The 56,617-nt window shown below is 63.0% G+C and carries 50 protein-coding genes and 1 pseudogene (2 of these 51 cut by a window edge); 23 read left to right on the top strand and 28 right to left on the bottom strand.

Annotation, left to right across the window (positions count from 1 at the left end):
* The 3 genes in view from ACSQ9I_RS40460 to ACSQ9I_RS40470 are tightly spaced (each overlapping or abutting the next) and all read left to right on the top strand, a layout consistent with a single transcriptional unit that may run on beyond the window.
* A protein-coding gene (locus ACSQ9I_RS40460; RefSeq protein ID WP_436317468.1) for an efflux RND transporter permease subunit crosses the window boundary here: on the top strand, nt 1-571 show its 3' end. The gene continues 2,549 nt to the left of window position 1, outside the view; only the last 571 of its 3,120 coding nucleotides appear in the window; the start codon falls outside the window, past its left edge; its stop codon occupies nt 569-571.
* The gene (locus ACSQ9I_RS40465; protein WP_436317469.1) at nt 568-2,025 is read left to right on the top strand and encodes an efflux transporter outer membrane subunit; all 1,458 of its coding nucleotides are present in this window, start codon (nt 568-570) and stop codon (nt 2,023-2,025) included. The genes ACSQ9I_RS40460 and ACSQ9I_RS40465 overlap by 4 nt, the downstream gene beginning before the upstream one ends.
* Nucleotides 2,022-2,384, top strand: coding sequence for a hypothetical protein (locus ACSQ9I_RS40470; RefSeq protein ID WP_436317470.1), 363 nt, complete (start codon nt 2,022-2,024; stop codon nt 2,382-2,384). The genes ACSQ9I_RS40465 and ACSQ9I_RS40470 overlap by 4 nt, the downstream gene beginning before the upstream one ends.
* Before the next feature lie 87 nt (nt 2,385-2,471).
* Here ACSQ9I_RS40470 and ACSQ9I_RS40475 read toward each other — a convergent pair whose 3' ends face one another.
* Both ACSQ9I_RS40475 and ACSQ9I_RS40480 read right to left on the bottom strand, forming a co-directional pair.
* Complete coding sequence (locus tag ACSQ9I_RS40475; protein ID WP_436317471.1) at nt 2,472-2,696, bottom strand: hypothetical protein; 225 nt, start codon at nt 2,694-2,696, stop codon at nt 2,472-2,474.
* A 21-nt stretch (nt 2,697-2,717) separates the two neighbouring features.
* Nucleotides 2,718-3,071 carry a hypothetical protein gene (locus tag ACSQ9I_RS40480; RefSeq protein ID WP_436317472.1) on the bottom strand — a complete coding sequence of 118 codons (354 nt, stop codon included), beginning with the start codon at nt 3,069-3,071 and terminating at the stop codon, nt 2,718-2,720.
* Nucleotides 3,072-3,410: 339 nt separating this feature from the next.
* Between ACSQ9I_RS40480 and ACSQ9I_RS40485 the strand changes: the two genes are divergently transcribed.
* The 7 genes from ACSQ9I_RS40485 (at nt 3,411) to ACSQ9I_RS40515 (ending at nt 9,305) form a co-directional block, all read left to right on the top strand.
* The gene (locus tag ACSQ9I_RS40485; RefSeq protein WP_436317473.1) at nt 3,411-3,797 is read left to right on the top strand and encodes a hypothetical protein; all 387 of its coding nucleotides are present in this window, start codon (nt 3,411-3,413) and stop codon (nt 3,795-3,797) included.
* Between the two features lie 79 nt (nt 3,798-3,876).
* Nucleotides 3,877-4,470 carry a phosphatase PAP2 family protein gene (locus tag ACSQ9I_RS40490; protein WP_436317474.1) on the top strand — a complete coding sequence of 198 codons (594 nt, stop codon included), beginning with the start codon at nt 3,877-3,879 and terminating at the stop codon, nt 4,468-4,470.
* A 13-nt stretch (nt 4,471-4,483) separates the two neighbouring features.
* On the top strand, nt 4,484-5,530 hold the full coding sequence (locus ACSQ9I_RS40495; RefSeq protein ID WP_436317475.1) for a glycosyltransferase family 2 protein: 1,047 nt from the start codon (nt 4,484-4,486) through the stop codon (nt 5,528-5,530).
* Nucleotides 5,527-7,086 carry a glycosyltransferase family 39 protein gene (locus ACSQ9I_RS40500; RefSeq protein ID WP_436317476.1) on the top strand — a complete coding sequence of 520 codons (1,560 nt, stop codon included), beginning with the start codon at nt 5,527-5,529 and terminating at the stop codon, nt 7,084-7,086. Before ACSQ9I_RS40495 ends, ACSQ9I_RS40500 begins: the two co-directional genes overlap by 4 nt.
* On the top strand, nt 7,083-7,928 hold the full coding sequence (locus ACSQ9I_RS40505; protein ID WP_436317477.1) for a ChbG/HpnK family deacetylase: 846 nt from the start codon (nt 7,083-7,085) through the stop codon (nt 7,926-7,928). Before ACSQ9I_RS40500 ends, ACSQ9I_RS40505 begins: the two co-directional genes overlap by 4 nt.
* Entirely contained in the window at nt 7,921-9,153 is a 1,233-nt protein-coding gene (locus ACSQ9I_RS40510) for an O-antigen ligase family protein (RefSeq protein WP_436317478.1), read from the top strand. Before ACSQ9I_RS40505 ends, ACSQ9I_RS40510 begins: the two co-directional genes overlap by 8 nt.
* A gap of 11 nt (nt 9,154-9,164) precedes the next feature.
* Complete coding sequence (locus tag ACSQ9I_RS40515) at nt 9,165-9,305, top strand: hypothetical protein (RefSeq protein WP_436317479.1); 141 nt, start codon at nt 9,165-9,167, stop codon at nt 9,303-9,305.
* A 12-nt stretch (nt 9,306-9,317) separates the two neighbouring features.
* On the opposite strand, the gene ACSQ9I_RS40520 is transcribed toward ACSQ9I_RS40515, so the two are convergent.
* The 5 genes from ACSQ9I_RS40520 to ACSQ9I_RS40540 form a co-directional block, all read right to left on the bottom strand.
* Entirely contained in the window at nt 9,318-10,022 is a 705-nt protein-coding gene (locus ACSQ9I_RS40520; protein WP_436317480.1) for an MlaA family lipoprotein, read from the bottom strand.
* A 206-nt stretch (nt 10,023-10,228) separates the two neighbouring features.
* Nucleotides 10,229-11,512 carry a beta-ketoacyl-[acyl-carrier-protein] synthase family protein gene (locus ACSQ9I_RS40525; protein WP_436317481.1) on the bottom strand — a complete coding sequence of 428 codons (1,284 nt, stop codon included), beginning with the start codon at nt 11,510-11,512 and terminating at the stop codon, nt 10,229-10,231.
* Nucleotides 11,509-11,784, bottom strand: coding sequence for an acyl carrier protein (locus ACSQ9I_RS40530; protein ID WP_436317482.1), 276 nt, complete (start codon nt 11,782-11,784; stop codon nt 11,509-11,511). Before ACSQ9I_RS40530 ends, ACSQ9I_RS40525 begins: the two co-directional genes overlap by 4 nt.
* 40 nt (nt 11,785-11,824) lie before the next feature.
* Entirely contained in the window at nt 11,825-12,763 is a 939-nt protein-coding gene (locus ACSQ9I_RS40535) for an alpha/beta hydrolase (RefSeq protein WP_436317483.1), read from the bottom strand.
* A gap of 1,096 nt (nt 12,764-13,859) precedes the next feature.
* Nucleotides 13,860-14,012 carry a hypothetical protein gene (locus tag ACSQ9I_RS40540; protein ID WP_436317484.1) on the bottom strand — a complete coding sequence of 51 codons (153 nt, stop codon included), beginning with the start codon at nt 14,010-14,012 and terminating at the stop codon, nt 13,860-13,862.
* Nucleotides 14,013-14,080: 68 nt separating this feature from the next.
* Here ACSQ9I_RS40540 and ACSQ9I_RS40545 point away from each other — a divergent pair, with 68 nt between their 5' ends.
* From ACSQ9I_RS40545 to ACSQ9I_RS40565, 5 genes and pseudogenes are all read left to right on the top strand, one after another.
* On the top strand, nt 14,081-14,959 hold the full coding sequence (locus ACSQ9I_RS40545; protein WP_436317485.1) for a phosphodiester glycosidase family protein: 879 nt from the start codon (nt 14,081-14,083) through the stop codon (nt 14,957-14,959).
* 688 nt (nt 14,960-15,647) lie between these two features.
* On the top strand, nt 15,648-16,070 hold the full coding sequence (locus ACSQ9I_RS40550) for a tripartite tricarboxylate transporter TctB family protein (RefSeq protein ID WP_436317486.1): 423 nt from the start codon (nt 15,648-15,650) through the stop codon (nt 16,068-16,070).
* Nucleotides 16,070-17,575 carry a tripartite tricarboxylate transporter permease gene (locus ACSQ9I_RS40555; protein WP_436317487.1) on the top strand — a complete coding sequence of 502 codons (1,506 nt, stop codon included), beginning with the start codon at nt 16,070-16,072 and terminating at the stop codon, nt 17,573-17,575. Before ACSQ9I_RS40550 ends, ACSQ9I_RS40555 begins: the two co-directional genes overlap by 1 nt.
* Before the next feature lie 110 nt (nt 17,576-17,685).
* A pseudogene (locus ACSQ9I_RS40560) lies at nt 17,686-18,210 on the top strand (efflux RND transporter permease subunit); the annotation flags it as partial.
* 718 nt (nt 18,211-18,928) lie between these two features.
* Nucleotides 18,929-19,279, top strand: a complete 351-nt coding sequence (locus ACSQ9I_RS40565; RefSeq protein ID WP_436317488.1) for a hypothetical protein — start codon at nt 18,929-18,931, stop codon at nt 19,277-19,279.
* Nucleotides 19,280-19,679: 400 nt separating this feature from the next.
* On the opposite strand, the gene ACSQ9I_RS40570 is transcribed toward ACSQ9I_RS40565, so the two are convergent.
* The 6 genes from ACSQ9I_RS40570 to ACSQ9I_RS40595 form a co-directional block, all read right to left on the bottom strand.
* Nucleotides 19,680-20,663 carry a DUF3644 domain-containing protein gene (locus ACSQ9I_RS40570; RefSeq protein ID WP_436317489.1) on the bottom strand — a complete coding sequence of 328 codons (984 nt, stop codon included), beginning with the start codon at nt 20,661-20,663 and terminating at the stop codon, nt 19,680-19,682.
* A 166-nt stretch (nt 20,664-20,829) separates the two neighbouring features.
* On the bottom strand, nt 20,830-22,221 hold the full coding sequence (locus ACSQ9I_RS40575; protein WP_436317490.1) for a hypothetical protein: 1,392 nt from the start codon (nt 22,219-22,221) through the stop codon (nt 20,830-20,832).
* 12 nt (nt 22,222-22,233) lie between these two features.
* On the bottom strand, nt 22,234-22,983 hold the full coding sequence (locus ACSQ9I_RS40580; protein WP_436317491.1) for an HNH endonuclease: 750 nt from the start codon (nt 22,981-22,983) through the stop codon (nt 22,234-22,236).
* 24 nt (nt 22,984-23,007) lie between these two features.
* Entirely contained in the window at nt 23,008-23,553 is a 546-nt protein-coding gene (locus ACSQ9I_RS40585; protein WP_436317492.1) for an ATP-binding protein, read from the bottom strand.
* Entirely contained in the window at nt 23,550-24,017 is a 468-nt protein-coding gene (locus ACSQ9I_RS40590) for a hypothetical protein (RefSeq protein WP_436317493.1), read from the bottom strand. The genes ACSQ9I_RS40585 and ACSQ9I_RS40590 overlap by 4 nt, the downstream gene beginning before the upstream one ends.
* Nucleotides 23,977-25,449 (bottom strand): GNAT family N-acetyltransferase, encoded by a 1,473-nt coding sequence (locus tag ACSQ9I_RS40595; RefSeq protein WP_436317494.1) that lies wholly within the window; start codon nt 25,447-25,449, stop codon nt 23,977-23,979. The genes ACSQ9I_RS40590 and ACSQ9I_RS40595 overlap by 41 nt, the downstream gene beginning before the upstream one ends.
* 566 nt (nt 25,450-26,015) lie before the next feature.
* On the opposite strand from ACSQ9I_RS40595, the gene ACSQ9I_RS40600 reads away from it, so the two are divergent.
* Complete coding sequence (locus ACSQ9I_RS40600; RefSeq protein WP_436317495.1) at nt 26,016-27,515, top strand: hypothetical protein; 1,500 nt, start codon at nt 26,016-26,018, stop codon at nt 27,513-27,515.
* Nucleotides 27,516-27,825: 310 nt separating this feature from the next.
* Here the strand turns inward: ACSQ9I_RS40600 and ACSQ9I_RS40605 are convergent, their stop codons facing one another.
* Together ACSQ9I_RS40605 and ACSQ9I_RS40610 are read right to left on the bottom strand one after the other, a co-directional pair.
* Nucleotides 27,826-28,890 carry an HNH endonuclease gene (locus ACSQ9I_RS40605; protein WP_436317496.1) on the bottom strand — a complete coding sequence of 355 codons (1,065 nt, stop codon included), beginning with the start codon at nt 28,888-28,890 and terminating at the stop codon, nt 27,826-27,828.
* Complete coding sequence (locus ACSQ9I_RS40610; protein WP_436317497.1) at nt 28,887-29,231, bottom strand: HIT family protein; 345 nt, start codon at nt 29,229-29,231, stop codon at nt 28,887-28,889. Before ACSQ9I_RS40610 ends, ACSQ9I_RS40605 begins: the two co-directional genes overlap by 4 nt.
* A gap of 60 nt (nt 29,232-29,291) precedes the next feature.
* Here ACSQ9I_RS40610 and ACSQ9I_RS40615 point away from each other — a divergent pair, with 60 nt between their 5' ends.
* Complete coding sequence (locus ACSQ9I_RS40615; RefSeq protein WP_436317498.1) at nt 29,292-30,527, top strand: IS4 family transposase; 1,236 nt, start codon at nt 29,292-29,294, stop codon at nt 30,525-30,527.
* A gap of 299 nt (nt 30,528-30,826) precedes the next feature.
* Here the strand turns inward: ACSQ9I_RS40615 and ACSQ9I_RS40620 are convergent, their stop codons facing one another.
* Nucleotides 30,827-31,969: a DUF3883 domain-containing protein gene (locus tag ACSQ9I_RS40620; protein WP_436317499.1), complete on the bottom strand. Its 1,143-nt coding sequence runs from the start codon at nt 31,967-31,969 to the stop codon at nt 30,827-30,829.
* Between the two features lie 376 nt (nt 31,970-32,345).
* On the opposite strand from ACSQ9I_RS40620, the gene ACSQ9I_RS40625 reads away from it, so the two are divergent.
* From ACSQ9I_RS40625 to ACSQ9I_RS40635, 3 genes are all read left to right on the top strand, one after another.
* Nucleotides 32,346-37,544, top strand: coding sequence for a RecQ family ATP-dependent DNA helicase (locus ACSQ9I_RS40625; RefSeq protein ID WP_436317500.1), 5,199 nt, complete (start codon nt 32,346-32,348; stop codon nt 37,542-37,544).
* Nucleotides 37,545-37,583: 39 nt separating this feature from the next.
* Nucleotides 37,584-38,771 carry a hypothetical protein gene (locus tag ACSQ9I_RS40630; RefSeq protein WP_436317501.1) on the top strand — a complete coding sequence of 396 codons (1,188 nt, stop codon included), beginning with the start codon at nt 37,584-37,586 and terminating at the stop codon, nt 38,769-38,771.
* Between the two features lie 99 nt (nt 38,772-38,870).
* A complete protein-coding gene (locus ACSQ9I_RS40635) occupies nt 38,871-40,019 on the top strand; it encodes a DUF3883 domain-containing protein (RefSeq protein ID WP_436317502.1) in 1,149 nt (382 codons plus the stop codon).
* An 843-nt stretch (nt 40,020-40,862) separates the two neighbouring features.
* Here ACSQ9I_RS40635 and ACSQ9I_RS40640 read toward each other — a convergent pair.
* The 4 genes from ACSQ9I_RS40640 to ACSQ9I_RS40655 form a co-directional block, all read right to left on the bottom strand.
* Nucleotides 40,863-41,318 carry a hypothetical protein gene (locus ACSQ9I_RS40640; RefSeq protein WP_436317503.1) on the bottom strand — a complete coding sequence of 152 codons (456 nt, stop codon included), beginning with the start codon at nt 41,316-41,318 and terminating at the stop codon, nt 40,863-40,865.
* 7 nt (nt 41,319-41,325) lie between these two features.
* Entirely contained in the window at nt 41,326-41,886 is a 561-nt protein-coding gene (locus ACSQ9I_RS40645; protein WP_436317504.1) for a hypothetical protein, read from the bottom strand.
* Nucleotides 41,883-42,719 (bottom strand): TIGR04255 family protein, encoded by an 837-nt coding sequence (locus ACSQ9I_RS40650; RefSeq protein WP_436317505.1) that lies wholly within the window; start codon nt 42,717-42,719, stop codon nt 41,883-41,885. Before ACSQ9I_RS40650 ends, ACSQ9I_RS40645 begins: the two co-directional genes overlap by 4 nt.
* Nucleotides 42,720-43,004: 285 nt before the next feature.
* Complete coding sequence (locus tag ACSQ9I_RS40655) at nt 43,005-44,060, bottom strand: DNA-binding protein (protein ID WP_436317506.1); 1,056 nt, start codon at nt 44,058-44,060, stop codon at nt 43,005-43,007.
* A gap of 123 nt (nt 44,061-44,183) precedes the next feature.
* On the opposite strand from ACSQ9I_RS40655, the gene ACSQ9I_RS40660 reads away from it, so the two are divergent.
* Both ACSQ9I_RS40660 and ACSQ9I_RS40665 read left to right on the top strand, forming a co-directional pair.
* Nucleotides 44,184-45,308 (top strand): site-specific integrase, encoded by a 1,125-nt coding sequence (locus tag ACSQ9I_RS40660; protein WP_436317507.1) that lies wholly within the window; start codon nt 44,184-44,186, stop codon nt 45,306-45,308.
* A 519-nt stretch (nt 45,309-45,827) separates the two neighbouring features.
* Nucleotides 45,828-46,271, top strand: coding sequence for a hypothetical protein (locus ACSQ9I_RS40665; protein ID WP_436317508.1), 444 nt, complete (start codon nt 45,828-45,830; stop codon nt 46,269-46,271).
* An 8-nt stretch (nt 46,272-46,279) separates the two neighbouring features.
* Here ACSQ9I_RS40665 and ACSQ9I_RS40670 read toward each other — a convergent pair whose 3' ends face one another.
* The 8 genes from ACSQ9I_RS40670 to ACSQ9I_RS40705 all read right to left on the bottom strand — a co-directional run bounded on the left by ACSQ9I_RS40670 (nt 46,280) and on the right by ACSQ9I_RS40705 (nt 56,306).
* On the bottom strand, nt 46,280-47,296 hold the full coding sequence (locus tag ACSQ9I_RS40670; RefSeq protein WP_436317509.1) for a carbon-nitrogen hydrolase family protein: 1,017 nt from the start codon (nt 47,294-47,296) through the stop codon (nt 46,280-46,282).
* Nucleotides 47,297-47,953: 657 nt separating this feature from the next.
* Nucleotides 47,954-48,523: a MarR family winged helix-turn-helix transcriptional regulator gene (locus ACSQ9I_RS40675; RefSeq protein WP_436317510.1), complete on the bottom strand. Its 570-nt coding sequence runs from the start codon at nt 48,521-48,523 to the stop codon at nt 47,954-47,956.
* A 69-nt stretch (nt 48,524-48,592) separates the two neighbouring features.
* Nucleotides 48,593-52,315 carry a molybdopterin cofactor-binding domain-containing protein gene (locus tag ACSQ9I_RS40680; protein WP_436317511.1) on the bottom strand — a complete coding sequence of 1,241 codons (3,723 nt, stop codon included), beginning with the start codon at nt 52,313-52,315 and terminating at the stop codon, nt 48,593-48,595.
* Nucleotides 52,312-52,788, bottom strand: coding sequence for a (2Fe-2S)-binding protein (locus ACSQ9I_RS40685; protein WP_436317512.1), 477 nt, complete (start codon nt 52,786-52,788; stop codon nt 52,312-52,314). The genes ACSQ9I_RS40680 and ACSQ9I_RS40685 overlap by 4 nt, the downstream gene beginning before the upstream one ends.
* Nucleotides 52,789-52,890: 102 nt before the next feature.
* Entirely contained in the window at nt 52,891-53,565 is a 675-nt protein-coding gene (locus ACSQ9I_RS40690; protein ID WP_436317513.1) for an isochorismatase family protein, read from the bottom strand.
* Complete coding sequence (locus ACSQ9I_RS40695; protein ID WP_436317514.1) at nt 53,562-54,635, bottom strand: 2,5-dihydroxypyridine 5,6-dioxygenase; 1,074 nt, start codon at nt 54,633-54,635, stop codon at nt 53,562-53,564. Before ACSQ9I_RS40695 ends, ACSQ9I_RS40690 begins: the two co-directional genes overlap by 4 nt.
* A gap of 58 nt (nt 54,636-54,693) precedes the next feature.
* Nucleotides 54,694-55,521 (bottom strand): alpha/beta fold hydrolase, encoded by an 828-nt coding sequence (locus ACSQ9I_RS40700; RefSeq protein WP_436317515.1) that lies wholly within the window; start codon nt 55,519-55,521, stop codon nt 54,694-54,696.
* On the bottom strand, nt 55,518-56,306 hold the full coding sequence (locus tag ACSQ9I_RS40705; protein WP_436317516.1) for a maleate cis-trans isomerase family protein: 789 nt from the start codon (nt 56,304-56,306) through the stop codon (nt 55,518-55,520). The genes ACSQ9I_RS40700 and ACSQ9I_RS40705 overlap by 4 nt, the downstream gene beginning before the upstream one ends.
* A gap of 201 nt (nt 56,307-56,507) precedes the next feature.
* Between ACSQ9I_RS40705 and ACSQ9I_RS40710 the strand changes: the two genes are divergently transcribed.
* Nucleotides 56,508-56,617, top strand: partial view of an FAD-dependent monooxygenase gene (locus tag ACSQ9I_RS40710; protein WP_436317517.1) — the start only. The gene runs 1,045 nt beyond the window's last position; only the first 110 of its 1,155 coding nucleotides appear in the window; it begins with the start codon at nt 56,508-56,510; the stop codon falls past the right edge of the window.

Consider the following 56,617-nt stretch of genomic DNA (forward strand, 5'->3'; position numbering starts at 1 on the left):
GAACCAGCAACGCGCCCAGGCGCGCCTGATGCTGATCATGCCGATGGTGCTGGCGTTGATGTTCGTGCTGCTGTTCGCACAGTTCAAGAACCTGTGGCAGCCGGCCATGATCCTGCTGGCGGTGCCGCTGGGCGCGCTGGGCGGCCTGATCGCGCTGCACCTGCGCGACATGACGCTCAACGTGTCGAGCGCGGTGGGCTTCATCGCGCTGTTCGGCGTGGCGGTGATGAACGCGATCATCATGGTCTCGAACCTCAACCGACTGCGCACGGAGGAAGGACTGCCGCTGAAGGAGGCGGTGATCCGCGGGGCGCGCGAGCGCTTCCGCCCGGTGCTGATGACCGCCACGGTGGCGGCGCTGGGCCTGCTGCCGGCCGCGCTGGCGCACGGGCTGGGCAGCGACGTGCAGCGACCTCTGGCGACGGTGGTGGTCGGCGGACTGGTGACGGCCACCGGGCTCACCCTGATCTGGTTGCCGGCGCTCTACTTTCTGGTGGAACGACGGCTCGAGGCCATGAACCGCCGCCAAGCCGAAGAGAATGCGGCGCTGGCCGAGGAGCAGACCCCATGAAGCACCTGCCACTGCTTTGTCTCGCGGCCTCCTGCGTTCTCGGCGGCTGCGCCGTGGGGCCCGATTTCCAGGCGCCCGCTGCGCCGACCACGGCACGCTATACCGCCGATCCGGTGCCGTCCTCTACCGCCGGTGCCGAACTGCCAGGCGCAGTGGCGCAACGCTTTGTCGAGGCGCGGGACATTCCGGGCGAATGGTGGGCGCTGTTCCGCTCCGACGCGCTCAACGCGCTGATCGGCGAAGCACTGGCAGCCAACCCGGATGTCAAGGCGGCCGAGGCGGCGCTGCGCGGGGCCGGGGAAAACGTGCTGGCGCAGCAAGGCGCGTTCTTCCCGAGCGTGGACGTGCAGCTCAATCCGACCCGGCAATCGGTGGCGCCCGTGCTCTCCAGCCCGCTCGCTTCGGGAAGCAACATCTACAGCCTGCACACCGCGCAGCTCAACATCAGCTATGCACCCGACGTGTTCGGTGGCAATCGGCGGCAGATCGAGTCGCTGCAGGCGCTGGCCGATGCGCAGCGCTTTCAACTGGAGGCAGCCCATCTGAGCTTGACCAGCAATGTGGCGGTGGCGGCCATTCAGCTGGCATCGCTGCGCGCACAGATCAGGACCACCCACGACCTGATCGCGCTGGCCACCCGGCAACTCCAGTTGTTCCGGCGCCAGCAGGCGCTGGGCCAGATCGGCGCGGCCGACGTCGCGGCGCAGGAAACCGCGATCGCCCAGGTCCAGGCGACACTGCCGCCGCTGGAGAAGCAACTCGCGCAGCAGCGCAACCAGCTGGCCGTTCTGGTGGGCCGCCTACCGAGCGAAGGCCCGGCCTTCGATGTCGAGCTCGACGCGCTTCGGCTGCCGGACGAACTGCCCCTGAGCCTGCCTTCCAGGCTGGTCGAGCAGCGCCCCGACATCAAGGCTGCCGAGGCGCAGTTGCATGCAGCCAGTGCGCAGATCGGCGTTGCGGTGGCCAACCGCCTGCCCAACCTCAGCCTGACGGCCGGCGCCGGCAGCACCGCCTTGCAGTTCTCGAAACTGTTCACGGCGGGCACGGGGTTCTGGAGCGTGGGGGCGAATGTGGTCCAACCGCTGTTCGACGGCGGCACTTTGCTTCACCGGCAGCGCGCGGCGCAGGCTGGCTACGACCAGGCGGCGGCGACCTACCGCAGCACCGTGCTGGGCGCGTTCCAGAACGTGGCCGACACCCTGGGCGCGATTCAGTCGGACGCCAGGGCGCTGGACGCGCTCGTCGTGGCGGAGCGCGCAGCCGAAAAAAGCTTGCAGATCGCCCGCAAGCAATGGGCGGCCGGCGCCACCAGTTCGCTGGCAGTGCTCAGTGCCGAACAGACCTACCGCCAGGCAGCGCTCGCGCGCGTCCAGGCCGAGGCCAACCGACTGACCGATACCGTCGCGCTGTTCCAGGCGCTGGGAGGTGGATGGTGGAACCGAAATCCGGCTTGATCAAGTCGGTGAGCGTGCTGCTCGCCCTCACCACCACAACCGCTTTCCTGAGCGCGTGCGCCGCGGTTCCCGACGAGTGGCGCCGCTACGGCGCAGGTTGGCGCACCGGCTATGTCATCGAGACGGCGCCGGCAGCGGCGATCACGGGGCAGGTCGACAGCGACTGCCGGCTGGACGCCCAGATCCACGCCGGGCCCGGCCAGCGCTTTGCGGTTGTTCTCTGGGCAACACACACGGGCCTGTTCAAGGAGCGGATTGCGCCCGTCGCTGCGGACTCGCCGGTGGCGAAGGACGACTGGGTACGGGTCAACATTGAACGCTGCGATACACCGGTGGTCCGCTCGCACCGCGATCCCTGAGCTTTGTGCGTTGAAAAGAATGGTTGCCAGCGCCACGGCATGCGAATGCCGAGTGTGTTGACGCAGGCACCTCCATGAGCATTGAACTCAAGTGAACCGGCGTTCTGAGCCGGTGCCACCCGAACTTGGAACAAGCGACCCTTTGAGGTTTGTTCCATGCAGGCACAGCGCCAGAGGCATGCAAAAATCCGCCTCGTCGAATGTGGGGCGTAGCCTGTCCAGCATCTCAGTCAATAGAGCAAGCGAATGGCCGCGTTCGACACCATCACTCACCAGCCCGGCCATGAGCATGGCCACGTCAGACTGCGCCATTTTCCAGCGCGTCGGCTTGCTTCAATCGTCTCTATCGTCCCAGCCTCGACGGGAATGGTGGCGATGGCGCCAACGCTCGCCGGGGCCGTAGTAGCCAACTGCTGGTGGGCCGTAGTACACCGGCGCCGGTCGGTAGACCGGTGGCGGCGGGCGGTAATAGGCCGGCGGGGCCGGCTCATAGTAGACCGGGGCAGGACGCGAATAGACGGGTGCGGGTTCATAGTAGACGGGACCGGGCTCGGCGACGCCCACAGCGATGCCAGGCGCGCTGATGCCGACCGACCAACTCGCACCTGCGCTGGCCGAGGCAGCACCGAAGAGTGCACCAACCGCGACCGTACCGGCGGCAACCCATTTGACAAGAACAAAGTTCATGAAAGTTCCAAAGGGAGGACGAATGCCGCCCATTCCTTGCAAGCAACGCGGGTGCTGCCGAGCCGGTGCACGTCCACTACGTGAAGGAGGTTGCTAAACGTCACGGCAGGTGCGACGCCGTTGTCGGCAGAAGGCGGGCTGCAAAAGTGTAGGGTGAGCTCGACCAAGGACCAATGCGCTCCAGGTGGAGCCTCCTGCGGTGCGCCGCCAGCGGGGAAATGGCAGGGCTGATTCCGGCGTTCAGCTTGCTTTAACAAATGCCCCCTAGAGTGGCGCCATGCCGATCACGCGCCTGCGCCACTTCATTGCAACACGCTGCGTGGATGGTGCTTCCTCGCTGTGCTACTCGCTGCGATCCAGCCCTTCATCGCCGTTCACTTTCGCCACGACGGGTGGGAGGACGAGCCCGGATTCCGCATCCGCAGCGCGAGCGCGTCGACGCAAGCCGAACCCGACACGCGCCCGAATCATCCGACCGACCGGGAAACCACGCTGTTCGTGTCCTCGGCGGCGACCATCGACCTGCCGGATGCGTTGCAGCACGGCATCAACAACCTGAGCGTGCGGCTGCTCTCGCTACTGCCCTTGATGGTGGCCACGGTCCCGGTCGTCAAACCGGTTCAGCGCCTCGTTCCCGAACCGGTGCCGAATGCCAGCGGCGCGCCGCCGCCCACCACGCTCTGGCTGAGAAGGCCGCCCGAGACCGCACCTCCCCTCGCGAGCTGAGAGGCGACGCCGCACGGCGTCGTGCGTTCGGCTGTGCGCCGCACAGCCGCTTCTTGTTTCGCCGATTGCGGGGGCTCGTATGAAGGCGCTGAATTTCGCTCTGTTTCAATGGATGGCCGCGGGCTACGGGCCCGGTTCGTGGCTTCTGCCCTTGGCGTCGGCCATCGCAGTCGGCGGGGCCTGGGCCGGCATGGCTCTCATGGCCTGGGCCGCCTGGCGTCGGCCCTCGGAACGCGGCTACGTGATGGCCGCACTGGCCTTCGCGGCGATCGCTGCGGTGCTCGCGCACGCCATCGCCGCGTCGCTAAATCTGCCGCGCCCCTTCATGCTGGGCTTGAGCCCCGCCTACATCGCACATGCCGCGCGCGGATCGCTGCCGAGTGCGCACGCCGCGGTGATGTTCACGGTCGCCCTGGTGTTTCTGCTGCGTCCCCGGCTTCGTGACCTGGGCATCGGCGTGGCGGCCGTGGCCGCGATCACCGGCTGGGCACGTGTCTACGTCGGGGTTCATTTCCCCGCCGACATCGTGGCCGGGCTCATGCTGGCCGTCGTGATGGCCGGCGTCTTCGTCGGGGTCCAGCGGCTCTGGCGGCTCCATGTCGCGCCGAGGATCGCGCGCGACGACCTGCACACGCGGGCGCCGGCCTCCGAGGCCGACCAGCCGCTCGCCTGAGAGGAGACGCGCCATGAACACTCCCTTGCAGACGACGGGGGACATTCTCGACATCGAGCGTCCCCAGCAAGACGAGATCACCGCGCGCGGCGAGCGCCGGGTGCGCGACCCGACGGGTCGCAGCATCTCCTGCGTGATCCCCTGTTTCAACGAGGCAGGCAATCTCAACGAACTGCTTGCGAGGCTCGAAGAGGCTTTGTGGGCCACGCATCTGGCCTGGGAAATCATCGTGGTCGACGATGGCAGCACCGACGGCACGGTCGCGGTGGCCGAGGGTTGGTGCCAGCTCCCGGGCTTCCGGTGCATAAGCCTGTCGCGCAACTTCGGCAAGGAAGCCGCGCTCACCGCCGGGCTGGAGGCGGCCTGCGGCGACGCCGTCGTCGTGCTCGACGGCGACTTGCAGCATTCGCCGTCGCTGATTGCAGACATGCTGGCCCGGTGGCAGGGCGGCGCCGACGTGGTCTACACGGTGCGGCAGGAGCGCAGCGACGAGCACAGGCTCAAGCGCTGGGGCGCAAGCCTGTTCTACAAGCTGGTGAATTCGTCCCATCGCTTCGAACTGCCCCGGGACGCCGGAGACTTCCGCCTGATGGACCGCAAGGTGGTGGACGCCTTGCTGAGCCTGCCGGAGCGCACCCGCTTCATGAAAGGTCTGTATGCCTGGGTCGGTTTCAATGCGGTCGCGTTGCCCTACACGCCCGGCCCGCGGGGGCAGGGAGAGAGCAGCTTCAACGCGATGCGCCTGTTCAATCTTGCCGTCGACGGGTTGACCTCGTTCACCACCTGGCCCCTGCGGGTGGTCAGCGTGGTCGGTCTCATGCTGGCCGTACCGGCTTTCGCCTACGGCATTTACCTGGTCGTCGAACACCTGCTGATAGGCAATGCCGTCTCGGGCTGGACGACGATCGTGGTGAGCCTGATGTTCTTCATCGGCATCCAGATGATCTCGACCGGCATCGTCGGCGAATACGTCGCGCGCATCTTCGAGGAAGTGAAGGGACGGCCGCTCTACGTGGTGAAGAAGGATCTGGGCCACGGCCTGGACGGGCAGCAGTCATGAGGCTGTCCCGTGACTCCAGGGCCATTCTGCACGCCGCTGCCGGCCTCGCGGCCTTCGTCCTGTGGTTGGCGGTCACGGCCGGGTTCCGGCCGTTGATGGCGCCCGACGAAGGGCGCTACGCAGGCGTGGCTTTCGAGATGCTGCGCAGCGGCGACTGGCTGGTGCCGCGGCTCGACGGCTTACCCTTCTTTCACAAGCCGCCGCTCTTCTACTGGATCGGCGCCGCGGCGATGGCGGTGCTGGGCCCCTCCGAATGGCCGGCACGGCTGCCTTCGATCCTCGGCGCGGCCGTCGCGGCGCTCGGCCTGCTGCTGTTCCTGCGCCGCTGGGCGGATGCGGCGAGCGCGAAGCTTTCCGTGCTGGTGCTGGTCACGATGCCCTTCTTCTATGTCGCAGCGCAGTTCGCCAACCTCGACATGCTGGTGGCGGGCTGCATCAGCGCCACTGTGCTGCTGGCGGCGCATGCGAGCCTGTCGAAGGCGCAGGGCGGGGCATGGCGCGCGGCGCTGGCCGGCGCCTTCTTCTTCGCGGCGCTCGGCGTGCTCGCGAAGGGCCTGATCGGCATGGTGCTGCCCGGCGCGGTCTTCCTTGCCTGGTGCGTGGCAACGCGCCGAACCCGGGCCCTGATGGCCTGGCCGCCCGGGTGGGCCTTGTTCCTGGCGATCGCCGGCCCCTGGTTCGTGGCGATGCAGATGCGCTATCCGGCCTTCTTCGACTACTTCGTGGTGACGCAGCATTTCAGGCGCTTCGCGGCCTCGGGCTTCAACAACGAGCACCCGTTCTGGTTCTACCTGCCGGTGATCGCGGGGCTGTCGCTGCCGTGGATCGGTTGGCTGGCGCTGGCGCGCCGCGGTGCGCGGGAGGGCAGGGCGCCGCTGTCCGACGTCGACTGGCTCATGCTGATCTGGGGCCTCTGCATCGTTCTCTTCTTTTCCATCCCGCGCTCCAAGCTGATCGGGTATGTGCTGCCCGCTTTGCCGCCGTTGGCGTACCTGATCGCGCGGGCCGTGCCGGCCGCGATGAAGGGCCCGGGCCCGCTGTCGCGGCCCTTGGGCTGGACGGCCGCGCTGTCCGGCCTTCTTTGCCTGGCATCCATCGCCTTCGTGGGTGTGTATGTCGTGCAGCCCGGCCATCGCCTGCGCCTTCCCGCAGGTGTTGCCGTGGCGCCGGGCGACCAAGTGCTGATGCTCGATGCCTACTACTACGAACTGCCCTTCAACTGGGCACTGCGACAACCGGTCATGGTTGCGACGGACTGGACGCCGGCCGTCGTGGAGCGGCGCGACGATTGGCGCAAGGAACTCCACGACGCCGCCCGCTTCGAGCCCGAACGGGGGTCGACGCTGCTGGTCGACACCTTCCGTCTTCATGATGCGCTGTGCGTGCCTCGCGCCACCTGGCTGATCGGGCCGTCCAACGCCGTGCTGGCCCACCCATGGCTGGCGCAGGCCCGCCTGGTCGCCGTGAGCAGGGAGGCGGCCGTGTGGCGATTTGCCGGAAGCGCAACGCGCGACCGGCGCTGCCTTGACGAACCCGGAGCCGCCGCGCCGCAATGACTGAACATGCACTTCGATACCTTTGCGTCTGTGCCGACGACTTCGGCATGACCGAGGGCATCAACTCGGCTGTGCTCGAACTGGCGGGGCGACACAAGATTTCCGCCATCTCCTGCATGGTTCGCCGCGATGCATGGGTCGTGGGCCTGCGCGGCCTGCGCGGCATCGAGCCGTCCTGCATCGAGGTCGGACTCCATCTCGATCTGAGCCCTCCGCCAGAAGGCCGGCAGTCCGAGCCTGGGCTGGGCGGATTGATTGTTCGAAGCCATCTGCGCCTGCTTCGCCCTTCGGCCGTGCGCGCTGAGATCAGGGACCAGCTGGCGCGCTTCGAAGACGGGCTCGGCCGACCGCCGGCCTTCGTGGACGGGCACCGGCATGTCCATCAACTGCCGATGGTGAGCAACGTGCTGACCGAGGAGATCGCGAGCCGTTACGGCACCGCGGCGCCGTGGGTCCGCAGCACGGCGCCGCCCGCACCGCGACGGTTTGCGAAGACGAAGGCCGACATCGTCTTCGCGCTCGGCGGCGCGAGGCTGCTCGAGCTCGCGGCGCGCCGAGGCATCCCGACCAGCCGCGCCTTGCTCGGCATCTACGATTTCACGGGCACTTCCGACGTCTACCGCGGGCGGCTGCGGCAGTGGATCAACTGTTGCCGCACGGGCGACGTGCTGGTGTGCCATCCCTCGCTCGGCGATGCGCCTTGGATTCCCGCCGGCCCGGCGCGGCGCAACGAATACGCGGTGCTGAGCGCGATCGCCTTTCCGATGGAGACCGAGGCCGGGGTCGTGTTCCTGCGTCCTCTTTCGCACTTGTCGCGCGCCGCCGACCCGGTCCATGCATAGGGCGCAGCTCGTCAAGGCCGCGGTTTTCCTGTGGGCGCTGGTGGTCTTCATGCCGGTCGGCGCCAACTACCTCGGGGCCGCGATGGTGCTCGCCGCGCTGATGGCCGCAGGCGAGGGGGACGAACGCATGGCACGGCTGCGCGCGCATCCGCTTCGCTGGCCGCTCGCGGCCTACGTGGCATGGACGCTCGTGGTGTTCGCGCTGCGGCCGCACTATCCGGAGACCGCGTCGAACCTCTGGCACGGCCTGCGCATCGCGACCACGATGGCGATCACGCTCGTCCTGTCCGACGACGAGGCCGTCTGGGCGCTGCGCGGCTTCCTGATCGCGGCCTTCTTCGCACTGCTCGCGCTGGTCTTGACGCACACGCTGGGCTTGCCGGATTGGATCCTCTGGCACAACGTCGCGGTGATGAAGGGCAACAAGTCCATCAACGATGCCTTGCTGTTCGCGCTGCTCGGCGCGTCCGCGGCGGTATGGGGACTGGCGCAGGTGGGCGATGCACGGCTGCGCTGGCTCAAGGTCGGTCCCGCGTTTGCATTGACCGTCGCGATGGCCGTGGTCGTGACGCTGGCGCTGCCGTCGCGCACCTCGCTGCTGGGCCTGCTGGCGGCCGTAATTGCCGCTTGCGTGCACCAGTGGCGCGGCCGGATGCGTGTGCTGGCGGCGGCGCTCTGCGTCGCCGGTGCCATGGCCGGTGCGCTCGTGTGGCAGGCGCCGTCGGTGCAGCAGAAGTTCAGGCTGGGGGTGCAGGAGATCGAGGCCGCGCAGGGCGGCGTGGTGTCGGAGGGCAGCTGGGTGGTGCGTTTCCACATGTACCGCGAAACGACGCGCATGATGCTCGACCAACCATGGGGCGGCTGGGGCATCGGCGGCTGGACCACCGAGTGGCACCGGCGCGGCCCCAGGCTGCTCTACGACTACAACATGCCGCACAACGACTTTCTGTGGATGGGTGCGCAGGCGGGCGTTCCGGGCTTGCTGACGCTGCTCTTCATCGTGCTCGCCGGTCTGCGCCTCGCGTGGCGGCGGCATGACGTTGCGGGCCGGCTGGCCTTCGTCGCGATGCTGATTCTCCTGGTCGCCACCAGCGTCAATTCGGCGATGCGCGACGCCGCGATCGGGCTCAGCTTGCCCTGGATCGCCTTCCTCTACCTGCGCCTAGTCCAGGCGCCGGAGAGCGCCTGGGGCAGGGTGCTGCCGTGGTGGCGGCGGCTCGCCTAATACTGTGAGCGATGCTGCAGCGCTGGCATGACCAGGCCGAACTCGCGCAGCGCGAAGCCGCGTTCGAGCACTGGCGTGCCGGTCTCGACGCCGCCCCGACCTCCTCGCAGCAGGCGCCCGAGGCTCTGGAACGGCGTGAGATGTGCACCTGAGCGGGCAGATGTCTACGGGCCGGTGGGTGTGTTTTGTGGTGTGTCGCTGCGCTCTTCGGATGGCTCCGATGGCACGCCTTCGCGTTGCAGAAAGCCGTCCCGCACGAGCAAATACTTGTCCAGCGCCATGTCGTCAACGATACGGGTCAGCGGCAGAAGTTGAGCGCGCCGGCTCGTGGTGTCGAGCCCTGCAACGACCAGCCGCGCGGCGGGCGCATGCACCCAGCGCACGACCGAACCCTGACTGTCAAGCGGCAACGCGACCACGGAGCGAAGTGTCGACGGGCCCAGCAAGGGAAGCACGATGTACGGTCCTGCGGGAACACCCCAGGTCCGCAGCGTGCGGGAGAAGTTCAGATGGTGGCTCTCGATCGACATCTCAGAGGCCACATCAAAGAAGCCCAGCAAGCCGATGCTGGTGTTGACACCGAACCGTGTGACGTCGTCCAGGAAATAGTCCAAATGCCCCTGCAGGAGACCATTGATGGCGGACGTCGCATCGCCCGGGTTGGCGCTCATGTTGGCGATGCCGCGGCGCACGGGCTCGGGCACGATTCGACTGTAGTGCGTTGCCACAGGATGGACGATGGCGTCATCAAGTGCTTCGTTCAGCGCGAAGGTGGCTCGATTCCATGGCTCGAACGGATCTCTCGGCGAATGCGCGCATCCAGAGAGAACAGCACAAACGAGAACCAGGGTACGCCGCTGTGACTTCATACGAGTTGGTCGACGCTGGTGCGTCGACCAACTCGCCTGCGTAGGAGAGGAATCAAGCTGGGCGCCGTGTTGTGGTCATGCGGTCTTTATCGTTGCAATCCACTGACCAGCTACTGACGCTGGCTGTCGTGGGGGGGTGTATGCATCAATGGCGACCGCTGCCGTCGGCCCGAAAGGTTGGGGCGGCGTCCGGGCGTCGCCGTGGACTACAGCGTCCTCGCTGCGATCAGCACCGCATTGGTCCCGCCGAAGGCGAAGGAGTTGGACAGCACATAGTGCAGGTCTCCGGCTTCACGTGCGGACCCCACGACGAAGTCAAGGTCGAAAGCCGCATCGGGTGCGACGAGGTTCGCAGTTGGCGGCAAGGCCCGGCGCTCCAGGCATCGCAGCGCGGCGATGAGTTCCACCGCGCCTCCACCGCCCATCAGGTGGCCGTGGATCGCCTTGGTCGCGCTTACGGGCACCGTGCGTCCGAATACGGCTCGAATCGAGGCCGCCTCGGCTGCGTCACCCGCTGAAGTGGCGGTACCGTGAGCGTTGATGTGTCCGATCTGGCCGGTCTCGAGGCCGGCATCGCGCAAGGCTGCGAGCATGGCACGCGCCTGGCCGTCCGGGTTGGGATTCGTGATGTGGCTGCCATCGCAGTTGGTCGCGTAGCCTGCCAGCGTCGCGGACACCGTCGCGCCGCGTGCGCGTGCATGGGACTCGGATTCAAGAACCAGCGCGGCTGCGCCTTCGCCGAGTGCGAAGCCGCTTCGGTCGCCGGAGAACGGGCGGCAGGCCGTCGAAGCTGCATCCTGCGGCGGCGGCGCCAGCACGCGCATCGCATGCCAGCTGGCCATCAGCCCCGGCGTTAGCATCGCTTCGTGGCCGCCGACGATGGCCACGTCCAGCCACCCGCCCCGGATGGCACGCATGGCTTCGCCGATCGCCACGGCCGACGAGGCGCAGGCGCAGGCATAGCCAATGGCCGAACCTCGGGCGCCGAAGTGCAACGCGATCTCCGCCACCGCCGCGTTCGGCATCACCGTCAAGACGGTGGTGGGGCGTAAGCGTCGATGCTCGCCGTAGAGCATTGCGGCGGTGGCGTCGAAACTGGCGCAGCCGCCAATGCCGCTGCCCCAGAACACGCCGAGCCGGTCGGGGTCGAGCGCGCCGGTCGCGATTGCGGCTTGCGCGATCGCCTCCTGCGCAACGGTCAAGGCCATCGCGGTACCGTGGTCGAGCGGCAGGCGCGACGTGCTGCGCACGTTCGCGGAATCGAAGTCGCAGGCCGCCACCGCAAGCAGCATGGGGTCGATCCCCTTGAGCACCAGCGCTTCCGACCGCACGGCAGAGCGGCCTTCGAATAACGCGTCGTCGAAAGCCTCCACCGTTCGACCCAGCGGCGTGAGAAAGCCGATGCCCGTCACGGCAACCGGCGCGGCATGTGTCCCCGGGTTGCTTCGCTGGCCAGCCCGGACGCCGGCGCTTGCATCGTCTGCCCTCATGGATGGCCGGGAACAGTGCCCGCCGGTGTGGCCACCAACTGCTCGATCACCTCGCACAAGCGTTGCAGCGTGATGCCTGCCTCGCGCGGATCGAGCAGTTCTTCGGGAATGCGTAGGTGGCACGCATCCTCCACCGCGAATACGAACTCCATGAGCGCGAGCGAGTCGAGGCCGAGCTCGATCAGAGCGGCTTCGGGACGCACGAGCGCGGGCTCGAGATGAAAATCGGTCACTAGGATCCTTGCGATGTTGTCGAAGGTCGTGGAACTCATGGATACAGTCTCATTGGAAGAGTGAAGGCGTTCCGCGCATTCATACGGTGCCGTGAGCGAAGGAAGCGGCGAAGTTGACGGTTTCTTGAACCACCTGTTGGCGGTCGTTGTCGATAGTGATCATGTGAAAACTGTTGCCCAGCACAACGAAGCGCAACGTTGAACAGCGCAGGCCGCGTGCGAGGATGTCGAGGTTGGCTACGCTCGCAATCTCGTCGTCGCGCGCGTGCAGCGCCAGCACCTGCCGACAGGTCACGCTGTCGAGCTGGCCACGCACATGTCGGATGAGCCGCGCGTGCTCGCGCAGATGGTCAATCCCGATCACAGAGCTGCCCGCACTCGAGATGCGGCGCGTGCGCAACTCACGCTCAATCCATGCACGTACCCGTTCGTTCTTGACGCCATAGGGCGCTCGCTCGCGGTAACGCCAGAAGCGGCCGAGCGGCGTGTAGAGTGCAAGCGGCAGCAAGAAGTGCCGCCGCGGGATCGACCACCCGTCGAAGCGCAGCGTGGTCGACATCAGCACCATGCCGTCGATGCGGTCGCCGCAGCGGATCGCAGCTCCAAGTGCGAGCGACGCGCCGGCGGAGATGCCGACGAGCAACACGCGGTCGTGTGTGGTGCGAAGCGCATCGACCTCGCACTCGATGAGGTCGATCCATTCGACCCAGGGCGCTGCGCGCTGAACCTTGGCTTGTACGTCGAAGGAGTAGCCCTCGATCACCAAGGGCCGCACCGTGTAGCCGCGACCGCGCAGCGAGGACTCGACCGGACGCAATTCGTCGGGCGTGCTGCATAGTCCGTGCAAGAGGACCACGGCCGTGCGCCGAGTGGCCGGATGGCACAAGTGCAATTCAGCGAAGGAATCCCGCACGCTCATCGGGTGTTGTCCGCGAGGCGTCCCGGCAACCTTGACGAAAATGTATGAACAGGAAAGGCTGCAACCCGAACACGAGAATGCCCGCGAGGCACCGCCCATGCGCAATGTCTTGCGACTAGTTGATGAGCGCGAAGGGCCAGCATCCGAACAATCATAAATTCAATGCGCTCGCGAACCCTGACCATTCCCGTCAGGTTCGTCCTTCACTGTAAGAGCGAGCGCTGGGGCGCAGCTCTCTGTCCTCTCGCTCAAGAAATCACCGTGCATGTCGGTCCCAGCAATCAACCAGGAGCATCGCTGCGTCCAATACTTTGAGAATGCAGTACCCTCTGCGCTCGCCGGTCCTACCAAACTGCAGGTGACCAAAGCAGTCGGCTCCGATGCAGAGAACGTCGGATCGATATGATCCTGCGCGGCCCCAGCACTACTTCCAGGGGAAGACGAAGGACGCGCCTTCCTGCATGGCCAGCCGCTGAAACTGCTGCCGTGCGAATTCGAGGTGCTGGTTCTTTCTCTTGATCCAACGGCCCTCTCGGCTGGTGCCCAAGCGGGTACTGATCAATGCGTTGACGGAGCACAACCTCGAGGTCAGCGACAGCGCGCCGTAGAGGTCTTCGTCTCCCGGCTGCGCCGCAAGCTTGCGGATTCCGGGGTGGCGATCCGATCGCGGCGCGATGGAACGAGCGGTCGCATGCGTCGCTGTACCCGATTCCAATCGACGACGTCCGCAAAGGACTGTGCTGTTCGCCTCCGCGCTGAATGACCTCCTCCAGCGGGTGCGGGCGATGCTGGAGCACGAGCGCCAATTCGCGGCCACGACGCGGCCTTCGAGGAGAAGATCGAGCTCGGGCTGGTGTCGAGCGTGACGTCGATCATGGTCAAGGGACAGTCGTGAAGGAGATCGCAGCCTTGCACGGCGCGGAAGTGTCGCTCGGTTCGGGGGCGCATGCCTGACGATTCACTTTCCCGATCCGAGCGGACGCTCGATGGCCTGAAGCGCCGCTGATCGGGCCTCTGGAGTGCGGACCGAACTCGTGTTCAGGTGCATGGGCGCAATCTGGTACTGACGGTGTCGTTCATAGGCGCTGACCACTTCGGCTCTTATTCTCTTTCAAAGTTCCCACGGATGCCGTGCGCGCATGGTCAGGTGCCGCAAGGCAATGCACTCGACAATGGTGGAGCCAGCATTTGATGATCACCCCATGCAGAGCCACCAAATGTTGCCGCCTTCGATTTCGGCGGCACCGGACAGTTCGCGCGGGTTTGTGCGGTACAGGGTCGGCAACGCACGGTTCGCGATCGCTGCTGCTTGTCTGGCCTTGCCGACCACGCATGGCAGCGAGGACATGGCGCCATGCCGCCGCTCGCTTTATGGGCACACAAACGGGAGGGCACTGACAGGGCATTCGGCGCACCTTGACGCCCCTTCTCTGCAAACACGTGTGCATCGGCACACCTCCTTGGCACATCGATCAAACTGACCCAGAGCAGATTTTTCTATCAGAGCTTGCGCCATACCCATTGACTGATTTCATGCCGATACAACCCCTGCGATTGCTGATGTGTGTGTGCTGCACCTTGCTCGTCTGGCGTGGTGCCGCGGCGGCCGAGCTGGCAACTTACGGGACCGATGGTCTAGCCATCGACGCGTGCCATCTGAAATTAGGCCGGGATCATGTTCGTACCTTTTGGCGCGATCCCAATGGCTTGGTGTTTGGCAGTTTTGACCGACTCAGCGCCTGGCTGGCAACGCGCGGCGAAACGCTGGTCTGCGCCACCAATGCAGGCATCTACGGGGAGGACTTACGGCCGATTGGCTTGTATGTCGAAGCCGGCCAAGTGCGGCGCAAGCTCAATGTCCGCAAGCAGGCCTACGGCAACTTCTATTTGCAGCCGAATGGCGCCTTCTTGCTGTCGGACAATGAAGCAAAAATTCTGACGACCGATGAAATCTCTGCAGATACAGAGAAGCAGCTGTCGACGATCCGATACGCCACCCAATCCGGCCCGATCCTGTTGCGGGATACCCAGATCAATCCCTTGTTCACGCCGGGCTCGGAAAACCGCGTGGTGCGCAACGCAGTGTGCGTGATAACCAGCACCGAGATCGTGCTCGCGAGAAGCCGCGCCCCCATCAACTTCCATGACTTCGCCCAACAGCTGCGCGGAAGAATAGGTTGTCGCGATGCCCTCTATCTGGATGGATCGATTTCTCAGCTCTACCCCTTTGGCAACAACAATTTTGGGCCGAATTTTGCGCCGATGATCGGCGCAACGATGCCTGCCAGGCCTTGAACCGGCCGGCAACCTCAGTTCCGCCCTCCGGAGCCGGGCGCAAAGCGAGAAATGGGCAGACGAGCCTTGGCGAATCCTCAAACAGTCACGAGGCCTCGGCAAGTCTTCGGGTTCACCGACTTCGATATTCGGGATGGCCGCAACTGGCGCAAGCCCAATGCCGATACGCCGCCCACCATCACGCATGAGATGGCCCACGGTCGGTTCAGGCGATTCTCGCCCGGTCCCCTTAGCCACTTGCACCCGCTCCAGGCGAATCACTGCGATCGCCGTGGTGCAGGCATTGTTTGCCCCGCCGCCGGTCTCACCCCATAGGCTACAGTCTTCGCCGGCCAGCGAGGCGGAACGTTCGCGCGTCTCGCTCACCGTGCCTTCGATGCGGTTGTTGCTGCTCATGAAGTCGGCGGCAAAAGTGAGCAGACCCGTAGCGGGCCAACGGAAAGGTCACATCGCGGGTAATCCGGCCACGTGTCGCCCCGGTGCTGACGGGCGGCCTCTTCCAGCTCCGGCCTACTTGCAGCGGCACGCTCGACCATCCTCAATGTCTGGGCGGCGTATGCCGCGTTCAAGTGGAGGGGTGGAAAGCCTCGATACGTAGTTTCCCTCACGGACTGGTCAGATTCCGATCAGTCGCAGGGCAGGACATTCGCTCCGGTCGGCAATTGCCACACACCGGAGACAAACACCCATGATTGACCGAAACCTCGCCCGAGGGCTCTTCCTCATCGCGATCTCGCTGGCCTTCGGGCTCCAGTCCCTGCGCTACCCCATCGGCGATTTCAGCCGCGCGGGGCCGGGCCTCTTCCCTGCCCTGGTGAGTTTCCTGCTGCTGCTGATCGGCCTGGCGACCGTGATCCGTTCGCGCTTTGTCGAACGCGTGCAGCTGGACCTGAACCTCAAGAACATCGCCATCATCCTCACCAGCCTCTGCGGGCTCGCGGTGATCTCGATCTACGTGAACATGATCGCGGGCATCGTCTTCATGGTCTTCTTCTCCACTTTGGCCGGCACCTCCTATTCGTGGTGGCGCAACGTCAAGATTGCCGCCGGCCTGGTCGCCATGGCCCTGGTCCTCCAGAAACTGCTCGGCCTGAACCTGCCGCTCTACTGATGGACGTCCTGCACAACCTGGCGTTCGGCTTCTCGCACGCCCTGACCCTGCAGAACCTGATGTTCTGCGCCCTCGGCTGCACCGTGGGCACGCTCGTCGGCCTGCTGCCCGGCCTGGGCCCGCTGGCCACCATCAGCCTGCTGCTGCCCCTGACCTATTCCATTCCCACGGGCGGCGCGCTCATCATGCTCGCCGGCATCTACTACGGCGCGCAGTACGGCGACAGCGTGAGTGCCATCACGATGAAGATCCCGCACGCCAGCAGCATCGTGGCCTGCATCGACGGCTACGCGATGACGCTCAAGGGCAAGACCGGCCTGGCCCTGTTCACCGCCGGCGTCTCCAGCTTCATCGGCGGCACGATCGCCATCGTGGTGCTCGCGTGGATGGCACCCATGCTGGGCGAAGTGGCCTTCCTGTTCGGCCCGGCCGACTACTGCGCCATGATGCTGGTCGGCTTCGTGTGCGTGAGCTTCGTCACCACGGGCAGCCTGCTCAATGGCCTTGCCATGTGCCTGATCGGCGTGCTGCTGGGCCAGATCGGCACCGACGTGAACAGCGGCACCGCGCGCTTCACCATGGACCTGCCCTTCCTGATGGACGGCGTCGGCATCGTGAGCATCGCGCTCGGCTGCTTCGGCATCGCCGAGATCACGAAGAACCTCGACGCCCGCGAGGAGCGCTCGCCCTTCAACGGAAAGATCCACCTGATCCCGACGTGGGAAGAGTTCAAGCGGATCATCCCCAGCGCCCTGCGCGGCGGCGCGATCGGCTCCTTCCTGGGCATCCTGCCCGGCGGCGGCCCCACCATTGCCCAGTTCGCCGCATACGCGATCGACAAGAAGGTCAGCAAGTACAAGCATGAGATCGGCACCGGCTGCATCGAGGGCGTGGCCGGCCAGGCCGCGGCCGACGAAGCGGCGGCACGCACCAGCTTCATCCCGCTGATGAGCATCGGCATCCCCGAGAACCCCGTGATGGCGCTGATGCTGGCCGCCTTCGTCATCAAGGGCATCCAGCCGGGGCCGAACATGATCGCCAGCCACCCCGACCTGTTCTGGGGGCTGGTGGCCAGCATGTGGGTGGGCAACGTCTTCCTGCTCGTGCTGAACGTGCCGCTGGTACGCTATTGGCTGTCGGTGTTCAAGATCCCGTACAGCGTGCTGTTCCCGTCGATCCTGTTCTTCTGCTGCATCGGCACCTACAGCGTGAACAACAGCATGGAAGACATCTTCATCACCGCTGCGTTCGGCTTCGTCGGCTACATGTTCATGCGGCTGGAACTGGATGCCGCCCCGCTGATGCTCGGCTTCATCCTCGGCCCCATGCTGGAAGAGAACTTCCGCCGCTCGCTGCTCCTGAGCCGTGGGAGCTTCACCATGTTCTTCACCCGGCCCATCAGCGGCACCTTGCTTGCCTTGATCGCCGTCTTCATCACGTGGCAGGTGCTTGCGTTCGTCTTTCAGGCTCGGAAGAGGAATGCCCTTCAGCAGCCGGTTGCGTAGTGCGTCGAAGGATTCCGCGCTTCGACCTGAGCGAGCAAGGCTCAAAACCGGGCGCTCAGGCGGGATCGATCGGAAGATCCGCAGCGTGCGGTGCGTGGCTTTTTCGCTAGATCAGCGCTCTGTTGTCGAATCGCCGGGCGTATCGACGCCTCTTCCAGCACGATGCCGAGCTCCTTTTCGCCATTCAGCTGGCAACCGGCGCGAACGCGCTGGCGACCGCCACTGCGGTGCGAGCCCGCATCGCGGAGTTGTCGACGTATTTTCCGCCTGGACTGAAGGTCGTGTATCCGAACGACTCGACACCCTTCATCAAGGCCTCGATCACCGAAGTGGTCAAGACCTTGCTTGAGGGCATCGCGCTCGTCTTCCTGGTGATGTTGCTGTTCCTGCAGAACATCCGCGCCACGATCATCCCCACCATCGCGGTGCCGGTAGTCTTGCTGGGCACCTTCGGTGTAATGGCTGCACTCGGCTTCACGATCAATACGCCGTCCATGTTCGGACTGGTGCTGGCGATCGGCCTGTTGGTGGACGATGCCATCGTGGTGCTGGAAAACGTCGAGCGCGTCATGGCGGAAGAAGGGCTGTCCGCGCGCGAGGCCACCCGCAAGGCCTCACTCACGATCTCCAAGGCCGCGCTTTCGCCGTCCCCGCCACGTCCGTCCTCCTCACCAACCCCGGCTCCCGCCGTACCAGCGATCGAGGCTGCGCCAGTGCTTTCTCCCGCGCCAGAGCCAGCGCCTCCCGCTGCCACACTTCCAGTTCCTGCAGCGCCCGTTGCGTCGCCGGCGGCTCCGGGCCGCGCGGAAATAGGCGTGGCATGTCCAACGCAGGTCAGGCCAGAAATGCCTGCGGCAGCACTTCGGGATGGCGTCGACGGGGTCGTGAAGGCGCAATTGCTGGTGCATGACGGCACCGTGCGCAAGGTGACGATCATCTCGGGGCCGAAGGTATTTCACGCAGCGGTGAAAAAGGCCGCGGCGCAGTACAAGTGCGCCAATCAGCCAAACGATGTTGTTGCCGTCCAGGAGTTCGTTTTCAAGAACTCGGACTAGGGTTCCGAGGACGTTCTTCCACCTTCGAAGCATGAGGCAAGCTTTGCTTAGCGTGCCGTTGAGAGTACGTCTTAAGTGTTCATGGCCCAATAAGCGTTCTGTCATGGTGAGCCATTGGAGCCCAGGTTGAGTACACAAGCCGGGCAAGCGCTTGTTATGTTGATTTCATTCTCTCGCCCCCTGAAAGCCCGCGCAGGGGGGAGAAGAGGGGAGAAGAGGGCGCCACCGCACCGCGACAAACTGACATGGCCTGGCAGAGCCGGCACACCGCCGTCTCGCCTTTCGCAGGAGTTTTTCCATGCCATTCCTCGCGCCCTCGTTTGCACGGCTGCCGCCCCTGGCCTCTCTGCTGGCCGACCAGATGGAATCGCGCAAGAACATCGCCCGGCACCTGGGCGTGAGCCTGCGTACCCTGCAGCGCTACCAGGCCAGCGGGAATGCACCCCGCGCCGTCTATCTGGCGCTGTGGTTCGAGAGCCGCTGGGGCATGGCGGCCCTGCATGCCCAGGCTTTCAACGAAGCGCAGCACGCCCGCGCCTGGGTCGCCTCGCTCGAGCGCGAGTGCGAGCGCCTGCGCGGCGTGATCCGCGCCCTCGAAAGCGCTCAGGGGCAGGCTGCGGCCAACTCGGCGGTGTTTAACGCGTTCTAAGCCGCGCAGGGCGTTGGGGCAGGGGCGCGGCAGCTCGGCTGGGAGGTGCGGGTGCAGGCCGCGCTGCCACCGCCACCACCGCCCACGGTCACCGTGAGCATGCCCGCCCATTACGAGATGACCGGTGGTGCGGGGCTGCGGCGCACCAGCGTGATGAGCTGGCAATGCAGTATGGGGGGAGGGCAGTTGCCCGTGAAATGATGGCGCGCGACAGCCTGCTTCGCAGCGGTTGCGGTCATTCAAGGCGGCACCTTCGACATCGGCTTCGGGCCCCAAAGCGGCCTAATGGTCTTGCTCCGAAGCGGCCGGCCAACGGTTGCGCGAGGCAGCCGCTGTTTCGACAAAGACTTTTCTCTCAGAAGCCAAACAGACCGATCAAGAGCTGTTGTCACTCAGTCGTCTACTTCCTCGTGTAGTGCTGGTCGAAGACCTGCAGCACGTTTGCGTTGTAGAAGTCCTTCTTCGAGCTCTTTGGATTGCCCGGGTCCAGGTACCGCGCCTTGGTGTACTTATCGTCTGTCATCAGAGGCAGTCGAACGCCGTGGAAGTCCTGGTTCTGCTTGAAATCCGTGTAGCGGGCTCCGAGCCGTCTGCACAGGTCGCTGTAGTCCCACGGGTACCGCTCACGGATGTCCTGCTCTGAGAGCGTGACCTTCACCGCGTCGTCGTCTTTTGTCAGCATCACCTTGGACGCGTTAGCCAGAACGCTCTTCTCTAGCTTGACTTGCATTCGGAGCGCCACAGCGTAATCGCCGTCGCCATCTGCGACCTCCTGCGCCAGGTTCTTCAGATGCTCTATAAGCCGCGTCTCGTCGGCTGAAACTACGACTGCATTTATCTCTTGTGGAGGCGCCATAAAAGACAGTGGCAGCACGAGGTTCAGCATCCGCGAGAAGTCTCTGGCGAACCACGCCTTGGACAGCAGCACGAAGTTGCTCACGCTCGCCGCAGCCAACTCCTGCGTCTGCCGGGCCAGCGTGGCATTTGCCGTTACGAAATGGACGCTGTTGTCGCGGATGCTCTGCAGGGCATCCAAGTTGGCTCGCACGGGCGCCGGAAGCTTCGCGGCTGTGCCTTCAAGCTTGGTGATGCACGCACCCAGCGAGATAGACATGGGCAGCCCGGCCCGGTTCGTCTTCAGATACAGCTTCTTTGACGGCGCCCCGCTCTTGGTCGGCCGCGACCCGTAGACCCGGAGCGCTTTGACGGCGTTGCCCGCGTCCTTGAGTACCTTGCCTTTCAGCAGCAACTCCCACGCATTGAGCGCAAGGATTGCGAACGTCTCTTCCCGGTAGGCGAAGGCCGGCTTGTTGTACACCTCGACTGCAGCGGTGATTGCCGCTTGGGCTTTGTCTACAAACCGCAGGTGAAGCGGTGGACGCATTGTTCCCTCCTAGTCTTGCTATTAGCTCGATTGTCCGCGCGGCACCACCGCCGCCCCACAGCGTCATCTTGTTTACGTATCGAGACATCACCACCGCGTTCAGTCGCCTTTGTCGATTCGACCGGCATCGGCAGTGCTGGAGCGACTTGGGGCCTGATATCCGTGGTCAATGAACGCCCGCGTCGCGATCGTTCCATAGGCCGATGGCGCGCTCGCGGTCGCTGTCATCCTCCTCTTTCGTTGTTTCACGCTGGATTGCCAATACCAATGCATTACCGCCGCGAAGGAGGTCCTGAATAAGGGTCGTTAATGCATTGGTCGTCGACGTTCCAGCGCCGATGTACCCCGACTGGAGCAGGTTGTAGAAGGCGCTTTGACGCATGTACCTGCCCTCAAGTGCGTTGTACCCGAGGCGAAGAGAGCCGGAACGCCCGTTTTGCTTCTGATCTCGCATGATCTCCTGAAGATGCTCGAGCGGAATTAGTACACTAGACGTCTTAGAAGCGCCGTAACGACGAACGAACTTGAAATAGAAGATCTCGTGGGACAGGCGGTATGGCCCTTGGCAATCCCGGTGAGAAGCGAATCCCTCCATCGCTTTCATCTGCTTGGCCAAGTGACGGTCCTGGGTGTACACCCAATCCCCCGTATCATTCGCTTCCGACTGAGTCGGCCTGAGCATCTTGTACTGGACCATCACAACATTGCTACGAGAGTGGTTCACGTAGATCAGATCAACTCCAAATGCCTCCTCAAGTTTGTTGCGGTTGGCCGTTATCACTTCAAGGGTCTGCGCGCCATTGCGGAACATCGCCCGTCCCGTCATGTCACTTCCCACGAGCTTGTAGTCGGGCACACTGCGCGCGTCGTGCTCGATTACGGCGTCCTCCATGATCCGAGCGCCGACGAGGCGAGTGTCTTTCCCTTCAACGAGTTCAAGGTTCGCTGCAGGCGCATCGCCGGACAGCCCAAACGCCTTCAAGGCCATGTCGATTGCGTCGGTTTGTTCCCATGCAACCGTGTCTGCGGGCGGCTTCTGAAGGCCCCCAGCGACCATACGCAAGGCTCCATGGTTGACGGAGCTTTTCGCGATGGCTTCGATGACAGCAACACTCAACTTTGGAGAAAGGCGGGTAATGGGTTCGTCCTTACGAATGCGATCAGAAAGAAGCTGAGCAAAGCGCGCGTCTTCGATCAATACGGGCAGACCAGAAATTGCCGGAGTGACCCGGGCAATGCGCTCCACCTTAATCCGCGTATCGAAGGTCGACGTTACCTTCTTCGACTTGATCACGCCGACATATGCCATTTCCTGAATCACGTCATCCTCGCCGTATCCTCCCATCGTGATACGCGTCCCAGAGATGATGCAAAGACAGGGAGGGGCAACCTCCCGGAGATAGTCGTGTGGCAGGTTCAGGGTGAACTCAGTCATTCCCTTCCTGGATGCCAACAGCCCGCCATACCGCTCTTCGGACAGTTTTATGATTGCTGGCGGACGGTTATCAACGAACTTCCTTAAGAAGTTTCGCCATCCGCCTTTTTCTTCTTTTGCCATTGGATGCTTTCCTTAAAGCTCGGGTCGCCCCAAGTTGAGAACGAACTCCTCCCCGAAGAGAACAAGGGACACATAGCACTCGTAGAGTTGGTTGACCTCATCCACCGGTCTGAAGAAGATCTCAAACTCGTGAAGCATCTGATAGTGGTCTTTGCCGTCAAAGAAGACCTTGTCCGGTAGATACAGCTGCCGTCGCGCTATGGTCCAGTGGCGAGGGCCGCTGCCGCGACGAACGAAGCTCCGGAGTGCGTCCAGCTCCGACTTGTCGACAAGCTCCTCGTGGGAAAGGTTCGCCTGGATTAGACGGTGCGCAAGGGCCTCCAGTCCGACCTTTCCAACGAAGCGTGCAAGAGCCCGGTTCTCCGGGGCCACTGCCATTGGGAAAATCAAGGTATGCGACCAATCGCCCAGCAACGACTTAATGAAGCGAGCTTCGTCAGCGTCCGGGTGCGCGCCGATGCTGACTCCCTCGCCCGTGAGGTCATCGGCGTGGTTTTGGACGCGCGTGCGTGATTGCAGATGGAGTCCCTCAAGCGGGATGACCCTTCCTCGCTTGTTCGGGATGGTGGCGCTGAAGCGCCGCTCTCTGAAGTACAGCGAGTCAAGAATCGGCTTCTCGACCTCGCGAGCGATGTAGTTGTTGCACCCGTCACACACGATCCCAGGGCCCAGGACGTGATCGGAATTTCCAAAGGATTCGGGCACGATGTGTTCCCTGGACTTTGATCCCGACGAATCGGCTTTGCAGAAGAGGCACCTCACGTGATCTCCCCTTCCGTCTTTGGGTTACCCATGAGCGGCGCCCAAGTCTCCCGAAAGCCGCTCCAGCCAGGCCGCTACCACTTCGGTGCTCGGCATGTCAAGAGCAACCAGTGGGATGCTCAGAGCCTGTGCAACATCGGCGCCATGGGCTTCCTCGGCTTCACTGAAAGCCGCAAGCTCGGCCTCATTCCAACTCATGTCCTGCCTTGCCTGTAGGCGCTCCAGCAGTACCGGCACGGTGCAGCGAAGCAATAGAACTGACGAGCATTCAAGTGCGCGAAACACGTCGATTGACAGTTTTTCGTGATCGCCCGGCGCACGGCGAAGCACGAAATGTCCGTCCAGGACCAGCGTCCTACCACCATTGCGGACCCGCCTTGCCGCCGAGATGAGCGCCAGCTGGTTCTGGTCAACCTCCGACACTACCTTTGCAGCATTCCACGATGCCAGGCCCCGTTCCTCGCGGATGAGCTGGCTGGCCGTGGCGTGCACCAGCCCGAGCCTCTGGCAGGCCGGCTTAATGACGAAGGTCTTTCCTGCGCCATGGACACCCGCAACAAAGATGGTCACTCTGGCTCCTCCACCAGACGAAACTGCTTGCCGATTCGGCGCAGCTCGGGTGCGCTCAGGTAGCGATACGACTGAGGCGGCCGGAAGCCCTTGAACAACGACTTCGGCGCAACAGGCTTCGCCGGGAGCGTAACCTCTCCCAGCAGGACGCCATAACCATAGGTCTTTCCAGCGAAATACTCCATCAGTTCCGCGCGCTGAAGTCCTGGACCGCGGGAAACGCACTTGGTCCAGACAGTGGGGGGGGACGCGACAACCGCACCATCGACTTCCACGATGCCAACAAGGCGCTGTACCGGCGAACTCGAGTAAATGACGGCCAGTCCAACGGGCTCGGCCGCCCATGACCGCCGGAATTCGACCTTCTTGGCTCCCGTGATGATCTGCTCGGCAAACCGTGGCTTGACCGAGATCAGGATGGCCCTAGGGCCCTGCGGCTGCAAGCACTCTTGAAAACGCGACATCGGAAATCTTGGTGATGGATTGAATGGGGCCCGTAACGACCCTCTCGGCTTGAAGCTGCCGATAAGAGACAGGCTTGAAAAGATGCTTGACCAGCCTGAAAAGGATGACTTTCGTCGGCTGAACCGCCATGTCTTCGATCTCTTTGATGCTGTAGACCGTACGCCGGCTGACCAGGGCGGCGATCCTAGCGGCATCGTCCAGAACGGCGAACTGGTCTACGACACCCAGTGATGTGACGGCTTGCTCGTCCTCGGTCCTGTAGAAAAGCACCAAGTCCCCGGCCCGAATTTCCTTTGTCGCCGCGTGGCAGAGATAGGCCAGCTTGATCGCGTTGCCAACGCTGCCATGAGCTGCGAAAAGAAGGGATTGGACCGCGTCATAGTCAGGAAAGAGGACGCGATGAAATCCCTGCTTTATCGGCACCAGGAACTTTCGGACATGCGTGCCGGCTTGGTAGTGCGGGTAGAACCGCCGCACGTACTCCAGCGGCTGCAGCCCCGCAGCGTCTGGCGCGGCGACGGGATGTGGCTTGACGAAAACGCGGTCCGTACCGTAGGAGCCACGCTCATCGAAGCCGAAGTCGAGCAGAAGGTTGACCAAGTAGCTATGCTTCTCCGCGTCCGTGTGAGTGAAGATGTGCTCGCAACCATTCTCGGTCCCATAGCGAAAAGCCGCTTTCAGAAACAGTTCGCCAATTTTGCGCCCTCGCACGCCCTGGCCGACCTTGAACGTGCAGAGCTTCAGGGCCTTGCCCTCAAGCCTTGCGTGCGTATCTGTAATGACCTCGTCGGACTGAATGTCGTAGACGCAGATTGCGCCCAGCACACCCGCCTCATCGCGGTAGACCCAGGCTTTCGTGTTTTGGCGGGCCTTCCTGCGGAACCAGCCGTCGAACCCCGCGTAGCCATCGCGCAGGCTCTCGAACAGCGCGCCGGAAAGCTCAGGGGTCAAGTTGTGCAGTGGTACATCGTCGATGTTTGGCAGCGAGACGTCGTGCGGCTGATGTAGCCGGCGCATCCAGTCCTCTGCCGTCTGGATGTTGTAGGTGCGGCTCCCAAGGCCGCGCGCCCTGGCCTTTGTCAGGAGCCCTTTGTCTTCCGTGACTAGCGCGTGTACCGCATCGCATTCCAGCGCATAGAGGATCTCGTTGTCGCACGCATCATTCGGACTCGTGGCGGCGTTGTTCCAAGGACACCTGGCTGGTTGCGGGAGAGCCGGGTATCGGCGCACGTGCTGCAGGTTCCTGCTACGCCGGTCCGAGTCCGGATCTCTTTCAAAGTCAGCGATGCTGGCCGGGTGATAAACCAGCCGATGTCCGCCGATTACCGCCAGCCTATGGAAGTTCGCAAGACAGTCGCTCAAGACGGCATACGAGTCCTGAAGCGGAATCAAGACATTTGTGTCGAGTAGAAGCGTAAGTTGCTTCAGCACTGGTCTCCTCGCTAAATTCCTGCGGCCGATTGGCGTTTGCCCCAGCCCAGGCATCCCTCATTGAGGGCTTCCTTGGCCGATCGCGTCGGGCCATCTTACAGAATGTCACATGCTCGCACATTCCTGCCGAGCGAGTGAGGTACGCGATACCGCGTCTTGCAGCGCGTGCAGCAACCGTCTGCAGCGGAAAGCAGCAGTCAATTTCTCCCGAGCATTCTTGCGGGCTTAAGAGCCTCCCATGCCGCTGGCCTCAGATCAAGATGACATGGCTGATGCATTTGTTCATTGGGCGTCGCGATGTTGAATGCCTGGTCTGGCCGACAGCAGGCGTCCAGATCTGCACCATCAAGTCTGCGGACCAGTCTGCAGCCGCCGCAACGGCTACGCTACCTTGCGGGCAAGTTCGAGACGTTCCTCTGGCTGGATCTTGATGATCAGGATGCAACGTAGATCGCGAGCTCGTCGAGGTCGCGCTGCAAAACTGGTGAGGTCGGCATCAGGTGGGCGCGTGCAGCTATGCTCGGGGCGGAAGACCCCGCGCATATTACGGAGAGCAAACTCGCAACATGACTAGCATGGACTTATCCGCGTCCATTTTTGGCGCGGCTGGAGGCGTCGCGACTCTGGCTCCGGAGTTCCTCTATAGGTTCCGGCCACTCAAGCGGCTTCTTCAATACGGAGAGCTGGAGAAGCAGGAAATCTACTTCGCTTCGCCCTCAGAGCTCAACGATCCAATGGAGGGCTTTCGCGATTTGTTCTGGAGGGGGGATCGGATCGTGTGGGAGAACCTGTTCAAGCACTATCTGCGGTGCTTGAACTGGGCCTTCTCCATCTATGTCATAGGAGGCGATTCCCAGCCGCTCAGTTGGAAGAACGTGCCGATCGTCGGCCCCATGCCATCCGAGCCCAGCACCGCGAAGCTCGACGCGCTGCTTCAAGGGATCTTCGACGACATTTTGACGGAGCCCACGGTGATCCGGCTAATCAACGCCCTCGATGGCCGCGCGTTTCCCGTGCGGCGAGACGAGTTACGAAGCTACTTGCGTTGCCTACATCCGTTGGCGTTGGGGACTGTCTGGTCCCGAAACGAGCTTCATCGACCCGCGTCCTCTCGATCGGATGCCGCACGCTTTCTGGATAGCGCGCGCACCGCCCTGCCTGGCCTGGACGAGATGATTGACGCGATGCAATCAATTTCCGGCGAAGCCGACGAACAGCTGGTCCGAGAGCTTTTCGCTCTCTTTGGAGCCATGTCGGGCCAACTCGGGCTCGCCGCTCTCCTGGATCCAGAAGCAGGGGACTACCGGCCGAACAAGGAATTCTTGTTTCGAGCGTTCGCCGACGAATTCGTGGACCAACTCGACCGGCTCGTTTACCCCGACTGGCAGGTCGCCTGCTTTATGTCCGATTGCCGCGACGCGTCTCTGTGGGGAACGTACGGCGACAGCCATACCGGAGTCTGCCTAGTGTTCAGCCCTGTCATTGACGGAGACCGGCCATTTCTTCCGCTCACCCGCGTCAATGGATTCGGTTCGAACGGCGAGTCGCGCGGCCAAGTCAAACACGAGTTCCACCAAGTCAAGTATTCGGCCAAATTTCGTCCCGTGGACTTCTTTCGCTCGATTGGGAGGTTGCCCGAGGCTATTCTATATAAGCACTGGCACTCGAACGCTGACGGCGCGAGAAGCAAATGCGCGTCCGAATACGACGACCAGTGGCGAGAAGACTATTGGAAAGGCTTCTATCCCGGCGCCACGACGAAGTTGGCCGATTGGGCTCACGAAAAAGAATACAGACTGCTGCTCACCGGAATGGCTCTCGACTTCTCGGACAAGGAACGTCGCAAGGCAAACTACGACTTCAAGAATCTCCATGGACTTATCTTCGGCATGAAGACGCCCCTGAGAGAGAGACTGGAAATCTGCAGGATCGTGGCCGAAAAGTGCCGCGCCAGTGGCCGTTCGGACTTCAAGCTCTACGAGGCCTACTATTCGGCTGCTCGCGGCTGTATCGATCACCGCGAATTCAATCTGCTGCGATTGCGGCCGCGCATACCAGTGGGCTAAAGTTCCCGACTTCCTTTTCGCATTAGAGACCACCAGCTGCCCTCCGAGGAAGGCGAACTTGATGGCAACTTCGTGCTGGCCTGAGTTGATCGCCGACGCGAACTGGACGATGAACAGAGGGTCCGGTCTCGCTGTCTACGGTCATTCGATTGTCAAGCGCGAACGGCTGCAAGCAGTCTGGAGCGGACATCGGTGCATGTAGACAAACGTGCGTGATCGATCTTTTGGGAAGGCGTTTCCCCCAGCCGAGGCGCCCGGCATGTCCTTCTGACGGAAGGCAATGCCAAGCAAGTGCAGTACCGTACAGAGTTCACAAGGCAGTCAGGAGTAGCAGGTGGTCGGAGTGGATTGCTTCATAGGTTGATGCCTTCACCCAAGCCCGTCCTTCGGCAGCATGGGCGTTCGCATAGCTCCAAGCAGCAACGCGATGAGCTGTTCTGCTGTCGACGGTCACGCCCGCGACTTCGCCAATCTCATTGAGCTGTGGCGAACGATATGTTAGCCGCTGCAGCCATCGCTCCAGATGGCTTCTTCCTGCCAGAGAGTCAGACTTGCTCCGATTGCATTGCGGATGCGCCAACACGAAGTTGTGAGCAAGGTCGCGCGGATAAAGCGCAAAAGGAACGAAGTGATCTACATCGCTCCCCTGCAAACCCTCCCCGCAATAGAAGCACCACGGGCCATCCAGTTTCCGCAGGCCGGCGCCAATGATGGCCAATGACTGGCGGGAGATCTCAAAAAGAAAATCCTCCAGGTCACCCGTGTCACCCAAGATCCCGTGGTTTCGTCGATTGGCCTTGATGTGGCCCACCCAATGCGTGCGGGACAGCTGCTGCACGAGAGGGTGGAAGCGACGTAGGCAGTAGGCGACGTTCGGCTTGAGCATCACGATGCCTCGGCCCGTCCGTTCGTAGAGGAAGGGGTCGGTGATGCCGCCGAAGTTTTGGAGATAGGCCAATGGCTGCGCCGAGACTACCGCAGCGACCTTGGACAGCAGAGTTCCATACAAGGCGTCCTTGCGTGCCTCGTGCAGAGTTGTCGCGCTCGATCGTGTTCGGAACTCCTCGATCGCCGTCAGAACGGCGGCTTGCACCCCAAGGCTCTGAATCAGCACTCCAGGCCCGGTGTGCGGCCTCCCTGTTCCGTAGGGAAGTGCGTGGCGCCAGTACAGCTGCACGAACCGCTCGGCGATTTGCCGTGTCGTGAGCGCCAGCTCGGCCCCGTCGTCCTTACCAAGCTCCACCGCCAAGTCGGATAGCGCAATGAGCAAGGCAAATTTGTAGGTGGCCGTGAAGTCGCCCTCGGCGAATAGGCGCTGCAGTTTCGTCAGAAACGTCAGCTGCTCCTCGGCAGAAGGTGGGGCCTTGGACGTCAAGCGCGCGGGCTCCAGTAGTCGGCTTTGTCCGGAATCACCCATCGAACGCCACCCCTCGGGTCAGGCAGATCACCGTGGAAGCGCGGGATGAGGTGAATGTGCAGGTGCGGCACCGTCTGGCCCGCGGAGGCACCGTCGTTGATCCCGATGTTGAAGCCATCGGGCTGGAACTCCGCTTTTGCCGCCGCTTGGGCTTGATCGAGCAGTTCCAGCAGGGCGGCACGCTCCTCCTGATTGATCTCAAAAAAGGAGCCCACATGACGCTTGGGAATGACCAGGCTGTGACCCGGCGAGACGGGAAATCCATCGCGAATCCAGAGTGCATGGGTGTTTTGACCCAATACTGTTCGGATAGAGAATTGTGATGCATAATGGCTGCCGTCGCAACGACGGAGTCGAGCATGGCGCGAACCAAGGCGGTGTTGGGCAGCGGAGCCAGGCTGGCTGACTTTCTGAGCGCCAGCCTGCTGGCGCGGGTGGTGCCGGCCGAGGTCGTGAACGCTGTGCTCGACGCCCACGGCTGCAACTCGCAGCGCGTGCGCAGCTTTCCGGCGGTGGCAGGGGCGTACTACTGCATGGCCCTGAGCCTGTACCCCGAGGCCGCCTACGAGGAAGTGTTCGCCGCCGTGTCGCAGGGCCTGGCCTGGGCCTCCGGGGCTGCCGAGCCACCCCGGGTGACCAAGTCCTCGATCAGCGGCTTGCGCAGCAAGATCGGCGCGGCGCCGATGCGTGAATTGGTCGAGCGCTGCTGTGTGCCCATGGCCGACGCCCAGGCGCATTCCCACGCGTTCTATGCCGGCTTGAGGCTGGTGGCCATTGACGGCAGCACCTTCGAGCTGCCTGACGAGGCGGAGAACGCGGCGCAGTTCGGTTACCCGGGCAGCCGCATCGGCCACGCTGGCTACCCGCAGGCACGATGCATGGTCCTGGTGGAGTGCGCCACGCACGCGATCCTGGGCGCCAACCTGGGGCCCTACCGCAGCGGCGAATGGGAGCTGTTCCAGCCGCTCTTGCCCCGCCTGGAGCCGGGCATGCTGTGCCTGGCCGACCGGGGGTTCAACGGCTTCGAGCACTGGCAGCAGGCGCAAGCCACGGGGGCGCAGTTGCTCTGGCGCTGCGTGGGCAACCGCCAGTTGCCCGTCCATCGCATGCTCGACGACGGTTCGTACCTCAGTGCCATCCATCCCACCGGTGTGAGCCGCAGCGAGGCGATGAGCCAAGCCATCGTGGTGCGTGTCATCGAATACGCCTTGCCGGGATTGACCGATGCACAACCGCGCTACCGACTGCTGACCACGTTGCTGGACCCGCAAATCGCCCCGGCGCTGGAACTGGCAGCGCTGTACCACCAGCGCTGGGAGATCGAGGGCGTGTTCGACGAGCTCAAGACGCACCTGCGCCAGAGCCGGCGCGTGCTGCGCAGCAAGACCGCGGAGCTCGTGCGCCAGGAGTTCTATGGCTGGGTACTGGCGCATTACTCGGTGCGCTGGCTGTTGCATCAGGGCGCCACGCGGCACCGAATACCGCACGCCGAGCTGTCCTTCACTGGGCATGTGCAGCTGCTACGCCGCGCACAGCCCCGCTCCGGGGCCTTTCCCCCCAGCGCGCCCGAGGCGTCGACGACGATGGTTCGATGAGCTGCTCGAAGCCTGCGCCCGGATCCGCGCCACGCGAACGCTGAACAAGCGCTCGCCGCGGATGCTCAAGCGGCGCCACTCGCCCTACGCATCATTCGACCACCACGCGCCGACGCGCGTGCCCACGGATTGCACGCCCGAGATCATCGGGCCGCCTGGACCCCGACCCAAGCCAGCCGATTCCCACATACCGCGTCGATTCAGGAGCTTTATGCAATAAACGAACAGTATTGTGTTTTGACCCAGGACGCGCTCGGCCGGCAGGGCGCAAAAGGCACAAGGCTTGTCAGTCATCGTTGTTATCCCACCAGGCGTCGGAACGACGCCCTGTAGTCGATGGGCTCCAGGTGAAGCTGCTCGGCCAGCTTGCCTTTGAGGATGTAGACCTTGGGCTCCTCGCGAAACTGGAACACGCGGTAGAGATGGAAGGCATCCTCTTTCTCTGCTGCACATTCCAGCTCATTGCGGCTTATGATGAAGGAAGAGGCATGTCCGCCATTGGTGGTTTTGACCTCGATGAAGCGATGCTCGCCCGGCCGCTCATGCGAGAGGATGTCGTAGCCGACTCCATCGCCCAGCCGATCTGAGACCCAATCCAGCTGCTGGAACAGTTCGGGATAGCCCGCCTCGGTGAGTCGCCGCTGCTCGAAACCGATCACCCACTGCTCACCTGCGCGACCGAGCGTTCGGTTGGCTTCATCGCGCTGAGCCCAATTCATCTTGCGCGGCAACCTGGGCTTTGGCTCATCCTTCTTCACCTGCACCACCGACTCGAGGCGCGGCGGTGCAACCACGGAAGCGTGGAACGTTTGCTGGGCCGGCGTCTTGACCTCCTCCATCGCATCGACCACGTGGGACAGGAGCCCGGGATGATCGAGCACAAACTGCTGGACCGCCTGCCGAAGCAGCAGTTGCGCATTGCTGCGAGGCTTATAGCCGGGGATGAATGGCAGTTCCAATTCGTGCAAGACGGCACTGATGTTCTGGTATTTCAGTTCGACCGAACCCTTGCTGCGCGCTCGAAGCTGCTGGCGAAGCTGGGCATTGAACTCCGATTTCGTGTACTGCTGCCGCGCAGCCTCCAGCCGCAGCATCTCGAAATAGGAAGCGACCGTGGCCTGCACTTCCTCAGCGGTCCAATCCTCGCCAATGCGCACCACCTCAAAGCCCAGGCGCTGCAGCTTGGGGACGACAGTTGCCTCGCCGCCGGAAAAGTCGCTGGGCTTGAGCGGCCCCTCGTCAGGGAACTGGTAGCCGAAGGCGGCACCAATGATGGCCTTCGAATCGCACAGCTGCCCAGTTCTGCCATCGCGCACCAGAAAGTCACGGGACTTCCCAAAACCGTAGCGCGACAGGAACGCGGTCCGTCCAAGGCGAACAAATTCGTCCAGGGCAGCTTGAACGGCAGCGGAGCTTTGGAGGCGCGTGAGTTCAACGGCCATGAAGGTTCCAGGGCATCTGCTTCATTGTCCGCAATGTATCCGGTCGATCGACCTTTGCAGGAGGCCCGCGGCCGCGGACAGTGTGCATCTGGTCACGAACCAAGCGCCGAGATGGGCGCCAACCGCACGCGCACGCTTTCGACACGAGAGCTGTACCGGATCGGGCAGGCGCCAAAAGGTCGCCCGGTGGCGCGGTGACTGATCAAAGGTAAGCCAAGGCCAAGGATGTGCCACTGGCCGGGTGATTGAGCTGGCGGCGGGAACTGCCAGTTTCTGCACACCAAGGGGGTGAGCAACGCGTGGCCCTATTGCGGTGGAATCAGTTTCTGTTACAAGCAAACACTCCCCCACTCTCGAGCTGTTTGCCCGGCCTCCGTTGGACACGCCCGTTGTCGATTCCCTGCGCGCACGCGCTCGGCGCATTGCCGCCGAGGGGCGGCTTGTTTCCATCGACGTCGAAGCTCATCCGGAGAAAGGCGATCAGATCTTCGCGATCGGTGCCGTCCGTTCAGACCGCGCCGATGCTTTCAACAGCGCCTGCTCGCCCGCCAAGACAGTCTCGGTCGCCGCTTCGCTGAACAGTTTTGCCCGCGAGGGCAGGGCGCTGTTGGGACACAACCTCAGACGCCACGATGTTCCGCTGCTGCGCGAACAGCTCCCACAGCTCGAATGCCTTCGCTTGCCCGTGCTGGACACTCTGGAGTTGTCCGCCCTGGCGTTTCCCCGCAACCCTTACCACCGGCTGGTCAAGGGCTACAAGCTGCTCACCGATGAACGCAATAACCCGACCAAGGATGCACGGGTCGCGCTCAACGTACTTGAGGAGGCCATCGAAGCACTGCTGGAGACGGCTGTCCAGGAGCCATGGTGGCTGGCGCTCCTGCACTTCCTTCTACGAGACGACGAGGGTATGGCCGCGCTGCTGTCCCAAGTTCGGGAGGAGACGGCGCCTCCCGGCGAGACGGCTGGGCGGCTTATCGCGAGCCGCTTCGCCGACCGCTGCTGCGTCACGCGGTTGAGCGAACTGGCGGTCGACGTTGCAGGGTCATTCGAACGTCACGACCCATGGTCGGTTGCGTTTGCCCTCAGCTGGATCCGGGTCGCCGGCGGCAACTCCATCCTCCCTCACTGGGTTTTTCATGAGCTGCCCGCCGTCCGGCAACTGATCGCCGAAATGCGAGAGATCGACTGCGGCCAGCCCGACTGCCTCTACTGCCGCCAGAACCACCATCCCGAGTCGCTCCTGTCGACGCTTTTCGGCAAGCCGAGCTTCCGGGCGCATCCGGCAGCGCCCGACGGCACATCCCTTCAGCGTGCGATTGTCAGCGCCGGATTGGCGCGCGAAAGCTTGCTGGCCGTCCTGCCTACCGGTGGCGGAAAGTCCATCTGCTACCAACTCCCCGCCCTGGTCCACTATCGCCGCTCGGGGCAATTGACCGTCGTCATCTCCCCGCTGCAGTCGCTGATGCGCGACCAGGTGGAGAACCTGATGAAGGCCGACATCCAGTGTGCGGCCACAGTCAACGGAATGCTCACCCCGCTGGAACGGCGGGATGTCCTGGATCGCATCCGCCTGGGGGACATCGGCGTCGTGCTGGTCTCGCCCGAACAGTTCCGAAGCCGAACCTTCGTCGAAGCGATCCGCATGCGCGAGATCGCCGCCTGGGTGTTCGATGAAGCACACTGCCTTTCAAAATGGGGGCACGACTTCCGCACGGACTACCTCTACGTCTCTCGTTTCATCCGGGAGCAATTCCCGAATCAGGCGCCGATCGCCTGTTTCACCGCCACAGCCAAGCCCGACGTCATCGAGGATCTGTGCGGCCACTTCCAGGAAAGCCTTCAGGTCGAACTGAGGACTTTCCTGGGTGGCCACGAGCGGACCAACCTGTCCTATGCGGTGGTGCCCACCTCGGGTGGAGAGAAGCCTCAGCGCATCGTCGAGCTGCTGCGCGATGGCCTGCGCCAGGAAGACGCGGCCGTGGTGTTCTGCGCCACGCGCAAGAGCGCTCAGACCATTGCCCAGATCGTCGCGCAGCAGGGCATCTCGTGCGGCTGCTATCACGGCGGACTCACCGCCGACCTCCGCAAGGAAACCCAACGTCAATTCCTCGATGGCGAACTGCAGGTGATCGCGGCCACCAACGCCTTTGGCATGGGGGTAGACAAGCCCAACGTCCGCCTGGTGATCCACGCGGAAATCCCCGGCTCCCTGGAGAACTACCTGCAGGAGGCGGGCAGGGCGGGGCGCAATGGTGAGGAGGCCAGATGCGTCCTGCTCTTTGATCCACAGGATGTGGAAACCCAGTTCCGCCTGTCATCGACCTCCCAGCTGTCGCAGCGGGATTTCATTGGGCTGCTGCGCGCCTTGCGCGATCAGGCGAAGAAGCTCGGCAAAGACGAGATCGTCGTTTCGGCGAAAGAGCTTCTTGCGCAAACCAGCGGCACCAGCATCGACGTCGATGCACCGGACGCCTCCACCAAGGTGACCACCGCCATCGCCTGGCTGGAGCGGCATGACTTTCTCAAACGCAACGAGAACGCCACAAGGGTATTTCCGGCCAGCCTCCGAGTGGCTTCATTGCAGGAGGCCAAGGATCGGATCGAGAAGGCCAATCTTCCCGTCGGCGCTCAGCAAAAGTTCATTGCCGTGGCCACGGCGCTGTTTCGTTCCGAGACGCCGGAGGGCCTGAGCACCGACGAGCTCATGCTGGATGCCGGCATCCGGCCGGAGGAATGCTTTCGCATCGTCCACCAGCTGGCCAAGTTGGGGATTCTCGTCAACGATCTCGGTTTGACGGTGCGCCTCCTACGGGGCGTCCGCGGGGCCTCCATGTCCCGCCTGGAATTCCTGTGTGCCATGGAAAGGGAACTCCTAGAGCTCATGGCGGAGCACGCGCCTGATGCCGACCAGGACGAAGCGCACCAGCACCTGAATCTGCGGGCGGTCTGCACGGAGCTGCGAAGCCGGCTCAAGCTGGACGACGAGAAGGTCCAGCTAGACCCCGCGCAGGTGCGGGCCTGCCTTCGATCGATGGCCGATGGCTTCGGCTCCGGAAATGACAAACGCAGCATGATCCAGCTGCAGTCGCTCGGTGACGACACGCTGCGGGTGACCCTGCGTCGCCCATGGGCCCAGATCCGCCGGATCTGCGAGCTTCGACGAGCCGTCGCCCAAGTCACCCTCGAGCGCCTTCTGGCCGAGGTTCCAGACGGCGTCAAAGGCGCGTGCCTGGTGGAGTGCAAGGCCCAGGCGCTGATCGACGCATTGACCGACGACCTGGCCCTGAAAACCCAGCTGCGTGAGCCGGACGTGGCCCTGGAGCATGCGCTCTTGTACCTGCACCAGACGCGCGTGCTCGAGCTGGACAAAGGGAGATCCGTCTTCCGCTCCGCGATGACCATCCGAATGGAAGGAGACACGTCCAAGCGCTTCAACCAGGCATCCTTTGCACCGCTGGAGGAGTTCTACAAGGAACGAACCCTGCAGACGCACGTTATGCACGAGTACGCCAAGCTCGGCGTCGAAGACCCGGCGAAGGCGCTGGACCTGGTCAAGGCCTATTTCACCCTTCCGCACAAGCAGTTCCTCAAGGAATTCTTCCGCGGACGCGCGGACCTGCTGGAGCGCAAGACGACGGACGAGTCCTATCGCCGCATCGTCGACGATCTCCAGCATCCAGTGCAGCAGGCCCTGGTCACGCAGCCAAGATCGGGAAACCACCTGGTCCTGGCCGGCCCCGGTTCCGGCAAGACGCGGGTGATCGTGCACCGCATCGCCTACCTGCTGCGGGTGCTGCGCGTGAGCCCAGGACGCATCATTGCCCTGGCTTACAACCGCGGTGCGGCGATTCAGCTGCGCCGGCGCCTGCTGGCCCTGGCCGGAGAAGACGCGCGGGGCGTGCTGGTCATGACCTACCATGCGATGGCGCTGCGCTTGACCGGCACGAGCCTGGCGGGGGCGGAGCGCACCTCCAGCAGCATCGACTTCAAGAAGGTGCTTCAGGACGCCATCGACCTCCTCGAAGGCAAGAGCTCGGCCTTGACCGATACGGACGAGATCCGCGATCAGCTACTGCAGGGCTACGAATACATCTTCGTCGATGAGTACCAGGACATCGACGAGCAGCAGTACGCCCTGGTCAGCGCCTTGGCCGGCCGCCGGCGGGCCGACGCTGACACCAAGCTGAGCATCATGGCCGTCGGAGACGATGACCAGAACATCTACTCCTTCAAGGGCGCGAACATCGAGTTCATTCGGCGCTTCCAGGCCGACTATGAGGGTGAGCTGACCTACTTGGTCGAGAACTTCCGCTCCACCCAGTACATCATCTCGGCAGCCAATCACGTGATCCAGCGCGCTGCCGACCGGATGAAGATCGATCACCCGATCCGCATCGACGCCCGGCGCAAGGACGATCCGCCAGGCGGGCTATGGGCGGAGCTGGACGAGGAGAGCCACGGCGCGGTGCGGCTAATCACCAGTCCGCCCGCCGCCAACCTGCAGGCCCAGTTGGTCTATACCGAAATCCAGCGCATCTTGCGCGTCGATCCGGCGGTGAAGCTGTCAGAGATCGCGGTGCTCTGTCGCACGCACGCCCCGCTGGAGAGGATGCGGGCCATCTGCGACATCGAAGGGCTGCCTTGCGAGGTGACCGGGCCGGAAGCGGCGAAGGGGCAAATCTCGTTGATGCGAACACGAGAGGGATGGGCGCTTGCTCAGGTGCTGCGCCGACGTCAGTTGCGCATGGTGCGCATCGGCGCGTTACGCAGGTACCTGAACTGGCAACGACGCGCTCAACGCAAGAATTCCGCGCTGCAGGACTTGCTGGACATCGTCGAGGACATCACCTCGACGCTTCAGGCAGACATCGTGCCCGCTGCCGAAGTGCTCGATCTCTTGTACGAAGCCGCGGCAGAGATGCGAAGAGACGGCCGGGAAAGCGCCGTCAAGCTGATGACGGCGCATGCCGCCAAGGGTCTGGAATTCGATCACGTTATCGTGATGGACTGCGCCGACTGGCGCTGGGACCAGGAAGATGAGCGGCGACTTCTCTATGTGGCCATGACGCGCGCCAGACAAACGCTGACCTTGATGCGGGCGGAAGGCGGGCGCAACCCCTATCTCGTTGATCTCGGGACAGTGGGCGGCGTGCAGGATCGACTGCCACTCGTTCGACCTCAGCATCGCGCGGATCTCGAACGCCGATATGTCATGCTGGGTCCTGAGAGCCTGGATATCGGATTTGCCGGCCGCAAGGCGCCGGCACATCCGGTCCACCGAGCGATCGCGAACCTACGCCCCGGGGACCCGGTCGAGGTGAAGGGCCGACACGTCTATTCGAGCTCGGGCCAGGAGGTTGGCCGGCTGGCCACACGCGTAGATGAAATTCCCCTCCAAGGACGGGTCGCGTTCGTGGTGGCGGTGATGGTGCGAACGCGGTTTCAGACGCCAGAGGAGTACTGGCCTTCCTTGCAAGCGGATCAATGGGAGACGCCGCTTTTGGAAATAAAGTTCGGCGGCGGAGATACTCCGGAGGGTCGCATGGAAGCGCAATCGATCCGGGACGGCTGAGGCAGCAAGTCCCGGGCATACGAAGAATATGGGAGAGAGATGGTCAGTCAAGCTCTGCGGGCGATCGCGCTCCTGCGCCCGTCAGCCGGTCGATTCCTTGCCGGCTTGGTTTTCAGCGCCGGCGCGTCGCTATGTTCGTTCCCGGTAATCGCGTTTCAGATCGCGCCCCTGGGTTCTGAATTCGAGTCGAAACTGACCAACGAGCCGGAGGCGTCATTGGCTCGTACCGCCGGACGACTCGGCATCCTCATCAAGGGACCAGTCCACGAAGAGATCACCCAATTGGGAATGGGTTGCCCCGTCGAGCCGCCTTCCGGCCTCGTCTCGAACGCGGAGTGTGGGGTGCGGGACCGACCGTTTGCATCAGCCTACGTGATCTATGGAGTGCGTTGGAACGATCTGCCGCCCTTTCGGTTGTCTTCGGAGGAGGGCAATTGCACCTACCTTGGCAAGTCCTGCAATGTGTCGCAGACCATTCGGTTCTCAACGCAACCGCTGTGCTGGTACTGCCTCTTCAAAGATGCTGAAACCAAAGCCCGGAGTCGGCGGATCGTCGGTTGCAGCAAGGAAAAGGGGGTGCTGCGCGGCAATGTCATGACGCGCTCGCACTTCGGTGACCTGCAGTTTCTGCATGCGATGGCGAGCGAGGAAGGCGTGCATCCGGGAGCGACGCGCGCCAAAGTGCTCGACTGGTTGGAGTTTGCCTGGAAAGTTTCGTCGCGCGAGATCAAGGCCGACACCCTGCTGCGCGACCTCAGAATTGCCGCCATTCAGGAGCATTTCGGCTGCACAGAGTGGCGCGTCGTGGATCTTTACGTCTTAGGACAGCAGGACAAACTGGGGCGGTACTTGCACCAGGTGGCGTTCGGCTCCGTTCTGCATACGGTCCAGGATTCCTTTGCCGGAGCGCACGCGTCACGCGAGGGGCAAGCTCCCGGAGGGCTATGTCCAGGCACAACTCGCGACCGGCCGCCGAGGGTCGTGGAATTTCACACCTATGGAGCCCAAGATGGATCACTTCACGATGAGCATGACAGCCGTGATGCGATGACGCGGGTGAATGCGGCCGATCGCTGGCCAGAAGCCGTAGAGGCAACGCGCAACCTCGCTCAATACTACGAAGACAACGCCACCTGGAGTGATGTCCAGCCTTACATGCAATGCCTGTTTGAGCTGGCGGATGATCGCCGGGACTCGTCGCCGGGTGAGGCCTACCGGCGCCGTTAGTGCCGGCGAGCGGTGTCGTTTCGCTCGACGCGTCCCGACCGATCCCTTTCCTGCGGCACTCCACGCGCGCCTCCCTGTTCCTCATCCCCATCTCTATCTATGGCAATCACCAATCCACTCAGCCTTGTTAAGCTTGAGGCATACGACAAGATATTTTCGACCACCTACGAGGACAAAGCGATCCAGTCGCGCGGAGAGTTCCTGCAGGCGTTCCCACTGGATACATTAGGGAAACTGGATCTTGAAGACTACGTAATCGGCCGCCAGTCACCCACCTTCTGTACTTTCGTCGAGGCGAGGACCCGGGCATGGGCAAGCATCAATGGCTCTCCCGCGATTAAGTTCGGCATCTACTTCGGCGGAATCAAGGGCGACAAGACGAAGAAGCACCGCTTTTCAAAGAAGTTCGGCGTCACCGAGGCCGTCGCTTATGACGCCGTCAAGGCCGCACTTCGAGAGCTTGGACAGTTGGCGAGCAGTCCATCGATACCCTTCGAGGCGATCGACAAGAATCCGCTGTCGCAGATGCTCAAGGCTAAGATCCTGAGCCTGTATTTTCCGGACAAATTCCTCAATGTCTGCAGCGCGAATCACCTCGAGACTCTCGCGCAGAAGCTAGGGATCGGCGATGGCCTGGCGCTCAGCGAGATCCAGCACCGACTCCTGGACGTGAAGAAGGGCGATGCAACGACAAAGAACTGGAGCAATCCCAAGTTCATGTCGTTCCTGTATGCCACCTATATCGACGAGCCCGACACCGGCGGCGACGAGGTGGTCAAACCTCGCAGAAAGACCAAGCGACGTGTGAACTTCGAAGAAGTCCAGAAGCTCAGGTCCGCAATCGGCGAGGCGGCCGAGCAATTTGCGCTCCAGTGGGAGAAGCAACGTCTGCTTGGCGCGGGCCTCGGCCACCTCATCTCCAAGATCGATGATCGGCGCGATCGACCATCCTACGGCTACGACTACCTGAGCCACAGCGCAGTCGGACGGGAGCGATACGTGGAGGTAAAGGCGGTCGGCCGCTTGCCCGGCGGCGATGGCCACCGCTTCTTCCTCTCTGACAACGAACACGTTGTATCCCTCTCGCAGGACCATGCACTAAGCTACTTTTTCTACCTAGTCTTCTTCGATGGCAAGGCGAAACCTGAGCGCGTTGTTGCGTTGCCTGCGGCAGAGATGTATGACCGAAGCGAGATAATGCCAGCCGCGTACGTTCTGCGCTTCGATCTCGCCGGACCAGCCGATTGACTCCGCCGCATTCGGGCATGTTCCTGCACACTAGCCGCACGGCCTCGGCCCGGAGCGCACCGGTTCGCGCGCAGAGACGTGGCGCTCGCCCTGCGCGGTGAAGCCAATGGTGCGAACGGCCGGAAAGAAGAGTGGCTATCGGTGTCGGGTACTGGCAACTGGGCGAGCCCCGATCGGCGGCCGAATCAAATGCTCATGTCAATCGTCGTTGCGGGCTGAACCGAGATTCGGGTGTGCAGTCGGGCTTGGAAGAAGGTCGCACGGACACGCCATGCTTCGTCTATGCGATCGCGGCGAGGCTTCCAGTACCGCAGCTTCAACCTTGTAGGTTCCGCGTGCCTGGAGCCGGGCCATGACTTCGGCCGAATGCCAAACGGATGCGGCTCCTTCGTGTACAGGGGTAGGGAAGGGGGAAGGTCGTCGTGTGCCCACAACGTCAGCGAAGTCGGCACGCAAGCGGAACGCGTGCTGACAGCCTTCACGAAGAGCTGCTCCGCAATGTCCATGATGGGCCAGAGGGTGTTCAAGGACGCTCTCCAGGCGGATCCCTTGTTCTGGCGGGCATGCATGGACGAGTGGAGTCAAGGGCCCGGCTACAGGAGCCGGGTCGCTGCTCACAACCGAGATTGATTCGACAACGAAGCTCGCAGGAAGATGGAGGTAGAGCGGAAGGAATTAGTCGCCCGGGAATGGGCTCGTGCTTTGTCCAATGTCACCGCGCTGCTCGAGCCGAACCAGTGAGGCGGTGTGCTCGACTGGTTCACGGCCCTGCAACCCGATCGAGTTGCGGGGAGCAGTAGGGGCGGACAGCTCTGTAGGAACGACATTGCGCAAAGAGCAGCGTCAACCCTCTGAACAATCATGTGGATCTTGGTCAGCAAACGCGTCCCGAAGCATTGACTTCAGCTCTGTCTTGTCGTTCTTTTGCAATGCGTCGCCGCCGACTAGATAAGCAACTTCGGCGTGTTCCTGACCCTCGCTTGGCTCATGCAGTACTTGAAAGCCATGGCCGCGCGCATTACGGATGGCGCGGATCGAACCAACGGCAGACGAGATGGCGCCCTTGTAGGTCCAAGCCGGCTTATCGACTCTCTTCGTCTTCTGCCGTTCACATCCAGACCGATGGACGTCGTCGATCGCAGGCTTGTACTTGCGCCAAACGACAGATTCAGGCTGGCCAGCAGGGAACTCAAAAACGCACTCCCATTTCAATTCGTCATCGGCGCTGACCTTGTGTGGCGCATCAATGAGACGGCTTACTACGTCCTCGTCGGGAATGTGTTCTACAGGCTCTGCCAAGCCGCACCTAGTAAGCGAGCAGTGCGTCCAAAATCGGCTGCGGCATCAAGTAGCCGTCGAAAGCCAAGTCATCAAAGTAAACGGCATCTGGTGAACCCGCATTGTCCACGCAGTGCAATCGTGCGTCGTCCACAGTCACGAACATCTTGCGTTGCTCCGTTGCCCAAGCGAGGATGATGCCGCCTTCCCCGTCGGGTGCTAGCTTTGGAAGGGTAGTGTCACGGGGGAGCGCGTCGATAAGAAGCTTTGCGGCGAGGCGAGACGTCCGAGAAATGTATGGGCTCTCTGCGTTTTGCGCACTCCCGTCGAGGTACATCTGCTCAACAAGTCTTGCCAGCCGTGCTCGCTGAGACTGATTGTCAAGGATCTCCATCGTTGCAGGCTCGCCAGGGCTAACCGCAATGTCCTCGACTTCCTGCTCTTGGATCACGAAGGTCGATGCAGCAAACTGATCTCGATGTCTCCCGCGACGAACCCGTCGATGGATTGAGCGAAAGGCATCAGGCTCGGCTATGCCGATCCCCTCGAAGTCGCTCCAAGTCGCACCGTTGGCTTCAAAAAAGGTCATGCCGTTCTGCCCCATTGTTGCTGCATTGAAGGTGACGTAATGTCGGCAAACCCCTGGGTAATCCAATGGTGTGCCAAGTCAAACCACTCCTTACGCGCTTGGATGTCCTGCCGCTTCGGCGAACCCCGAGCCGTGAGATCGAGGCGGACCATCGGCTGACCGGTACTTGTGCGGCGCGCCGTTTGAGCAGTCGTATGAAGACGCCCAGCACCGTCGGGCAACTGATATGCCGTTTGCCAGTTAACCAGTTCTGGCTCCGGCAAAAATCGAGTCGTGTCGCTTCTTAAATGATCGATGAGCAAACGCGAAGGCGACGCAGATCGTTCGCTCGTGTCGATCGCATTGACATAGGTCAGTTCAAGCTGTGTAACCCGAGGTTGACCCAATCCAAGTTCGCCAACGAATACAATGAAATCCGCGAACGCAGCGTGGAAGTCATCAATGATCAAGTCATAGCTTGGATAGTGGTCACCGTCGTCGATGCGCTTCCAGTTGAACAGGAATCGGTCGTCCTGCAGCTGAATGAGCTTTCTGCCATCCTTGGTCACGAAGAACGTGCGACGAAGCGGTGCGAGCTCCAGGACTTGAAGCTCAAAGCTAGGCGACACAGTAAGAGGGCCTTCGATGGCCTGCGCAATCGGGGGGTTGTCTGTTGTGTTTGGAAACTTATCGCGAACTCGCGACCAGTACAGTCCAACGTGCGCCGTTAGAAGGGGTTTCGGCAGCTCAAAGGACAAGCCACAAGCCACTTCCACGATGGGCGGGCGGTCGAACTTGACGGGCTTCCGTGTAGCGTCGGGCATCTGCCTCTGTGGATTGAGTTGATAAAACATTCTAGGGTATTACACCGACCGCCCGTCGTGCCCCTCGGGCGAAGGCGTGCAGTTTTTAACGGCGCTGGGTGAGGGGGCACAACGCAAGTTTGAAGCCTTGCCAACGCCTACCCGGTAGCAATAGCAAAAGAGTGCTACATTTTTGATAGCAGCCGTCGTGTTTGATTTGATTGCGGCGGTAGGCCGTACTGAGCTTGAAGCAGTGACCACGGATAGTGAGCCCCCGATGTGTGGAAACACTAACGAACGGCGGCCAACGCCGAAAACCTCCCTCGCTCTCCCGCCTTAAGGCTTCCGCCGCCGACGTGCGGAGGTGTCTCTCTTCACAGCTGACTTGCTGATCAATGCCTCGGCCAGCATCCGCCGCGTTGTCTCGTGCGAGGCTTTTTCCTCGTCGATCCGGCCCTGGAGCGCTTCGACGCTCGCCGCGAGCGCTTCGGCCTGCGTTCGTGCCTGCGCCAGCTCGATGCCTTGGGCGGCCAGCTGCTCGCGCAGCCCGGCCTCGGCTTGCCGCGCCGCTTCCCGAACCTGATGCAGCCTCTCGAGCTCCGCTTCCCGGCGCGTTGCCGACGCTTCCTCGCTCTTGGCTCGCCGCTGCTGCTCCCTGGCCAACTCGGATTCCAGCACCTTGGCCGCTTGCCTGGCGCGATCCACCTCCGCCAGCATCCGCCGCTCCTGTACAGCGTGCCGCTCCTCGGCCTGACGCAGGTCCTGATCGCGCACCAACATCGCCTCGGCGTGTTCCCGACGCGTCCGTTCCTGGGATTCGCTCGCCTGAGAGAGCAGGGCGGTCAGCCGCTTGATGTCGTCGTCCAGGCCCATCCTCACCCGGTGCGCCTCGATGGCGTGCTCCTTGAGCTGCCGCTCCAGCGTTTCGCGGGCCTGCTGCGAGGAGGCCAGCGCCGAATCGAGGCTGACCCGCGCCTGGGCGAAGGCTTCCTCGCGCTGCGCGAGCGCCGCCTGCGCCTCGGCCAACCCGTCCTCGCGCACCTGAAGCTCCGAGCGCACCGATTCCAGCTCGCCGCGCTGAACTTCCTCGGCTTCCCGCCGCGCCGTCTCCCACAGGAGGCGAGTCGCATTGCGAACGCTCACGGGGACGCCGTCCGCATCGTTGCCCGCCAATAGGTTCGCCGAAGGGCTCGCGCCGCCGGCGATGCGTTGCCCTAATGACGCGAACCAGCGCTCGAGCATCGGGCTGACGGTGTTGGGCGAGCCCCGGCCGATCTTTTGGCGCACGCGCTCGATCGTGGGCCGCAGGCCCTCATGAAGCAGCAGGTCGGCCGCGCCCCAGACGTCGTCTTCCTGGATGCCTCGGGAGAATGTTTGTCGAATTTCAGCCATTTGACCCTCGTACTTTTGCAAAACGACCGCCCTGCCCCGTCCAATATTTACCATCGATAAGAGAATGTTATCGTGACTTATCTGTGTATGATGTAGCAAATCATACGTCATACATATGAAACCATGAAGCCAGCAGCTCTGCAAGAACCAGGATTGGTGCCTGCGCCGCAGCGCCGGCTCGTGCTCGATCCCGCGCGGCTCACGGGAATGGCAGAGGACGCCGCGCGCGCGCTGATGCGCGAAGGCGAATCGGCCAACACCCGGGCCTCGTACGGCTCGGCCATGCGCTACTGGTGCGCCTGGTACGCCGCGCGCTATGGCCAGGCGCTGCGCCTGCCGGTTCCGGTGCCGGTCGCCATCCAGTTCATCGTCGACCATGCGGCACGCTCGGCCGCAGCCGAAGGCGCGGCGTCCCACGCCAGCCTGGTCACCGAGTTGCCCGCCGACATCGACCAGGCCCTGGTCGCCAACGGCTACAAGACGCGGCTCGGCGCGCCCGCGCTCAACACGCTGGTGCACCGCATCGCGGTGCTGTCCAAGGCGCACCAGCTGGCCAAGGCGCCAAACCCCTGCGCCGACCCGCTGGTGCGCGAGCTGCTCGGCCGCACGCGCCGTGCCTACGCCAAGCGCGGCGCGCGCCCGCACAAGCAGCGCGCCCTCACCAAGGATCCATTGCAGGCCGTGCTCGCGACCTGCGACGACTCATTGCGTGGCAAACGCGATCGCGCCCTGCTGCTCTTTGCATGGGCAAGCGGTGGGCGGCGCCGCTCGGAGGTCGCCGCGGCCACCCTCGAAAACCTCCAGCGCGTCGACGCAAAGTCATATCTCTATACGCTCGCGCATTCCAAGACCAACCAGGCCGGCGCTGAGCGACCCGAGGACGTCAAGCCGCTGGTGGGCAGTGCGGCTCTCGCCATGCAGGAGTGGCTCGCCGTGCTGACGGGAAAAGGGATCAAGGAAGGCGCCCTCTTCCGGCGCATCCGCAAGGGCGGACATCTGGGCGAGGCGCTGGCGCCAGCCGCGGTGCGCGACATCGTGAAGGAGCGGTGTGCGATGGCGGGGGTCGAGGGGGGTTTTAGCGCGCACTCGCTCAGGGCTGGGTTCGTGACGGAGGCCGGTCGGCAGAACATGTCGCTGCCCGAGACCATGGCGATGACGGGGCACCAGAGCGTGGCGACCGTGATGGGGTATTTCCGCGCCGAAAGCTCGCTGAACACCAAGGCTGGCCGGATGCTCGACGAGGATTGAGTCTGGACGTCCAAGCTGTGCCGGCCGGCAAGGGCGAGCAGGGTTGCGCGCGTTCTTGTAGAGCCCCTGGCCGCCGGCGCGACCATTGGGATCGAGCTACGCGGCGACACCCAGGCCCCCAGCGCCAGACGGGAATCGCTACCAGCAGACCGCACCCCGAAAACCTAAGCGGTCTTGAGCGCGCGGCCGCGGTCGCGCCAAAGAAAAAGCCCCGTGCATTGCTGCGCGGGGCTCGAAGCGGATCCTTGCGGGATCCGAGGAGACAGGTGCGATTGTAGGGTAAACCCTAGACATCTGTGTATTTGGGCCTCAGGAACACTCAGAGGCCGGTCCGCACGCAGTGAGGCTGGGGAGTTCACGGCGGTGCTGCGCAGCGACAAGATGCGCGCACCTTGGAATCTCAGAGTGGCCCGGCGATCGCCAGCACACCCGCCGAGTTCGCCATTCTCATTCGCAGCGAGATCACAAGCTGGAAGACGGTGGTCGAACAGGCGGGCGTCAAGCCAGAATGACGTCCCCATGACCACCGCTTTGGAGACGATCCGCTCGGTCGGTGCGGAGGCCCTGCCGGCATTCGTGGAAGCGGTGCGCAGCGCCGCTCCGACGCTGGCGCTGTTCCATGCACTTGACGAAGGCCTGGCGCGGTCGCCGGGCCACCGACTGCTAACCGTGCTGATCTATTTTCGCGACAATGGCGAGTCGCAGCGTGCCTATAGCAGCCGCCCCGACGATTACCCCATGGGCGGACGCAAGACACTGGGGCAGGCGCCGCGCATGCGACACGTACTGGCCACCACCGAACCATTCATCGGACACACGCGGCAGGACATCATCGACAACTACCCCTACCACCAGAAACTGCTCGCGATGGGCTGCGGAAGCATTGTGAACATGCCGGTGCGTTGGGGATCCGAAGTCCTGGGTACCGTCAACTGGACCCGCATGCTACAGCTGCTGCTTTGACGTCGGCATCACTGTCCAATTGCTGTAGCAGTTGCCTCTTCGGATTCGCCAACGGCGAATGAATGAAACCCCGTCTCACGACCGTTCTTTTCGTCGTGCCACATTCCCTGCCGGTTGACGTTCAGCCTTAACAGTTCAGGGCGTGAGTAGTGTCCCGCTGTATCCAACCAGACCTTAACGAAATTCAGTTGATCAAGGTCGATCTCACCTACAACCAACTTCTGCTCCGATCCGGTGTGGGGCTCCGCAAGGTATGAGCAGAAGGGATGGATTACGGCGGACCAGCCCCCTCCTTCCTTTACATGACTTTGAGGTCCGAGCTTGCGCTCCATCCAATCGAGGCAAGTACGGTCTACTGGGTTACCCGCAGAGATCACAAAACACTGTCCTGTGAGCGCGTGGGTTTTCATCATTGCATCAATCTGAATGTCGGCGACGGCCTCGAAGCCAGCCATGGTTGAAAGTCCAGGCCATGCCGCCGCGTGAATCTGGATGCCGTCCATGATCAACGCTTGACGCGCAAGATTCATGGTGTGCTCCCAACAAGCCAGACCTCCGAGGCGACCAAGCGTGCTGCTGTAGACGCTCAGCGTTTTGCCACTTCCTTGAGCCCACACGATTCGCTCGACGTACGTCGGCTGAAGCTTGCGATGCACCCCAAGCAACGTGCCATCCTTGTCGATGAATGCTTGTGAATTGAATAGCGTCTTCGTGCCTTCGAGACGCTCACTAATTCCCATGACTACAGCAACGCCATGTTGTCTTGCAACGTGTCGCAGGCGCTCAATCTCAGGCCCCGAGATCTCGACAGACTGATCGATGTACTCCGATAGTGCAGCGCCCTGGTCCAGAGGGGGGTAGCACTCGATCCAGTAGGGATAGCCGGGGATAAATGTCTCTGGAAAGACAAGCAACTCAATACCTGCGCCGCCGGCCTCTTTGATGAAGTTGCAGGCTTTCTCTACCGTGGCGTTCTTGTCCATGAAGACAGGAGCTGCGTGTACGGCGGCAGCTTTGAATTTCATTTTTCAATCCTTTCGTTTTCAATGATTGAGCTTCGGCCTTTTGGTCGAGCTGATTCCGACGGCAGAAGAAATGCCCACTGATCACGCAGCCTTCTCGAAGAGCGACCGTCATACCCACGCACCACCCTTGGGCTCACGGCGCCCATGGACATCTGCATGCGTCATTTCGTGTAGTGAACATAACATCAAAGTGTAGTGATCGCCGAATGAAATAAACCTAGGCAATACCCCACCCCTACTACGGCGCCCGGCGTAGCGGGCCTGAGAACCCCCTGTGCTTCCGGGCCCAGATCGAAGATGGCGGCGCGCTGATTGACGTGCGCGATCGCGCCTACTTCAGCTTGAGATGCCTGTCTGCGAAGGCCGCCCTTTCGCCGTACCTCAAATCACTGCAGCCGGCCTGCGGTGGGGGCTCGCACATTAGTTCCGGAGCGCTCTTTGGCTTGCGGAGAGGCGCTGCAAATGTGTGTGGGCAATCAGCTGGCGCGATCAGCGCTCCGCTGGTCGTCTGATCAAAGAGGGGACCGGCTGGCGTTGAGCACTGAGCGTTGAAGGCGAGAGACTTACGGCCAATTGATGCTGGCGTGACGAAAAATGTCCGCCCAGCGACGAGCGCGAGGACGCTATGCGCTTAATGCTCCCTGACGCTGAGCAGTCCTACGGTTCGCCGTCAGAAGAGGCACACATCTTCTCAAGCAGATAGACCAGCGCCACCCGCTCAGCGGTATTGAGCGCACCAAATGTCTGCTCCGTGATGCCTTCAGCCATGGCGATCATCTCCCTAAGGAACTGATGCCCCTTCGGCGTGAGCGAAATGGACAGCTTGCGTTTGTCCGAAACGTGTTCCGCGATCGCGAGCAGCTCTCGCGAGGAAAGGCGCTCGACCACGCCTCGAATCGTCGCCTGATCGATCGAAGTCTGCGCAACGATCTCGTTGAGCGAGCAAGAGCCCAAGTCACCCACGGCGCAAAGCGTGACGAACTGAGGCATGGTCAACTGGGAGTCGGGGATCCCTTGCTGAAAGAGCGCGATGTGGCGCTGGTATGCACGGCGCAGCAAGTGTCCTACCTGCTGTGTCACCTGATAGGGTGCCGAGATCGCCTTGGTCGTTTCCTTGGCTGACTGTTGCGGTGGTAGGGCTGCGGCTTCAGCGGCTCTCCGGTTGTAACGCGGGGTCTTTGGCTCCGGAGCAGACCCGAGCGTGGATTTCACTTGATTCGAGCGCATGCGCTGTATTCTATTCGTGGCCTCGGTGAGGCATTGCGACCATGCTTCGTCGGTCCTGTTAAGGTGGTGTTACCGCTGCGCGGGGGCTCCGTGCGTAGGGGCCGCACGCACACGCGCCACCTGAGCCGGAAGGTCGATCCACTCTGGCGCCTGCGGTGCGAAACGCTTGCGCATGTAACCGGCCAGTTCGGCGATTTGGCTGTCGTCCAGCGCATCACGGAACGGGGGCATAAAACCAATTTCCTTAGTGGCGGGCTCCCGCACGCCATCGAGGATAGTGTGCAGCAGGTTGTCCGGCCGGTCGCTCGTGAGTTGGCTGTTGAGCGCCAGTGGCGCATTGACGCCCAGGAGCTTGGGCCCGTCACCGTCGTGATGGCACGAGGCACAGGCTGAATCGAACATCCGCTGGGGCTGGCCGAGCAAGCGCTGTTTGCCCTCGGCCGCAGTCTGTATTGCTCTGGCTGCAACGGCTCGTGGATCGGTCGGTGCCGGGGTGTACGACGCGAGATAGGAAGCCATGGCGCGAATGTCGGCAGCCGGCAACTGCTGGAGTTCATGCACGACTTCAGCCATGGGGCCACCGGCCACACCATGACGAGGTGAATGCCCGTGGCGAAGATAGCTGTAGAGCGCATCGGCGTCCCACGGCACGGCAGACTTGGACAGTGCAGTGAGCGCCGGCGCCTCCCATCCGTCGATCATCGCACCGGCCAGGAAGCTGGTGCCGCTTTTCTCGGCGCCCAGCGCGTTGCGTGGCGTGTGGCAGGCGCCACAGTGGCCAAGTCCATTGACGAGATAGGCGCCTCGATTCCACTCGGCGCTGCGCGTTGGATCGTCACGGTACGGCTGGCTGTCGTGGAACAGCGCATTCCATCCGGCCAGCAGCGGTCGCACGTTGAAGGGGAAGCGCAAGTCGTTGGGTGGCGTCGGCGCGTTCACCGGCGGCAGCGACATGAAATACGCATAGAGTGCCTGCAGGTCGTCATCGCTTGTTTTCGCAAACGCGGTATAGGGGAATGCCGGATACAGGTGATGTCCCTCGCGCGACACGCCTTCTCGCATGGCGCGCTGAAAGGCAGTGAAGGACCAGCGGCCCAGGCCCGTTTCGGGGTCCGGCGTGAGATTCGTGGTGTGAATGTTGCCGAACGGGGTTTCCATTGCACGGCCACCCGCATTGGCCACACCGCCCGGCGCGGTATGACAGACGGCGCAGTCGCCGGCGGCGGCGAGCAATCGTCCGCGCTCGATAGTCGCGGCGCTGTATGCCGGCACGCCGAAGCTCACAGGCGCGATGGCCGAGCGCCACCCGAGCAGACCTGCCGTGACACCGATGGCGCCGACAACAAGAGCGGCAGCACCGGCCCACAGCCCTTTGTGGCGGGGCAACTGCGCATCCGGCGGCAACTGCGGTAGCGCGGGGAGGAGCGACACCGGGGTGCTCGCCTGGTCGGAGGCCGCGAATGGCAGCTGGTTTAACGCAGCCAGCACCTTCTCTGGCGTGAAGGGCGGCTCCCGAAGCCGTACACCGGTCGCGTCGAAGATGGCGTTGGCGATGGCTGCAGTTCCGGGTACCGAGGCGGACTCGCCTGCGCCCAATGGTGGTTCGCCGGGCCGCGCCATTTGCACGACTTCGATGACCGGGACTTCGCGGAAATTGATGATCGGGTAACTGCCCCATTCTCGACTGGCAACGACACCAGTAGGCAGCACCCCAGGTACCAATTCATTCGCGGCAGTCGGCCGGGGCGCTTCGGCGAATCGCACTTCCTCCTTCAGCGCCCGGCTGGTGGCCTGGATGACATTGCCGTGAACTTGGTGCTCGACGCCGGCCGGGTTGATGGTGAGCCCGGCATCATGGCCGACCACCACGCGGCGCACATGAACTTCACCGGTCTTGCGATTCACCTCCACGTCGGCCACCCAGGCAGCCCAGGCGGCGCCAAAGCCCGGCCAAGCGCTGTGGATGTAGCGCGCGTACGCGAAGCCCTGACCAAACAGGATGTCGCCGCCTTCGCCCAGACCTCCATCGGCGTTTTCCTGGGGGCCTCTGCGCATACGCCAGCCGGCCTTCTGAGCGGTGGCCTGGATCAGCTCGAGCGCGCGGGGATCATGCAGATGGCGCAGGCGGAACTGCACCGGGTCGACTCCGGCAGCCGTGGCCAGCTCGTCGACAAAGCTTTCGTGCGCGAAGGAGTTGGGCAGCGCCGAAACGCCACGCAACCAGGAAGCCCGAACGATGGGGGCCATGTCGTTGACCTTGACTCGCAGGTTCTCGTAGGCATACGGCGGGCGTGCGGTGCGGTCGCCCATTTCATAGGCCTGCGCCGAGGGCTCCACCGTGCGGGTAAGCAGCAGCGCAAGGGTGGGGGCACCATTGCTCGGATACGAGGTTTCGAAGTCGTAGGCCTCGAGGCGCCCCTCTTCCGAGAGGGCGCCGGCCACCTCCATCAGCTGCGCCGTGCCCTTGGGCTCCCACTGGTGCTCCTGCTCGCGGGTCAGCTGCACGCGCACCGGTGCGCCCGCCGCCCGCGCGAGCAATACCGCGTCGGCTGCAACGTCGTCCGCGCCGTTGCGACCGTAGCAGCCGGCAGCTTCCATCCGCACGACGTCGATGTCCACGTCGCGCAAGCCAGTAAGCATGGCGAGGTCGGCGCGCAGCACATGCGGGTTCTGCGTACCGGCCCAAACCCGAAGATGGCTGCGTTCATCGGGCTGCCAATGTGCTACGGCACAGGAGGGGCCGATCGACGCATGAAGCTGGTACGGCCACAGGTAGGTGCGCCGCATCGGTTGGCCGGCCGACAGGATGCCATCGACGTCGCCCTCGTCGACCAGCCGGCGCTGGGTGGCGGGATTGCTGCGGATGGCCTGTGCGATCTTGCCCTCGCCGGCCAGGTCCGGCATCCCTGGCCACGGCTTCCAGGTCACGAGCAGCTCACGCGCCGCCTGCTCGGCATGCTCTTCGCGATCGGCCACGACGCCGACGAAATCGCCAATCACCACCACTGCGCGGATGCCGGGGATGTGAACGATCGAGCTCTTGTCCACAGCTTGCAGCGTATTGCCGACGAAATCGCCGTGGTCCGCGCCAGCGTAGGGAGGCCGCACCACGCGTCCGTGAAGCATGCCGGGCAGCCGCATGTCGTGCACAAAGACAAGTTCTCCCGCCAGCTTGGCAGGGATGTCAACGCGCGACTGAGACGTGCCGACCAGTCTGTAGTCTTCTGGACGCTTGAGGGAGGTGAGGAGGTCCAGTTTCAGCACGGTGCGCTGACCGGCGACCAGCTCGCCGAATGTCAGCTCAAGGTGATCGCAGCGGACGACACCGTGTTCGACATTCAAGGTCTCGACAGCCACGCCGAGTCGTTCGGCTGCTCGCGCCAGCAACCACTTGCGTGCCTGTGCCGCAGCGGCTCGCAGAGGCTGCGCATGGATCTGGATCGTGGCACTGGCGATGGTGGCGCCCTGGTTCGGTACGCGTGCGGTGTCTCCCAGCGCCATGACCACGCAGTTCAGGTGGACATCCAGCTCCTCGGCCACGATCTGGGCCAAAGCCGTTTGGATGCCGGTGCCGAGGTCGACGCGGCCGTTGAGGGCGCTGATGCTACCGTCGTCCCACACGGACAAGAGAACCTCATCACCTTCCACTGGATTGCCGGGCACGGTCGTGGGTTGCCCCTTCACGGGCGGCTGTGATGACGGCGTCTCGCGCACAATCACAAGCGCACCGTCGGCCGAGAGGAAGTCGGAGCGGGTAAGAGGCGAGGCGGCGCGAAGCGACGACTTGCTCATGGACGAATGCCCTCGGTGGACATGCGCGCGGCTGCGAGTTCAACCGCGCGCAGGATCTCCACATGGGTGCCGCAACGGCACAGGTTGCCAGACAACTCGGCTCGAATGCGTTGCGGGTCCGGATGCTTCTCGCGCGCCAGCAGAGCTGCCGCCTGCATCACCATGCCATTAAGGCAATACCCGCACTGCGCAGCCTGTGCATCTTCGAACGCTTTCTGAACTGGATGGAAATGCGCGCGGTTGCCGAGTCCTTCGAGCGTAGTGATGCTGCGCCCGGCCACACCATGCGCCGGAATCACGCAGGCACGTGCCGCCTGACCATCCACATGAACCGTGCAGGCGCCGCACTGGCCGAGCCCGCAGCCGTACTTCGGTCCGTTCAAGCCGAGTTCGTTGCGCAGCAGATGAAGAAGCGTCGCTTGTGCCGTGACGTCGACTTCGACTTCACGACCATTCACGGTCAGAGACAACATTCTTGATTTCCTCAGTCTCGCTAGCGCCCCAGCAGGTTGTGCCGAGCGCTTGAAGTGGCGCGCCCCGCTACGCAGCAGCTTGGCTCGGGCGACCACGGTTGTCTATCGGAGCGCAGAGATGTCGGCCAAGGCCTGCTGCAGTGGCATCACCGCGGCGTACTTCTGCGCCATGTCGAACAGATTCGCCTGGTGCGGGCCAATGGCTCGATCACCCACACAGTCCGAGACCACCAGCGGGCGGAAACCGCCTTGCATGGCATCGACGACACTTGCACGTACGCAACCGCTCGTCGTGCTACCGGCGATCAGAAGCGTTTGCACGCTCCGTTGTGCGAGCCATGCCGCGAGCATCGTCCCGTAGAAGGCCGATGGCGTGCTCTTGCGAACCACGTATTCCCCAGTCGACGGGGCGAGCTCAGGGACGATCGCGCTGTTGTGGCTGTCCTCCTTGAGCGTGAGCATGCCGGGGACCTTCAGGCAGAAGATGTTGCTGTCGGCGTCATCGTCGGAAAAGACGATCCGGCTGTGCGCAATCGGCCACTTTTGGCTGCGTGCGCGGGCAAGCAGATTCGTGGTCTGGGCAATCGCTTCCGGAATGTTCCCGCCGCCGAAGACAGCCGGATTCGCAAAGCCATTGACGAAGTCGATGATGAGCAGGCCGAAAGGCGGTTTCAGCGAAAGGGGCGTTCCAAAGCCTTGGCGGGCATACGCAGAAACATCACCTTGCGCACTGTCCGTCGGAATGGACTGCGAAGAGGGAGAGAACGCCTCGTTCATGCGAGCCCCCTTGGCGCGGCAGCCCTCGCCCGGCCCTCGGGGTCCTGGACCACTCCGTTGATAACGGTTGCCTCGCCATCGAGCTTGACCGTGCAATGCCGCATCGGAATGTCGATGTGGCAGGCGGTCGTCCGGGTTCCGCCGGCCTCGTTGTTGGGGCCCAGGGAGAACAGGAAATTTCCCTCGAAAGCGCGGGCGTCCATTCCGATGGTTGCTTCGCGGTTGTACTGCGCCAACGTGGACCAGTGCGCACGGGGCTGGAGGCCCCAGCCAATGTGCGACATGGCGTAAGCCTCGGGATCATCGAACGATGCCATGTACTCGGAGAGCAACTCGGCATGCAAGCCGCCCGTGATGGAGCGCGCATAGCCGTCGCGGATCACGATCTCGATGGGCTCGGAAACGTAGCACTTCATCGGCAGCAGAATGGCACCACGGTCGAGGACGATGCGCCCTTGCGTGCCCCCCTCGTTGGGCCACGTCAGTGCGAAGCCACTCGGCCAATGATCCCAGCGGCCAGGCTCATCGACGAAGCCGTACTCGGCGATGGCCGGAAACTCGCCGAGCGGGCATCGCAGTTCAGTGCCGCCCTCGGACGAGATCACCATCTCGCGCGCCTGCCGAATGCGATCGGTGGCGCGCAGCACACGCTCGCGGTCCGCTTCGGTCGGCACGATGCGGCACAGTATCTCGGGCGGCTCGACCGCGAGCAGGATCTTCGTCCCTGTCTTGAGGATCTCGTGTTGCTCGGGTGAGAACAGCAAGGTCATCAGATCCAGGACAAGGTCGCTCGCCTTGAGCGCGGCAATCGCCGCCTGATTCCCTGTCAATGGTGTCGTGCCCAGATACGCCAGCGCGTCGCGGCTCAGTGCCTTTTCGGCGTTGACCGGAGGAAGCTCCAGGCGGTTGACGCGCGCGCCCAAGTCGCTGGCTGCCGCAGTCGCACAGCGCAGCGTCTGCGCATTGGTGTCCGCGCCAGTGAGCACGGTGACCGTCTGTCCCGCTTCCAGCTTGGATAGCGTGAGAACTTGCTTCCAGGCTCGGATCAGATCGATATCGCTTACAGACATTGGAAGCTCCTTGAAGAAAAGGGTCGGGGAGGGAAAGTGATTGCGGGGCGTTCTTCAATCAGTCCAGCGCGTGGCCGAGGAAGTCGCCGAAAGCGGCGTAGAAGCCCGCCTCGTTGTCCCAGGGAATCATGTGCCCCGCGTTCGGCACACGAACGTGCTCGGTCTGCGGTGCCAGCGACTGCCATTCGGCGACATCCTCGCCCAGCACGACACCCCCACGCTCGGCCGTCATCAGCAGGAGGGGGTGCCTCACTTGCGGAAGATCCGCATGGATGTCGTCACGGCCAAAGTCCTCGAAGCTGCGCACGATCGCCGGCTCGAAGCAGGTGTGCAGCCACTGGGCGCGCAGCTGAAGTTGCTCATCGGTCCACGTTGGACAGAACGCGCGCATTTCCTGGGCGCTCATGCCGCGGGTCGCTTGCCGGATCGAGTCGACGTACCAAGGGAGCTTCGCAGGGTATGCGCGCCGGCCCGGGCCTGAGACTGGCGGGTCGACAATCACGAGCCGGGTCAAGCCATGAGGCTGATGGCGGGCGGCTCGCACCGCAATGCGACCGCCCATCGAATGGCCTACGAGGGCGTAGCGTTCCAGCCCCAGGGCACCGGCCAATGCGACGACGTCGGCGGCCTGGGCGTCGAGGCTGTAGTCGAGATCGCCTCCGGAAGACGATAGGCCACGCCCGCGCACGTCGAGCACGTAGGTGTCGAAGTGGCGCCCAAATCGTTCGGCGACGAATCCCCACGTCGCTGCAGGACTCGTGATGCCGGGAATGAGGATCACGGCATCGCGCTCGCGGCGCGCAAGGTCCGCGCCGCCATAACGAAGATAGTGCTGCCGGATGCCGTTGGCATGCACATGCGCGCCGTAGAGATAGGTGCTGGTCACGCCGCTGCTCCGGACGACGCGGCACGCATCGGATAGGCACCGGACAGCAGCGCGCCGGCACCGGGGACAACAGGCTCGAGGCCCAGTTCTGTGAGGATGGCATAAGTCGTGGCAATGGAGGCCGTAACCACCGGCTTGCGGGTCAATGCCTCGACCTCCGCAACGGCTGGCAGGGAGGGCATCTGAACGCAGGCCGAGAGCACGATGACGTCGGCATCCGCATAGTTCATCCCCGCCACGATGCCGGGCAGTCTGGCGGGATCATGGCGTCCGACGTCAAGGTTGTCGGGGATCTCCAAGGCGCGCCAATCGACGATTTCGAAACCTTCGTTTGAGATGTAGTCCATGACCAGCTTCGTCAGCGGCACCATGTAGGGCGCTACCAGTGCGATCTTCGTCGCCTTCATGATCTTGAGTGCGTCCACGAGCGCCCCAGCACTCGTGATGACCGGCGCCGTCGCGCCATTTGCGATCGTGCGGTCCGTCAAGCGCTTCTGCGATACGCGGTGATAGCCGTGACCCATCGCCATGATGGCGACCAAGCAGGCATAGCCGAGCACGTCGACCTGCGCATCGCTGAGCTCCAGCGCGCAGCGGTCGCTTTCCGCGTCCATTGCTGCCAGCTCGTCCTTCTCCACCTTCTTCATCCGCATCCGACTGGAGTGAAACGTGAACCGGTCATTTGGCCGGAGTTGCGAATGCGCCTGCAGCATTGCCGGGACCTCGGTCTCCATGGTGGTGTTCGAACTGGGCACGATCTGCCCGATGCGGAAAGGTCTGCTCATTGCGGACTCCATGTAAAGTGTAGACGCTCTATTTAAACAAGGCATGGACTGTACTTCAACCACGGGAAAACCCTACTGGAAGTTGGAGGCTGCAGAACTAGACTTCGAGCCGTCTTCGAGCGTACACACTTCATTTAAAACATGTAGGCGCTCATTTCGAAGACCCTAGAAAGTTGCTTTTGTAGTCAAGGAGAAACGCACATGTCTCATAACCCTCGCATCGCCGTCATCGGCGCCGGACTTGGTGGCGCCTCGGCCGCTTCGTTGCTGTTCCAAGCCGGGTTCAATGTCCGCCTGTACGAGCAGGCACC

The sequence above is a fragment of the Variovorax sp. LjRoot84 genome (assembly GCF_964254305.1).
GTDB lineage: Bacteria > Pseudomonadota > Gammaproteobacteria > Burkholderiales > Burkholderiaceae_C > Variovorax.

What these genes read in the sequence shown, in the direction of transcription:
- ACSQ9I_RS40465 (WP_436317469.1), top strand. Translation starts at nt 568, where the DNA reads ATGAAGCACCTGCCACTGCTTTGTCTCGCGGCCTCCTGCGTTCTCGGC.
- ACSQ9I_RS40475 (WP_436317471.1), bottom strand. Translation starts at nt 2,696, where the DNA reads ATGGCGCAGTCTGACGTGGCCATGCTCATGGCCGGGCTGGTGAGTGAT.
- ACSQ9I_RS40480 (WP_436317472.1), bottom strand. Translation starts at nt 3,071, where the DNA reads ATGAACTTTGTTCTTGTCAAATGGGTTGCCGCCGGTACGGTCGCGGTT.
- ACSQ9I_RS40490 (WP_436317474.1), top strand. Translation starts at nt 3,877, where the DNA reads ATGAAGGCGCTGAATTTCGCTCTGTTTCAATGGATGGCCGCGGGCTAC.
- ACSQ9I_RS40495 (WP_436317475.1), top strand. Translation starts at nt 4,484, where the DNA reads ATGAACACTCCCTTGCAGACGACGGGGGACATTCTCGACATCGAGCGT.
- ACSQ9I_RS40500 (WP_436317476.1), top strand. Translation starts at nt 5,527, where the DNA reads ATGAGGCTGTCCCGTGACTCCAGGGCCATTCTGCACGCCGCTGCCGGC.
- ACSQ9I_RS40505 (WP_436317477.1), top strand. Translation starts at nt 7,083, where the DNA reads ATGACTGAACATGCACTTCGATACCTTTGCGTCTGTGCCGACGACTTC.
- ACSQ9I_RS40510 (WP_436317478.1), top strand. Translation starts at nt 7,921, where the DNA reads ATGCATAGGGCGCAGCTCGTCAAGGCCGCGGTTTTCCTGTGGGCGCTG.
- ACSQ9I_RS40515 (WP_436317479.1), top strand. Translation starts at nt 9,165, where the DNA reads ATGCTGCAGCGCTGGCATGACCAGGCCGAACTCGCGCAGCGCGAAGCC.
- ACSQ9I_RS40520 (WP_436317480.1), bottom strand. Translation starts at nt 10,022, where the DNA reads ATGAAGTCACAGCGGCGTACCCTGGTTCTCGTTTGTGCTGTTCTCTCT.
- ACSQ9I_RS40525 (WP_436317481.1), bottom strand. Translation starts at nt 11,512, where the DNA reads ATGAGGGCAGACGATGCAAGCGCCGGCGTCCGGGCTGGCCAGCGAAGC.
- ACSQ9I_RS40530 (WP_436317482.1), bottom strand. Translation starts at nt 11,784, where the DNA reads ATGAGTTCCACGACCTTCGACAACATCGCAAGGATCCTAGTGACCGAT.
- ACSQ9I_RS40535 (WP_436317483.1), bottom strand. Translation starts at nt 12,763, where the DNA reads ATGGGCGGTGCCTCGCGGGCATTCTCGTGTTCGGGTTGCAGCCTTTCC.
- ACSQ9I_RS40540 (WP_436317484.1), bottom strand. Translation starts at nt 14,012, where the DNA reads ATGTCCTCGCTGCCATGCGTGGTCGGCAAGGCCAGACAAGCAGCAGCG.
- ACSQ9I_RS40550 (WP_436317486.1), top strand. Translation starts at nt 15,648, where the DNA reads ATGATTGACCGAAACCTCGCCCGAGGGCTCTTCCTCATCGCGATCTCG.
- ACSQ9I_RS40555 (WP_436317487.1), top strand. Translation starts at nt 16,070, where the DNA reads ATGGACGTCCTGCACAACCTGGCGTTCGGCTTCTCGCACGCCCTGACC.
- ACSQ9I_RS40565 (WP_436317488.1), top strand. Translation starts at nt 18,929, where the DNA reads ATGCCATTCCTCGCGCCCTCGTTTGCACGGCTGCCGCCCCTGGCCTCT.
- ACSQ9I_RS40570 (WP_436317489.1), bottom strand. Translation starts at nt 20,663, where the DNA reads ATGCGTCCACCGCTTCACCTGCGGTTTGTAGACAAAGCCCAAGCGGCA.
- ACSQ9I_RS40575 (WP_436317490.1), bottom strand. Translation starts at nt 22,221, where the DNA reads ATGGCAAAAGAAGAAAAAGGCGGATGGCGAAACTTCTTAAGGAAGTTC.
- ACSQ9I_RS40590 (WP_436317493.1), bottom strand. Translation starts at nt 24,017, where the DNA reads ATGTCGCGTTTTCAAGAGTGCTTGCAGCCGCAGGGCCCTAGGGCCATC.
- ACSQ9I_RS40600 (WP_436317495.1), top strand. Translation starts at nt 26,016, where the DNA reads ATGACTAGCATGGACTTATCCGCGTCCATTTTTGGCGCGGCTGGAGGC.
- ACSQ9I_RS40615 (WP_436317498.1), top strand. Translation starts at nt 29,292, where the DNA reads ATGGCGCGAACCAAGGCGGTGTTGGGCAGCGGAGCCAGGCTGGCTGAC.
- ACSQ9I_RS40620 (WP_436317499.1), bottom strand. Translation starts at nt 31,969, where the DNA reads ATGGCCGTTGAACTCACGCGCCTCCAAAGCTCCGCTGCCGTTCAAGCT.
- ACSQ9I_RS40630 (WP_436317501.1), top strand. Translation starts at nt 37,584, where the DNA reads ATGGTCAGTCAAGCTCTGCGGGCGATCGCGCTCCTGCGCCCGTCAGCC.
- ACSQ9I_RS40635 (WP_436317502.1), top strand. Translation starts at nt 38,871, where the DNA reads ATGGCAATCACCAATCCACTCAGCCTTGTTAAGCTTGAGGCATACGAC.
- ACSQ9I_RS40645 (WP_436317504.1), bottom strand. Translation starts at nt 41,886, where the DNA reads ATGACCTTTTTTGAAGCCAACGGTGCGACTTGGAGCGACTTCGAGGGG.
- ACSQ9I_RS40650 (WP_436317505.1), bottom strand. Translation starts at nt 42,719, where the DNA reads ATGTTTTATCAACTCAATCCACAGAGGCAGATGCCCGACGCTACACGG.
- ACSQ9I_RS40655 (WP_436317506.1), bottom strand. Translation starts at nt 44,060, where the DNA reads ATGGCTGAAATTCGACAAACATTCTCCCGAGGCATCCAGGAAGACGAC.
- ACSQ9I_RS40660 (WP_436317507.1), top strand. Translation starts at nt 44,184, where the DNA reads ATGAAGCCAGCAGCTCTGCAAGAACCAGGATTGGTGCCTGCGCCGCAG.
- ACSQ9I_RS40665 (WP_436317508.1), top strand. Translation starts at nt 45,828, where the DNA reads ATGACCACCGCTTTGGAGACGATCCGCTCGGTCGGTGCGGAGGCCCTG.
- ACSQ9I_RS40670 (WP_436317509.1), bottom strand. Translation starts at nt 47,296, where the DNA reads ATGAAATTCAAAGCTGCCGCCGTACACGCAGCTCCTGTCTTCATGGAC.
- ACSQ9I_RS40675 (WP_436317510.1), bottom strand. Translation starts at nt 48,523, where the DNA reads ATGCGCTCGAATCAAGTGAAATCCACGCTCGGGTCTGCTCCGGAGCCA.
- ACSQ9I_RS40680 (WP_436317511.1), bottom strand. Translation starts at nt 52,315, where the DNA reads ATGAGCAAGTCGTCGCTTCGCGCCGCCTCGCCTCTTACCCGCTCCGAC.
- ACSQ9I_RS40685 (WP_436317512.1), bottom strand. Translation starts at nt 52,788, where the DNA reads ATGTTGTCTCTGACCGTGAATGGTCGTGAAGTCGAAGTCGACGTCACG.
- ACSQ9I_RS40690 (WP_436317513.1), bottom strand. Translation starts at nt 53,565, where the DNA reads ATGAACGAGGCGTTCTCTCCCTCTTCGCAGTCCATTCCGACGGACAGT.
- ACSQ9I_RS40695 (WP_436317514.1), bottom strand. Translation starts at nt 54,635, where the DNA reads ATGTCTGTAAGCGATATCGATCTGATCCGAGCCTGGAAGCAAGTTCTC.
- ACSQ9I_RS40705 (WP_436317516.1), bottom strand. Translation starts at nt 56,306, where the DNA reads ATGAGCAGACCTTTCCGCATCGGGCAGATCGTGCCCAGTTCGAACACC.